The organism is Sphingomonas sp., assembly GCF_003248515.1.
Lineage (GTDB): Bacteria > Pseudomonadota > Alphaproteobacteria > Sphingomonadales > Sphingomonadaceae > Sphingomonas_I.
The window spans coordinates 342,442-400,112 of record NZ_QFOB01000003.1; the positions used below are offsets into that span (position 1 = coordinate 342,442).

Annotated in this window: 36 protein-coding genes and 1 pseudogene (2 of these 37 only partly in view); 22 read left to right on the forward strand and 15 right to left on the reverse strand. The window is 64.6% G+C overall.

What is annotated here, in order from left to right; genetic code table 11:
* From DI605_RS06925 to DI605_RS06935, 3 genes are all read right to left on the reverse strand, one after another.
* Window positions 1-1,905 carry the 5' portion of a hypothetical protein gene (locus tag DI605_RS06925; RefSeq protein WP_293971047.1) on the reverse strand. Its footprint begins 195 nt before the window's first position, so 1,905 of the gene's 2,100 nt are visible here — the first part of the coding sequence; it begins with the start codon at window positions 1,903-1,905; the stop codon falls past the left edge of the window.
* A gap of 77 nt (window positions 1,906-1,982) precedes the next feature.
* Window positions 1,983-3,770 carry an amidohydrolase family protein gene (locus tag DI605_RS06930; protein ID WP_293971049.1) on the reverse strand — a complete coding sequence of 596 codons (1,788 nt, stop codon included), beginning with the start codon at window positions 3,768-3,770 and terminating at the stop codon, window positions 1,983-1,985.
* A gap of 146 nt (window positions 3,771-3,916) precedes the next feature.
* The gene (locus tag DI605_RS06935; protein ID WP_293971052.1) at window positions 3,917-4,648 is read right to left on the reverse strand and encodes a hypothetical protein; all 732 of its coding nucleotides are present in this window, start codon (window positions 4,646-4,648) and stop codon (window positions 3,917-3,919) included.
* A 97-nt stretch (window positions 4,649-4,745) separates the two neighbouring features.
* Between DI605_RS06935 and DI605_RS06940 the strand changes: the two genes are divergently transcribed.
* On the forward strand, window positions 4,746-6,104 hold the full coding sequence (locus DI605_RS06940; protein WP_293971055.1) for an aminotransferase class V-fold PLP-dependent enzyme: 1,359 nt from the start codon (window positions 4,746-4,748) through the stop codon (window positions 6,102-6,104).
* A gap of 156 nt (window positions 6,105-6,260) precedes the next feature.
* The gene (locus tag DI605_RS06945) at window positions 6,261-7,775 is read left to right on the forward strand and encodes an ATP-binding protein (RefSeq protein WP_293971058.1); all 1,515 of its coding nucleotides are present in this window, start codon (window positions 6,261-6,263) and stop codon (window positions 7,773-7,775) included.
* Window positions 7,776-7,822: 47 nt separating this feature from the next.
* Here the strand turns inward: DI605_RS06945 and DI605_RS06950 are convergent, their stop codons facing one another.
* From DI605_RS06950 to rfbC, 8 genes are all read right to left on the reverse strand, one after another.
* Window positions 7,823-10,153, reverse strand: a complete 2,331-nt coding sequence (locus DI605_RS06950; protein ID WP_293971061.1) for a CHASE2 and HATPase_c domain-containing protein — start codon at window positions 10,151-10,153, stop codon at window positions 7,823-7,825.
* Between the two features lie 70 nt (window positions 10,154-10,223).
* A complete protein-coding gene (locus DI605_RS06955) occupies window positions 10,224-11,297 on the reverse strand; it encodes a FecR domain-containing protein (RefSeq protein ID WP_293971064.1) in 1,074 nt (357 codons plus the stop codon).
* Window positions 11,294-12,157 carry a response regulator transcription factor gene (locus DI605_RS06960; protein ID WP_293971067.1) on the reverse strand — a complete coding sequence of 288 codons (864 nt, stop codon included), beginning with the start codon at window positions 12,155-12,157 and terminating at the stop codon, window positions 11,294-11,296. Before DI605_RS06960 ends, DI605_RS06955 begins: the two co-directional genes overlap by 4 nt.
* A 95-nt stretch (window positions 12,158-12,252) precedes the next feature.
* Window positions 12,253-12,435, reverse strand: coding sequence for a hypothetical protein (locus DI605_RS06965; RefSeq protein WP_293971070.1), 183 nt, complete (start codon window positions 12,433-12,435; stop codon window positions 12,253-12,255).
* 114 nt (window positions 12,436-12,549) lie between these two features.
* Complete coding sequence (gene rfbA, locus DI605_RS06970; protein WP_293971073.1) at window positions 12,550-13,422, reverse strand: glucose-1-phosphate thymidylyltransferase RfbA; 873 nt, start codon at window positions 13,420-13,422, stop codon at window positions 12,550-12,552.
* Window positions 13,419-14,312, reverse strand: coding sequence for a dTDP-4-dehydrorhamnose reductase (gene rfbD / locus DI605_RS06975; protein WP_293971076.1), 894 nt, complete (start codon window positions 14,310-14,312; stop codon window positions 13,419-13,421). Before rfbD ends, rfbA begins: the two co-directional genes overlap by 4 nt.
* A complete protein-coding gene (gene rfbB, locus DI605_RS06980) occupies window positions 14,309-15,382 on the reverse strand; it encodes a dTDP-glucose 4,6-dehydratase (RefSeq protein ID WP_293971079.1) in 1,074 nt (357 codons plus the stop codon). Before rfbB ends, rfbD begins: the two co-directional genes overlap by 4 nt.
* Window positions 15,379-15,939, reverse strand: coding sequence for a dTDP-4-dehydrorhamnose 3,5-epimerase (gene rfbC, locus DI605_RS06985; protein WP_293971081.1), 561 nt, complete (start codon window positions 15,937-15,939; stop codon window positions 15,379-15,381). Before rfbC ends, rfbB begins: the two co-directional genes overlap by 4 nt.
* 114 nt (window positions 15,940-16,053) lie before the next feature.
* Here rfbC and DI605_RS06990 point away from each other — a divergent pair, with 114 nt between their 5' ends.
* The 14 genes from DI605_RS06990 (at window position 16,054) to DI605_RS07055 (ending at window position 41,657) form a co-directional block, all read left to right on the forward strand.
* A complete protein-coding gene (locus DI605_RS06990) occupies window positions 16,054-17,076 on the forward strand; it encodes a phytanoyl-CoA dioxygenase family protein (RefSeq protein ID WP_293971084.1) in 1,023 nt (340 codons plus the stop codon).
* Window positions 17,073-18,710, forward strand: coding sequence for a beta-3-deoxy-D-manno-oct-2-ulosonic acid transferase (locus tag DI605_RS06995; RefSeq protein ID WP_293971087.1), 1,638 nt, complete (start codon window positions 17,073-17,075; stop codon window positions 18,708-18,710). The genes DI605_RS06990 and DI605_RS06995 overlap by 4 nt, the downstream gene beginning before the upstream one ends.
* Before the next feature lie 124 nt (window positions 18,711-18,834).
* Complete coding sequence (locus DI605_RS07000) at window positions 18,835-26,214, forward strand: type I polyketide synthase (RefSeq protein WP_293971090.1); 7,380 nt, start codon at window positions 18,835-18,837, stop codon at window positions 26,212-26,214.
* A gap of 121 nt (window positions 26,215-26,335) precedes the next feature.
* Window positions 26,336-27,685 (forward strand): aminotransferase class I/II-fold pyridoxal phosphate-dependent enzyme, encoded by a 1,350-nt coding sequence (locus tag DI605_RS07005; RefSeq protein ID WP_293971093.1) that lies wholly within the window; start codon window positions 26,336-26,338, stop codon window positions 27,683-27,685.
* A 136-nt stretch (window positions 27,686-27,821) separates the two neighbouring features.
* Window positions 27,822-28,955, forward strand: a complete 1,134-nt coding sequence (locus tag DI605_RS07010) for a glycosyltransferase family 1 protein (protein ID WP_293971096.1) — start codon at window positions 27,822-27,824, stop codon at window positions 28,953-28,955.
* Entirely contained in the window at window positions 28,952-29,773 is an 822-nt protein-coding gene (locus tag DI605_RS07015) for an ABC transporter permease (RefSeq protein WP_293971099.1), read from the forward strand. The genes DI605_RS07010 and DI605_RS07015 overlap by 4 nt, the downstream gene beginning before the upstream one ends.
* A 34-nt stretch (window positions 29,774-29,807) precedes the next feature.
* Window positions 29,808-30,980, forward strand: a complete 1,173-nt coding sequence (locus DI605_RS07020; protein ID WP_293971102.1) for a lipopolysaccharide biosynthesis protein — start codon at window positions 29,808-29,810, stop codon at window positions 30,978-30,980.
* Window positions 30,980-31,558 carry an HAD family hydrolase gene (locus DI605_RS07025; protein ID WP_293971105.1) on the forward strand — a complete coding sequence of 193 codons (579 nt, stop codon included), beginning with the start codon at window positions 30,980-30,982 and terminating at the stop codon, window positions 31,556-31,558. Before DI605_RS07020 ends, DI605_RS07025 begins: the two co-directional genes overlap by 1 nt.
* Window positions 31,555-32,736 (forward strand): AGE family epimerase/isomerase, encoded by a 1,182-nt coding sequence (locus DI605_RS07030; RefSeq protein WP_293971108.1) that lies wholly within the window; start codon window positions 31,555-31,557, stop codon window positions 32,734-32,736. The genes DI605_RS07025 and DI605_RS07030 overlap by 4 nt, the downstream gene beginning before the upstream one ends.
* 14 nt (window positions 32,737-32,750) lie before the next feature.
* Complete coding sequence (rfaE1, locus tag DI605_RS07035) at window positions 32,751-34,202, forward strand: D-glycero-beta-D-manno-heptose-7-phosphate kinase (RefSeq protein ID WP_293971111.1); 1,452 nt, start codon at window positions 32,751-32,753, stop codon at window positions 34,200-34,202.
* Between the two features lie 73 nt (window positions 34,203-34,275).
* Window positions 34,276-36,378 (forward strand): glycosyltransferase family 9 protein, encoded by a 2,103-nt coding sequence (locus DI605_RS07040; protein WP_293971114.1) that lies wholly within the window; start codon window positions 34,276-34,278, stop codon window positions 36,376-36,378.
* Between the two features lie 75 nt (window positions 36,379-36,453).
* Window positions 36,454-38,409 carry a glycosyltransferase family 9 protein gene (locus DI605_RS07045; protein ID WP_293971117.1) on the forward strand — a complete coding sequence of 652 codons (1,956 nt, stop codon included), beginning with the start codon at window positions 36,454-36,456 and terminating at the stop codon, window positions 38,407-38,409.
* Window positions 38,410-38,467: 58 nt separating this feature from the next.
* Window positions 38,468-40,420: a glycosyltransferase family 9 protein gene (locus DI605_RS07050; RefSeq protein ID WP_293971120.1), complete on the forward strand. Its 1,953-nt coding sequence runs from the start codon at window positions 38,468-38,470 to the stop codon at window positions 40,418-40,420.
* A 106-nt stretch (window positions 40,421-40,526) separates the two neighbouring features.
* On the forward strand, window positions 40,527-41,657 hold the full coding sequence (locus DI605_RS07055) for a hypothetical protein (RefSeq protein WP_293971123.1): 1,131 nt from the start codon (window positions 40,527-40,529) through the stop codon (window positions 41,655-41,657).
* A 13-nt stretch (window positions 41,658-41,670) separates the two neighbouring features.
* On the opposite strand, the gene DI605_RS07060 is transcribed toward DI605_RS07055, so the two are convergent.
* Entirely contained in the window at window positions 41,671-44,556 is a 2,886-nt protein-coding gene (locus tag DI605_RS07060) for a glycosyltransferase family 2 protein (RefSeq protein WP_293971126.1), read from the reverse strand.
* Window positions 44,557-44,807: 251 nt separating this feature from the next.
* Between DI605_RS07060 and rfbF the strand changes: the two genes are divergently transcribed.
* From rfbF to DI605_RS07085, 5 genes are read left to right on the forward strand one after another with little or no spacing between them, the layout of a single operon-like run.
* A complete protein-coding gene (rfbF, locus tag DI605_RS07065; protein ID WP_293971129.1) occupies window positions 44,808-45,578 on the forward strand; it encodes a glucose-1-phosphate cytidylyltransferase in 771 nt (256 codons plus the stop codon).
* The gene (gene rfbG, locus DI605_RS07070; RefSeq protein ID WP_293971132.1) at window positions 45,575-46,660 is read left to right on the forward strand and encodes a CDP-glucose 4,6-dehydratase; all 1,086 of its coding nucleotides are present in this window, start codon (window positions 45,575-45,577) and stop codon (window positions 46,658-46,660) included. Before rfbF ends, rfbG begins: the two co-directional genes overlap by 4 nt.
* Complete coding sequence (gene rfbH, locus DI605_RS07075) at window positions 46,651-47,994, forward strand: lipopolysaccharide biosynthesis protein RfbH (protein WP_293971135.1); 1,344 nt, start codon at window positions 46,651-46,653, stop codon at window positions 47,992-47,994. The genes rfbG and rfbH overlap by 10 nt, the downstream gene beginning before the upstream one ends.
* Complete coding sequence (locus DI605_RS07080) at window positions 47,991-48,887, forward strand: NAD(P)-dependent oxidoreductase (RefSeq protein ID WP_293971139.1); 897 nt, start codon at window positions 47,991-47,993, stop codon at window positions 48,885-48,887. Before rfbH ends, DI605_RS07080 begins: the two co-directional genes overlap by 4 nt.
* 22 nt (window positions 48,888-48,909) lie before the next feature.
* Window positions 48,910-51,834 carry a hypothetical protein gene (locus DI605_RS07085; protein ID WP_293971141.1) on the forward strand — a complete coding sequence of 975 codons (2,925 nt, stop codon included), beginning with the start codon at window positions 48,910-48,912 and terminating at the stop codon, window positions 51,832-51,834.
* A gap of 12 nt (window positions 51,835-51,846) precedes the next feature.
* On the opposite strand, the gene DI605_RS07090 is transcribed toward DI605_RS07085, so the two are convergent.
* A complete protein-coding gene (locus DI605_RS07090) occupies window positions 51,847-52,758 on the reverse strand; it encodes an NAD-dependent epimerase/dehydratase family protein (RefSeq protein ID WP_293971144.1) in 912 nt (303 codons plus the stop codon).
* A gap of 24 nt (window positions 52,759-52,782) precedes the next feature.
* Complete coding sequence (locus tag DI605_RS07095; RefSeq protein ID WP_293971147.1) at window positions 52,783-55,188, reverse strand: glycosyltransferase; 2,406 nt, start codon at window positions 55,186-55,188, stop codon at window positions 52,783-52,785.
* A 628-nt stretch (window positions 55,189-55,816) separates the two neighbouring features.
* Here DI605_RS07095 and gmd point away from each other — a divergent pair.
* The gene (gene gmd / locus DI605_RS07100; protein WP_293971150.1) at window positions 55,817-56,806 is read left to right on the forward strand and encodes a GDP-mannose 4,6-dehydratase; all 990 of its coding nucleotides are present in this window, start codon (window positions 55,817-55,819) and stop codon (window positions 56,804-56,806) included.
* Between the two features lie 83 nt (window positions 56,807-56,889).
* Here gmd and DI605_RS07105 read toward each other — a convergent pair.
* Window positions 56,890-57,671, reverse strand: a pseudogene (locus DI605_RS07105) (IS3 family transposase); it runs 359 nt beyond the window's last position.

Consider the following 57,671-nt stretch of genomic DNA (forward strand, 5'->3'; position numbering starts at 1 on the left):
TGCCGCCGCATCATCGGGGCAGCGCAATTGTCGGATCTGCGGCAGGCGGACGAGCGTGCCGATGGGGATCCAGTCGCCGGCAATGCCATCTCGCACGATCCGTGCCCGCAGCGGGCCGAAAGCGGATGTGCCGAGTGCGGCGGCTGGCTGGATGGTCGCGATCACCACCTGCGGATCCGCGAAGGTGAGCCCGTGCGCCGCCGTGAGGCTGGCCGTGTCGCCGCCGGATCCAGCCTCGATCTCGATCGTTTCCCGCCCCGTAAAGCGCATGCCGCCGGCCGCGCGGAACGAGGCGCGCAGCGTGGCATCGGCCGGCACCTGATCGTCGCTGCCCAGCATGATCGCCACGGGAGCCGTCTGCTGCGGCCGCTGGATGTGGCGCGCTATCACCGTCGCCGCCAGCCGCGCCGGCGGGGGCGGCGCGGCCAGCTCGATCCGCGCGGCATCCATGCCCCGTGGCCCGGCAATCTCGATTGCGCCGCCGCCACGCGGGGCCGCGATGCTGATCCGATCGGGTGCCAGCCGCTTCCACGCGACGGGGGCGCCACCGGCCGAGACGGTGGTGATGCAGGCCGCCGCCCCCCCGGCCAGCTCGATCTGCCCATCGCGCTTCGCGGAATCGGCGGGGGACGCCAGCCGCCAACTGCCAACATGAGCGGGTTGCAGGCTTACGGACGGCCCTTCGAACGGGCGGAAGCCCCACAGACCATGAATCGTCGCCTTCACCGGCGCCGTCAGCCCCGGTGGCACCTTTCCGGCCGCCCGCACGACGAGGCCGCCGCGCTCGACATCCGACGCGGCGGGAAGATCGATCGGCCCGCCGGGGAGATCGATGCGGAGCGCCAGATCATGGGCATAGCGGGTCGCATAGATCAGAGGCGCGCCGCTCACGGGCAGCACGATCTCCTCCGATTGCGCGCAGATGGCGGGATCGGAGCTGGCAATCTCCAGCGGCGGCAGACGCACCGGGGCCACGATCGGCAACGCCGCCACGATCACCGATTTGGGATTGTGGAAGGAAGGCGCGGTATTCAGCACCAGCCGCAGCGCATCGCCATCCGGCGTCGCGAGCGCGGGAATATATTGATATTTGGCGGTGTGCATCGATCCGAACAGGCCAATGATATCGCGCACCGCCGCGATATAGGGGCTGTAATAGCCGAGCCCGCCCTGCGGCGTCGCGCTGATCTGCAACGCGAGATCGACGCCCGGCCCCGCCAGCGCATCGGTGATGGCATTGCTGTGCCCGTCGTTCAGCACCAGCGCATCCTGATTCTGGAGCAGGCAGGCGGCCTGCAATTCGGGCGCCCTGGTGAGGCAATCGGCGTTGATCTTGATCTGCAGGCTGCGCGCCAGCAGCGGCGTGATCCGTTCCAGCCGCTCCGGATCGCCGGGCGCGGGCGTGCGGACGACCGAGAGGAAGGCATCCAGCCGCTGATGATCGAGCGAGGCCTGCGCGAGATCCTGGGTCGCGCGGACGAAGGCGCCCGGCTTGCCCTGCACGGCATTGCGCAGCGTGGGGAAATCCCCGCCCGTTTCCGGCGCGAGGAACAGCACGATCTGTTGCGCGCCCTCGGGCACGATGAGCGAGAGGCCTTTGCGCGCCTTCTTCTTCCAGGTTTCCGATTGGGTGAACCATTTATCCGGCGGCGGATTGGTGGCGCCGCGCAGGAAGGCGGCGACCAGCAGATAATGGGCGGACTGGCTTTCGGGCAGATCGGCACGAACATCGATCCGGTCGCCGGCCGCCAGTTGCGGCACATTGGCGATCGGCAGCGTCTTGCCCTCGTGCGTCACGGTCACGCGCAGCGAAGGCCCCGCCAGATCGAAGGGTGCATTCTCCGCGGGAGCGGCGGTGGAGATCAGGGCCGCGATCGCGGCGGTCAGGCGAAAACGGATAGGCATCGTGCCGGGGAATACGCCGGGCCGCCTGAACCGATCCCTTCCGCCCCGGGCTTCGCGTGCCGCCGTGCGCCGCTTCCTCAGTAGAAGCTCACATTATCGACCATCAGCCAGATCCTGCCGCCGGCCGGCCCGCGCCCGCCAATCTCGATCTGGGTGATGCCGTCCGCCGTCCAGCCCTTCGCCCCATCGGCGCGCTGCTCGGCGCCCGCCGCCCGCAGCGAGGAGAAGGGAATGGTCACCGTCTGCCATGAATCGCCGGCGGGGAGCGGCGCCGAGAAGCTGCCGTCGAGACCGTTGACGCTCAGCCGATAATCGCCGCTGCCGCGTATCTCGAGGCGGATGCCCTGATATTGCCGCAGGTTGACGGGCCGCACCGAGCCCCGCGTCAGGGGAATGGCGACGCCCGCATAAGGCGCGGCCTTGCGCGACATGCGCGCCGACATCGAAAGCGCATGTCCGCCCGCCTCACGCGCGATCACCTCCGAAACCTCGATCGAGCGATCATTGCCGCCATCGGGCGTATCGAGCCTCAGCGTATCGAGGCTGGATCGCCGGTCCGGTCGCTCGAAATCGTCGATGAGCGCGGCGACGGTGGTGGAGGGAAGCCGATCGGTGCGGTTCGCCGCAGGCGGGGCGGGCGCGCCCGCGCCGGAAACGAGCCGGCCGTCGATATAGACCTGCCAGGTCTTGTAGACATCGCCGATCCGATCCCAGGGCGCGCCATCCACCAGCACGATATCGGCGCGCTTGCCGGGCTCGATCGTGCCACGATCCCCATCCACCCGCATCAGCCCGGCGCTGACCGAGGTGCCGGAAAGCAAGGCATCCGATGGCGTGAGCCCCGCCTGGACGAGCAATTCCATCTCGTGCAGCGTGGAGCTGCCATGCGGCGTGCCGGGCATGCCCGCATCGGTGCCCAGCGCGATGCGGACGCCGGCATCGTGCAAAGCCTTCACATTGGCGAAGGCCGTCGCGAAACGCGTCCGCGCGATGGCCAGCCTGGGATCCGCCGGATCGCGCACCGCCTGGCCGGGCTTCACCGGCTCATAGACGGCCAGCGTCGGCGCCATCGCCATGCCGGATTTCCGGATCTGCGCAATCTCATCGGCGGTGAGCCGGCGATCCTGCATGCCATGGGCCAGCGAATCGACACCGGCGCGCGCCGCCTCCAGGCCGCGATCCACCGTCACCGTATGGGTCAGCACCGGCCAGCCCTGCTTGTGCGCCTCCTCGGCGACGGCCTTCAGCGCATCTTCGTTCACGCTGTTATTGTTGGGCATCGTTCCATAGCGCCAGCCATCGTTGAAGACCTTGATGAGATCCGGGCGATAGGGAATCAGGCTTTCGATCGCGGCCCGGCCGCCTTCGGGCGTGGTGATGAGGATCGTCGTCGCATCATCCGCCCAATCGGCGCCATGCCCGCCCGGCGTGCCGATGCGCGCCGCGAACAGCACATGGGGCGATACGAGCTGCGTCAGCCATTCGCGGCGCGGCGCATAGGATTCGGGCTGCTCGTGGAAATCGTTGACCGTGGTGACGCCCAGCCGGACATAATCACTGGCGATCTGCGGCGTCGCCGCCGGCTTGCCCGCCGGCGTCCAGTGGGTGTGCACGTCGAAGAAGCCCGGCAGCAGCGCCTTGCCCTTTGCATCGACGATACGGGCGCCGCGCGGAGGCGCGACCTTCGGCCCGACCGCGAGAATGCGACCATCCTCGATCGTGACCGTCGCCGGATAGGGCGCCTTGCCCGTGCCATCGAACACGGTGGCGCCCACGATCGCGGTGACGCCCCCGGGCGCCGCGCCGGCCGCCGAGGCCGCGGCGATCAGGGCGATAACAGCGGCGGGAAACGACCAGTGGGACATTGTGGGCTCCGGATCATCACGGCAGCGTCACTATGGCCGATGGGCCGCCGCGCGGGCAGCGGGCTCGTGTGCCGTTTTCCGGCTTTTTCCAACGGCAGCCGGCCATTCCACACGGCAATCCCGCATGCCGCGCCCTGATCGCGCGCCTAGAGGAAATTGTTGGGCCAGATCACCGAACGCCACATATGCGCGGCCGGCGATCCATCGAAGCCCAGCCCTTCCTCCGGCTCGCGGAAATGGCGGCCGATGATGTCGGTGAAGATTTCCGGATCGAAGGCCGGCGTATCATCGAAAAAATAGGTGTCGTAGAGCGTCACCAGCCGGGCCGACATGTACCAGCGATGCCCGCGCGCATAATCCGCCTCGCGGCGCACATGTTCGGGCGGCACGAAATCCGGGCCGAAGAAGGCATCGTAGCTGGCGGGATAATCATAGCCCACAGCCTCGTCGGCGAAATAGCGCAGCGGCTGGTGATATTGGACGGCGAAGGCCACTTCGGGATCGACATAGGGCGCGATCATCTGCGCCCCCCAATAGCCATGATCCGATCGGATCAGGCAGCCGTTGGAAATATCGTGCAGCAGGCAGGCGAGCACGATCTTTTCGTCCATGCCCTGATCCAGCGCATGCTTGGCGCTCACCGTCAGATGGCGGATCACGATATCCGAGACGCGCAGGCGCAGGAAATCGACCAGCCTGGGGCGGGCCGGCATGCGGGGCAGCTCCGGATTGTCGCCCATCATGAAAACGTGCGCCTCATCCAGCCGCGCGAACATCTCCGCCTCGGGATCCGGAATGCCGGTGCCCACCCTGCCCACCGGCGCCGGCACGATCATCCGCACCCGGCCAGCCTGCGGAAAGGGATCATCATCACACATCGCCGTTTTCCTTTCTTTTCTCGGCGGGCGGACACTCTAGCAATGGCCGCCTGACTCCCGCAAATACGGGCCGTCTCCTCTCTTCAGGATGCCGCCCATGTCGCCTGCGCCAACGCCGCCCGCGCCCACGCCGCCTGCGCCCAGCCGCCGCCAGTTGCTCAAGTCGGCCGCGATCGGCGGGCCGGCGCTGCTCGCCTCCTCGCAGGCAGCGGCACAGGCGATCGGCGCATCCATCCCCCCTGCAACGCCCGAAACCCCGCTGAAGCCCAATTCGATTCCCGTTTCCGATCTGCCGAAGCATTTCGATGTGGAGCCCGGCTATCACAATCTGGAGGCCGGTTACTGGAGCATGATGCCGCGCATCGTGGCGCAGGCCTATGCGCGCCACACGCTGGACGTGAACCGCGCCAATGCCATCTATGCGCGCAACGTGCTGCCCGGCGGCGCGGGCTGGACGCAGGATGCGCGCGCCGCCAGCGCCGCGATCGCCCGGCAGGTGGGCTGCGGCCCGGATGAGATCGCCGTCACGCGCAGCGGATCCGATGCGCTGCAGATGCTGATCGCCAACTATAAGGGGCTGAAGCCGGGCGATGGCGTGATCCATTGCGATCTGGATTATGATTCCACCATCTGCGCGATGGAATGGCTCGGCACGCACAAGCAGGCGAACGTCGTCCGCTTCGCCATGCCCGAACCCGCGACCACGGCGAACATCCTCGCCGCCTATGATGACGTGCTGAAGCGCACGCCGAAGGCCAAGCTGCTGCTGGTGACGCAGGTTTCCAACCGCACCGGCCTCGTCACGCCCGTGCGCGAGATCGTGGCGATGGCGCGCGCGCGCGGCGTGGATACGATCGTGGACGCCGCCCATGGCATCGCCCTGCTGGATTATCAGATCGATGATCTCGGTGCCGATTTCGTCGGCTGGTCCGTCCACAAATGGACGTCCGCGCCGCTCGGCACGGGAGCGATGTATATCCGCAGGAGCCGGATCGCGGACATCGATATCGCCTTTGAAAATTCGCACATCGATCCCGCCAGCATCAATGCGCGCGTGCCTGCCGGAACGGTCAATTTCCCGGCGGTGCTGGCCATCCCGACAGCGGTGGATTTCCACTTCGCGGTGGGCGCGGCGGCGAAGGAAAAGCATATGCGCGCGCTGCGCAATCGCTGGGTGGATCAGGTGCGCGACCTGAGGAATGTCGAGATCATGGTGCCGGACGATCCCGCCCGCTACGCAACGATCACCGGCTTCCGCCTGAAGGGCATGGATACGGATGCGAAGGCGCAGGCCGTGCAGAAGGCCCTGTTCGAGAAGCACAGGGTGCTGACGATCTGGCGCGCGGGCGTGGCGAAGGGGCCGGTGATCCGCGTGACACCGGGCTTCTACAGCACGCCGGAAGATATGGACGCGCTGGCCAGGGCGCTGCGCGCCGAGCATGCGATGTTCGCGTAAGGCGCGCTCACGCTCCGCAAGCGCCATGCTGCCGCGCATGCGGCGGCGGCGCGGCGACGCCCGACCCCGGCTTTGCCAGAAAACTGTGGATGATTCGGGCCCGGCGCGCCCGACTCACCTTGCGCCCCTCCCCCCTTCCCGCCGACAAGCGGGGCCATGTCCGTCCGCATCGATCTCGGCACCGATCCGGCCGGCGCGTCAGCCCCGATCGATCTGGAAGAGCTGCTCGCCACGCGCCTGCTCGTCCAGGGCAATTCGGGATCGGGCAAATCGCATCTGCTGCGCCGCCTGCTGGAAGAGAGCGCGCCCTGGGTGCAGCAGGTGATCGTCGATCCGGAAGGCGATTTCGTATCGCTGGCGGATCGCTTCGATCATCTCGTGGTGGACGCCGCCGACTATAGCGAGGGCGAGATTGCCGGCATCGCCGCGCGCGTGCGCGAACATCGCGTGTCGATCGTGCTCAATCTGGAAGGGCTGGAGGTGGACGCCCAGCTCCGCTGCGCGGGCGCCTTCCTCAATCGCCTGTTCGATGCCCCGCGCGATCAGTGGTTTCCCGCGATCGTGGTGGTGGATGAGGCGCAACTGTTCGCGCCCGCCGCCGCCGGCGAGGTGGGCGAGGAAGCGCGCCGCCTGAGCCTGGCAGCGATGACCAACCTGATGTGCCGCGGCCGCAAGCGCGGCCTCGCCGGCATCATCGCCACCCAGCGCCTCGCCAAGCTCGCCAAGAACGTCGCGGCCGAGGCCTCCAACTTCCTGATGGGGCGCACCTTCCTCGATATCGACATGGCGCGGGCGGCTGATCTGCTCGGCATGGAGCGCCGCCAGGCCGAACAGATACGCGATCTGGAGCGCGGCCAGTTCCTGGCGCTCGGCCCGGCGCTCGCCCGCCGTCCCTATCTCGTCCGCATCGGGCCGGTGCAGACGGGCACGCGCGGCGGCGGCCCGGCGCTCGCCCCCTTGCCGGAGCGGACCGGCGAGGAGCGCCAGTCGCTGCTGTTCGACATGCTGGAGGAAGAGCCGGTGGCGAAGCCCGCCGCCTCACCGGCCGTGCCGATGGAGATGCTGTTCAAGCCGCGCCCGATGGCGATCGCGGCCATGGCGCCCGCCGAGCCTGCCGGGCCGGACGAGGAGGCCCTCGCCGCGATTTCCGAGGAAGTGATCGGCGAAATGGTGCTGGATGAGGATGCGATGCTGCGCGGCGGCACCGCCCTCTATCAGGATTATGCCCTGCGCTGCCGGATGCGGGGTGCCGCGCGCCCGCCGCTGGCGGCCATTGCCTTCGCACGCGCGCTCGCGCTGGGCCGGGCCGGCATTTCGGCCGCCGACGCGGAGAGCGACTGGGCCGACGCGATCGCGCTTGGCGATCGCCTGCCGGAGGATCTGCTCGGCCTGTTCCTGATGATCGCGCGGGCTGCGCGCGAATCGGCGCCCTGCCCGTCGATCGACGACATGGCGCGCGTCTATGGCACGCAGTCGCTCGGCCGCGTCCGCAGGCTGGTCGGTTATCTCGAAGCGCAGGGCGTGATCGCCACCCGCACCGATTTCCGGGGCCGACGCTCGATCGGCATTCCCGAACTCGGCTGGTCCACGAGCGTGGAACGCGACGGCGCCGCAAGCGGCGGCGGCGGCACGGATCGCGACACCGGGCAGCTGGGCTTCACCACGCACTGAGCCCCTTTCATGATCCGCATGCGCAGCACAGCATGGGGATTCCCCGCTCAGCCGTCCCCCTCCGGCCCTCCCGCCAGCGGCAGGCGCAGCCAGAAGCACGCCCCGCCCGCAGGACGATTCTCGCAGCCCACCGTGCCGCCGTGCCGTTCGATCACCGTCTGCACGAAGGCGAGGCCCAACCCCGCGCCGCTCTGGTTGCGATGGCTGCGATCCTCGGCCGTCCTGAAGCGCTCGAACACGCTGTCGATCAGATCGGGAGCGATGCCCGCCCCCTCATCCTCGATCCGGCAGACGAGCATCGGCCGATCCGCCTCGCCCGGTGGCGAACTGACCGAACAGAAGACTCGGCCATTGTTCGGGCTGTGCTTCACCGCATTGTTGATGAGGTTCACCAGCGCGCGGGTGAGCAGGGCGTGATCGCCCAGCACCAGATGCTCGCGCCCGCCATATTCGGTGCTGATCTCGATCCCGCTCCTGCTGGCGAGCGCCCATTGATCGTCGGCCGCCTCGATCAGCAGCGACGCGAAATCCAGCAGATCCTCCGCATAAGCTGCGGATTCGGCGCGCGCGAGCTGAACATAGGCATCGGCCAGGCCGAGCGTGCGCCGCGCATAGCCGGCGATCCGCGCGCGCGTTTCGCGATCGTCCAGCCCCTGATCCAGCAACGCCAGGATCGATGCCTGGGGCGATCGCATGTCATGGGTGAGAAGCTGGAGCGCCTCCTCCCGCTGGCGCGTGGCGAGGCGGATCGCGCTGATATCCGAAAGCCGCGCGATCCAGCCGACACGCTCGCTCTGCGCCGATTCGAGTGGCGCCACCGCCACAATGAAGATGCTGCCGTCGCGCGCGATCAGTTCCCGCTCGCCCGCATGCGCCAGCGGGACAGGCGGCAGCGGCGTGCGCGACAGGCCATCCAGCAGCGCCTCGATCGTGGGTGCTCCTCCGCCTGCCTGCGCCAGTGCCGCGCCGAACAGATCGTGCGCCGCCTGATTGGCGACGAGCACGCTGCCGTCCATATTCAGCACCAGCGTGGGATCCGGCAGGCTTTGCAGGCTGTCCGAGAAGAATCGCCGGAGATCGCGCACCCGTTCGATCGCGCGCTCCAGCATGTCGGTCTGCTCGGCCACCGGATCGACGAACAGGAACGGATCGCTCTCCAGGCGCGCGGCGCGCGGCAGCACGTCGGGCTCGTCGCCCAGTTCCTTGAGTTCGCTCGACATGAAGGCGCTGGTCGCCGCCAGCCGGCGCCACGCCCAGAGCGGATAGACCACCGCCAGCGCGACGAGGCCACCGGTGGGCGGCAGCCAGAAATCGGCATAGCGCAGCAGCAGCGCGCTCGCCGCCAGCATGCCCGCCATCAGGCTGACGCCGATCACCAGATTCACGCGCGGCGGCAGGCGCAACAGCGCCACGAGCAGGATGGTGAGCGGCAAAAGCGTATAGGCGCCGATCACGACGCCGCTCGCCGGGCGGATCAGATCGTCGTGGATCAGCCCTTGCACGACGTTGCCGAGTATCTCGACGCCCGGCATCGCCGCGGTGCCGCCACTCGCCGGCACCGGATATTGGTCGCCCGATCCGGCGGCCGTATTGCCGACGAGCACGATCCTGTTCCGGAAGAATTCGGGCGGCACCTCGCCATCCAGCACCGCGCGGAACGAAACGGTGGGGAAGCGCCCGCCCAGCGCTCCGATCCGCACGAGCGAGGGGGCACCGATCGTGAAGCGGCCCGGCGGCAGCGCCACTCCGCCCCGCCTTGCAAAGGGCGCCGAGGGCCGCCCGAAAGCCGTTTCGTACAGAGCTTCGGCCAGATGGGGCCAGCGCTGGCCACCCCCGCCCGCGACGAGGCCCGCGCGGCGGACGATCCCGTCATCATCGAAGGTGACGACAGCCTGCGCGGCGCCGCGAATGGCGCGCGCGATCGGCGCCACCGGCCGCTCAGGATCGAAGGCGGCGCCGTTCGCGCCCGGAATATCGAAGGCGACGGGCACCAGAACGCGCCCGCTTTCCTTCATCGCGGCGGCGAGTACTGGATCGTCTCCGCCGGGCTCGACGAACAGCACGTCATAGCCGATCGCGGCCGGGCGGGCCGCCGCCAGCGTGCGGATCAGACTGGCATGGATCGATCGCGGCCAGGGCCAGGCGCCGATCGCGGACAGGCTCGGCTCGTCGATCGCGACGATCGCGACATGCGCGTCCTCCGTCGCCGGGCTGAACCGGCTGAGGCTATCGTAGAGAAGATTGTCGCCGCGCCCGATCAGCCCCACGGCGCTGCCCATCACGACCGTGCCGATGGCGAGGATCGAAACGAACAGCCATTCGAGAAGAAGGCGGCTGCGCACGCCGTTCGCTTCCGCGCCCTCTCGTGCCGACCGCATCGGGCTCATCCTAAAGGCTCATCTCGCCACGTCCAGCCGCCACGCGCGCCCGGGGGCATCGGGGAGAGCGTCAGCCGCCGGCCTTGGGCGTTCCGCCGGCAAGATCCCCCGGAATCGCCAGATGATGATCATAGGGTATGTCGACGGGAAGCCCCTCCAGCCCATGCACGTCGATCGCGGTGGCGCGGATATAATAGGTGCCGTTGGGCAGCGACGGCACGATCGCCTGCGCCGTCTTCGTCGTCGCCTCGGATCTCAGATCCCGGAAATCGGCATCGGACGCCACGACCAGGCGATAAGCGAACGCCTCTTCCGTCTTCTGGAAATTGAAGACGAGCGTACCGTCGCGTCGATGGCCGACCGGGCTCAATATTTCGGGCGGAGGCAGAAGAGCGACCGGCTTGCCGGTGGAATGAACATCCGAACGCGCGCCATAGCCCGCCTCCAGCCCGATGCCGCCATCCTTGCCATCGACGCCGACGGCGCCCTTCAGCACCTCCGCCGTGGCCGCCGCCTGATCTTCCGAATAGGCCACGCGGAAATCGGTGCCGCGCACCGCCGCGACCGAGACGGGCGTGCGGATCTCGAACGATGTGCTGCGATCCCGGCTGGGCGTGACCTGCGATTCGCTGCGCCCCGCCTCCAGCGCCAGCACACGCTCCACGCGATTCGAGATCAGCACCCGGCGCAGCCGCACGATCCTGACTCTGCTGAGCGACGGCAGGGTGACGGCGGTGCCGTCACTCAGCTGAAAGGCGACCGAACTGTTGGCGCCGGTCGCGATGCGGACGCCTTCGCCTACCACCATGCCGACACGCGCCGGCCCCTGGCGGCCGATCGTGACATCACCGCGAAAGGCGATCACGCGCGCGCCCAGCGCCTCGGTGCGCAGCAGCGCCGCCGGAATCGCCAGCGACGTGCCCGGCGCGAGGCGCATCGGATCGCCGATATTGTTGAGGCGCTGCACCCGGGCGGCGGCATCCGCGCTGATCAGATAGGAATCTGCGATGCGGGGGAGCGTATCCCCGGCGCGGACGCGATATTGGAAAGGCGCGTCGGCACTGGCCGCATAGGGCTGCGGCGCCTGGGCGAAAAGCGGCGTCGCCAGCGCGAGCAGAAGGGCAAGCGCGGGCGATAATCTCACCAAGTCTCTCCAGCGGCCGGATCAATCTTCTCCAGCCTGTAGCCATAGCTGTAGACCGGCACCAGCTTGTAACCGAGCGCCGGGCGCAGCCGCAGTTTTTCGCGCACGCGGGACACGTGGACATCCAGCGTGCGCGTCAGCAGATCCGGATCATGCCCCCACACTGCATCCATCATGTAGGAGCGGGACATGGCGCGATCGAGATTGCGGAACAGCAGCAGGCCGAGCTCGAATTCCTTCGGCGTCAGCGCGACCTGTTCGCCACCGATCGAAACCGATCCCGAGCGATGATCGAAGACGTGATTGTCGAAACGCTCGATATCCTTGGCCGGCGCCGGATAGGATCGGCGCAACAGCGCGTTGACGCGAGCGATCAGTTCGCCACCGCGCACCGGCTTGGCCACATAATCGTCCGCACCGGCATCCAGCGCCTGCACGATATCGCCTTCGTCCACCCGGCTCGTGAGGAACAGGATCGGCATCGGCCCATCCAGATGCGCGCGCGCCCAGCGCAACACGTCAATTCCGGCCACCTCGGGCACGTTCCAGTCGAGTATCAGCATGTCGAACGTCTCGCGCTTCAGCCGCGCGAGCAGCGCCTTGCCGTCGGCGAAGCACTGGACGACATGACCCGCCGACTGAAGCGTGGTCATGACATGATCCGCCAGCGCCGCATCATCTTCCAGCACGCCGATACGCATGGGATAGGCCGTGAGCCTCCTCAAAGGGTTCGTCTTGTCGCCACTAGCCCAGTTCGGATCATTCGGATACTCATCCATGGGCGTACCGCCGGCGCGCAGGAGCGCGGCCGCCGCGGGCGAGAACGCCCCGTCGAACGCGTTGCCATTACGATCCTGCATCACCATTCCACCCCTCAAGCACGCGCGACGACGCACTGCCGCGGCGCGGGAGCGTCCTGTTTCGTCGCGAAAAGCCGCGACGGCCGAAATTTCGATCAGTTGCTGGCCAATGTCTCGGCAAGAGCAACGAAGATCATCCAGCAGACCATTCCGCTGGCAGCACAGAAGAGAATGCGGCTCGAACGAGCCCATTTCCCGTCAGCCGACGCATCCAGCTCACCGAGATTCACGAAGAACTCTTTGAAGGTGAGGGCGTCGGCGTAAATCTGTGCGGACATGGATGAATTCCCGGATGACGGGATCATCGATAGGTGAGCGCGCGAAAGCCGACAACAAGACAATCGTAAAGCATTGTTACGCCGGATCAGGTAAACGCTTCGTAATCCCGGCGATTATCCGCGCTCATCGGCCAGGGCAAGCAGATAACGCCCATAGCCCGTCTTGGCATAGGTCTGCCCATGGCGGCGCAGCTGATCGACATCGATGAAGCCCTGCTCGAACGCGATTTCCTCGAGGCAGGCGATCTGCAGACCCTGGCGATGCTGCACCGTGCGAACGAATTCGGACGCTTCCAGCAGGCTGTCATGCGTGCCGGTATCCAGCCAGGCGTCACCGCGCGTAAGCTTTTCCACGTAAAGCTCGCCCATTTCCATGTAGAGCCGGTTGAGATCGGTGATCTCCAGTTCGCCGCGTGCCGATGGCTTGATCGCGCGGGCAAGATCCGTGACGCGCTCGTCATAGAAATAGAGGCCGGTCACGGCATGATGCGACTTGGGATTCTCCGGCTTTTCCTCGATCGAGAGCGCCCGCCCCTCGTCATCCAGTTCCACGACGCCATAAGCCCTGGGATTATCGACCCGATAGGAGAAGACGGTCGCCCCCTTCTCGCGCGAGGCGACACGGCGCAGCCGCTCGCCCAATCCGGCGCCGAAGAAGATATTGTCGCCCAGCACCAGCGCCGCCTTGCCGCCATCGACGAAGGGCGCGCCGATCGTGAAGGCCTGCGCCAGGCCCTCAGGCCGCGGTTGCAGCGCATATTCGATGGCGAGGCCGAACTGCTCGCCACTGCCAAACAGCCGCCGGTAATTGTCGAGATATTCGGGCGAGGAGATGATCAATATCTCGCGGATGCCGGCGAGCATCAGCACCGACATCGGATAATAGATCATCGGCTTGTCGTAAATGGGCAACAACTGCTTGTTGACCGCCAGCGTCGCCGGATGGAGCCGGGTGCCGCTGCCGCCCGCCAGAATGATGCCCTTCATGCCGCCTTCTTCTCCGCCATCAGCGTATCGACGATTTCGTTAACCGCCTCGCGCCAGTCGCGGGGCGTGATGCCATAATCCGCCGCCAGCTTCGCCGTCGAAAGGCGCGAATTGGCGGGACGCCGCGCGGGCGTCGGGAAATCGGCGGTGGTGATCGGCGTCACGGGGGGCTGGGGCGCACCATGCGAGGCCGATCGCGCGATCACGGCCTCGGCCAGATCGTGCCAGCTCGCTTCCCCGGCATTCACGAACTGATAGGTGCCGTGAGCGCCTTCGCCAGCCAGCAGACGATCGAGGATCGCCACGACCGTTGCCGCGATATCCAGTGCGGAGGTCGGGCAGCCATATTGATCCGCAACGACGCGCAGTTCCGGCCGCTCGGCGCCGAGGCGCAGCATCGTCTTGACGAAATTGGCGCCGAACGGGCTCACCACCCACGCCGTGCGCAGGACGACGTGAGCCGGATTGGCACTGCGCACCGCCTGCTCGCCGCCCTCCTTGGATGCGCCATAGACGCCGAGCGGCGCGACCGGATCACTCTCCAGGTAGAAACCGGCCTTCGATCCATCGAACACATAATCGGTCGAGATATGGACGATCGGGATGCCGCGCGCCTTCGTGGCGACCGCCAGCGCCGCCGGGCCGATCGCATTGGCGGACCAGGCGGCCACCACGTCGCTCTCCGCCTTGTCGACGCCGGTATAGGCGCCACTGCTGACCACCGCCGCCCAATCATCCCGCGTCGCGAGGAAGGCCGCGACCGATGCCGGATCGGACAGGTCCATCTCGGCCCGCGACGGCATCACCAGTTCGAACCTGTCGCCGGCGACGGCCCGGAGCGACGTGCCGACCTGCCCCGTCCCGCCCGTCACGAGAATCGCGCCCCTCATACCGAAAGGCCGACGCGCTTCACCGCATTCTTCTCGACAAGCGGGCGCCACCAGGCCTCGTTATCGAGATACCAGGCCACGGTACGGGCGATCCCGCTGTCGAAGCTTTCCTGCGCCTTCCAGCCCAGCTCGCGCTCCAGCTTGGAGGGATCGATCGCATAGCGATGGTCGTGACCGGGGCGATCGGTGACGTAGCCGATCTGCTCCTCATATTTCTTACCGTCGGCCCGCGGACGGACGCGATCCAGTTCGCCGCAAATGCGCTTCACGACATCGATGTTGGTGCGCTCGGCACGCCCGCCGATGATGTAGCTTTCGCCGATCACGCCCTTCTCGAAGACGGTCGTCAACGCGCGCGCATGATCCTCGACGAACAGCCAGTCGCGCACGTTCAGCCCCTTGCCATAGACTGGCAGCGTCTCTCCGGCGAGCGCCTTCAGGATGACGAGCGGGATCAGCTTTTCGGGATAATGATAGGGCCCGTAATTGTTCGAGCAATTGGTGATGATCGCGGGCAGCCCATAGGTATCGTGCCACGCGCGGACGAGATGGTCCGACGAAGCCTTGGACGCCGAATAAGGCGAATGCGGATCGTAGGGCGTTTCTTCGGTGAAATAGCCATCGTCGGCGAGCGTGCCGAACACCTCGTCCGTCGAGATATGATGGAAGCGGAAGACGGCCTTCTCCGCCTCGTCCAGCCCCTTCCAGTAATCGAGCGCGGCCGACAGCATCGAAAAGGTGCCGACGATATTGGTCTGGATGAACTCGGCCGGCCCATCGATCGAGCGATCGACATGGCTTTCGGCCGCCAGATGCGTGATTACCTGCGGGCGGAATTCGGCCAGCGCCTGCGCGATCGCCGCCTGATCGCAGATATCCGCCTGCAGGAAGCGATAGCGGGGGCTGTTCGCGATTGGATCGAGGCTGGCGAGATTGCCCGCATAGGTCAGCTTGTCGACATTCAGCACTTCGTGCGCCGTGTCACGAATCAGATGGCGCACCAGCGCCGAACCGATGAAACCGGCCCCGCCGGTCACGAGGATGCGAAGCGAAACGGGGGCGTCGGTCATGCGTCGATCGGCTCCAGGGGAATGCCATCATAAACGAAGGGACTGTCGAGATCGGCCAGCGTCGGCGCGATCTTGTCCTTGGCGGAAAGAACGGGCTCGCCAGCGAGCGGCCACGGCAGCGCGATGGTCGGATCGTTCCAGATCACGCTGCCTTCCGCGCCGGGCGCGTAGAGCGCGCTGCACTTATATTCCACCTCGGTATCGGGCTCCAGCGTGACGAAGCCGTGGGCGAAGCCGATCGGCACGAACAGCTGCCAGCCATTCTGCGCCGAAAGCTCGGCCCCGACCCACTTGCCCCAGGTGGGCGACCCCCTGCGAACATCGACCGCGACATCCCAGATCCGGCCGCGCACACAGCGAACGAGCTTGTCCTGCCCATGCGGCGGCGCCTGGAAATGCAGCCCGCGTAAGGTGCCCACCTCGGCGGACATCGAATGATTGTCCTGCACGAAGGTGACGGCGATTCCCAACTCGGCATAACGGGCGGCATTGTAGGTTTCGACGAACCATCCGCGCTCATCGCCGAAGCGCTTCGGCTTGATCAACTTAACCGGCATCATGCCCCCTGTGCTGGTGGCAGCGGGCTTAGCGCCGGATTTACGACAAACAAAGCAACAAACATGGTTGACCGCGCCGCACCGCCGCGCGAAGCGCTGCCGTGAGAAACGACCATGTCCGTGCTCCGCCCTCTCCTCTTCCCATGGTGGGCGCTGCAACTGGCGACCGACACCAAGTCGTTCGGCGACAACGGCCTTCTCGGATCGGAGCGGCTCAACGCGCGGGGTCTTCATGTCGCGCGGGTGCGATGGGCCGATAGCATGGCGGCGCGGCGGCGGGCACGGCTCGCACGGTTGATCTCTCCGGCGCACGCGGCCGAATATGCCGGGAACGGCTTCGTCCACATCCCCGATTTCCTGCTCGCCGACGCCTTTGCCCGCCTGCGCGACGAGGCGATGGCCGCGCGATTGCCCGCGCGTGAGATGGTGCAGGGCGACACGATCACGCGCCGCATCGCGCTGGACCCCGAAGCGCTGGCGAGCATCCCGGCCGCCCACATGCTGCTGCGGGATCCGCGCTGGCGCGGACTCAACCGCTATGTCGGCACGTTCGACAGCGAGCCGCTTACCTATATCCAGTCGATCCTCTCGCATCGCCACGCCGCTCCGCCCGATCCGCAGGAGATTCTGCACGCCGATACGTTCCACGCGACGGTGAAGGCCTGGTATTTCCTCACCGATGTCGCGGCCGACGAGGGACCCTTCACCTATGTGCCCGGATCGCACCGGCTGACACCCGCACGCCTGGCCTGGGAGCAAGAACGCAGCGAGCGCGCCGCGCGCGGCGAACTCGATCGGCTGTCGATGCGCGGCTCGCTGCGGATCGACGCGAGCGAACTTGCCGGCCTCGGGCTTCCCGCTCCGCGTGCGCTCGCCGTGCCCGCCAACACGCTGGTGGTGGCCGATACGCATGGCTTCCATGCGCGCGGCGCTTCGGTGCGCCCTTCGACGCGCGTGGAGATCTGGTCCTACGGGCGGCGCAATCCCTTCCTGCCCTGGACGGGCTTCGATCCCGGCAGCCTGCCCGGCATCGCCGAACGGCGCATCCCGCTCTATTGGAAGGCGCTGGACATGCTCGCGCGCTGGAGCCCCCAGGCATGGGCAGATGTCGGGCGCAAGCGGCCAGCCGACGAATGAGCGGCGCACTCCCGCCGCTGCTGCGATCACCTCCCTTCCCCTGGGTGAAGCCCGCCACCGCCGCCGTCAGCACGCAATGCCCGCTTGCCCCCGCCGCGCCCGATCCGGCCCGCGTCGCAAGCCTGATCGGGGCGATCCGGAAGGCGCGCGTGGGCGGCGCATTCTGGCTCCCCCCGGCCGATCCGCTGCCATCGGGAACTCTGCTCGTCCACGCCACGGGAGAAGAACAGGCACACCGCCTGCTCGCGCGGGCAGGGCGAGGGTCGGATGTGGCGCTCTGCGCGCCACCTGGCGCGAAATCGTGGGACGTGCCGGTGGCGCGGATCCTTCCGAACGCGGTGGATCCCTGGAGCCTGCTCCGCCCAGGCATCACACTGGCCAGCGAGGATGAGGAATGGCGGCTGATCGCGCGGATCGCGGGCGCGGCCATCGCGGGCGATCCGCCATCGGAAACGGCACTGGCAGATGCCTTGCTCGGCCGGGTCGCCTATCGCGATCCCTTCACCCGCAAGGCCGCGAACGCCGAAGATGCCGTGGCCCTGCTCGACCAGTGGCGCGCTCGATTCGACGCCCATCGCGCGATCGGCGCCTGCGCGGGCATGGCGTGGTGGAAGAAGGATCGCATCGGCCAGTTCCTCTGGGCCGGGCGCGATCGCCCGCTCGCCTTCGCGGACGATGCGAAGAGCGGTGTGGCGGCCGCCGCCGCCAGTGGCGGCGCTCTCGCCGTCTGGCCATCGCGGGTGACGCCCGCCCTGCTGGCCGAGGCGGATGCCGCCGGCGTGCCGATCGTGCGGATCGAAGACGGCTTCATCCGATCGGTCGGCCTGGGCGCGAACCTCCTGCCCCCCTTCTCGATCGTCGCCGACGCGGGCGGGCTGTATTACGATCCCGGCCCGGAGAGCGACCTGGAGCGGTTGCTACAGACGGCCGACATGACACCCGACCTGCTGGCGCGCGCGGACCGGCTCGCGCGGCTGATCGTGGCGCGCGGCATCAGCAAATATGGCAGCGCCCCGCCCGCGCCGGCCCCGCCCCGCACCCGGCGCACCGTGCTCGTCACCGGCCAGGTGGAGGATGATCTTTCGGTGAGGAAGGCGGGCGGCGATGTCGCCGGCAATCTCGATCTGCTGCGCCGCGCCCGCGCCGCCGAGCCCGACGCGCTGATCCTGTTCAAGCCCCATCCCGATGTGGATGCGGGCCATCGCGTCGGCCGCGTGGCCGATGCCGATGCCCTCGCCTTCGCCGATCAGGTGGTCCGCTCCGAGGCCACGCAGAGCCTGCTTGCCCGCGTCGATGCCGTCCACGTCCTCACCTCGCTCGTCGGGTTCGAGGCGCTCATGCGGGGGCTGGAGACGCATGTGCATGGCAGCCCCTTCTATGCCGGCTGGGGCCTCACCCACGATCACGGCCCGCCCCTGCCCCGCCGCACGCGGACAAGGACCATCGCCGAACTCGTGGCGGCAACGCTGATTCTTTATCCGCTTTATCAGGATCCGGTGACCGGCCTGCCCTGCTCCCCCGAAATCCTGCTCGATCGTTTCGCCGCCGGATGGAAACCGAAGCCCAGTCCGATCGTGTTCGCGCGCCGGCTTCAGGGACGGATTTACAAACTGTTCGGACGCGCGACGAGTTGAGCGTGACTATGCTGCACCGCAGCGACAGTGGTTTTCCTGCGCCTTGCCGCGTGATAAGGCTCCGCTATAGCGTGTCCGTCTTATTGTTGATCGGGCCCATCGGGGCCTCGACGGAGCTTCGAGTTTGAACAGATCGCGTCACGATTTCGCCGTCCTGGGGGAGGACGACGAGGCCAGCCGGAACGGGGCGATCGCCATTATCGGCGCATCCTGCCGGCTTCCCGGTGCGCCCGATCTGGATTCCTTCTGGCAATTGCTGATCGACGGCCGCGATGCCGTGACCGAAGTTCCGGATGATCGGTGGAACAAGGCGCAATTGCTCCATCCGGAAAAGGGCCATCGCGGCAAGGCCTATACATTCGCGTCCGGTACGCTGGGCGACGTATCGGGCTTCGATCCCGCCTTTTTCGGCATCTCCCCGCGCGAGGCGACGCAGATGGATCCCCAGCAGCGCCTGCTGCTGGAGCTGACCTACGAGGCGATCGAGGATGCCGGGCTCGATACGGGCCAGCTCGCCGGCCGCAATATCGGCGTGTTCGTCGGCGGCTCTTCCTGGGATTATCTCAATCTCAACGTGGCGGACGTTTCCACCACCGATCCTTATTCGATGATCGGCGTCACGCTTTCGATCCTGTCGAACCGAATCTCCTATGTGTTCGATCTGCATGGGCCGAGCTTCACGGTCGATACCGCCTGCTCCTCCTCGCTCGTGGCGCTGCATCAGGCCTGCGAGGCGATCCGCGGTGGACAGATCGAGGCGGCGATGGTCGGCGGCGTCAGCCTGCTGCTCGCCCCCCAGAGCTTCGTCGGTTTCTGTGCGGCATCGATGCTCTCGCCCAAGGGGCGCTGCCATGCCTTCGGCGCCGATGCGGACGGCTATGTCCGCTCCGAAGGCGGCGGGATCGTGATCCTGAAGCCGCTGGCGGATGCACTGGCGGCGGGCGATCCGATCCGCGCCGTGATCCGTGGAACGGGCGTCAATTCGGACGGGCGGACGACCGGCCTTTCGCTGCCGAACCGGGATGCGCAGGCCGCGCTCCTGCACCAGGTATATGGGCGGTTCGGCATCGATCCGGAGCGGCTTTCCTATCTGGAAGCGCACGGCACGGGCACGCTCGCCGGCGATCCGATCGAGGCCGGCGCACTCGGCAGCGTGCTGGGCAGGAAGCGCGCGCATCCGCTGCCGATCGGTTCGGTGAAGACCAATATCGGCCATCTCGAAGCCGGCAGCGGCATGGCGGGCCTGCTGAAGGCGATGCTCGTCGCCGAGCGTGGCGCCATTCCCCGCTCGCTGCACAGCGACACGCCCAATCCGAACATCGATTTCGACGATCTCAACCTGCGCCTGGCCCATCAGCTGGAGCCGCTGCCGGAAGGCCGGCGGATGGTGGGCATCAACAGTTTCGGCTTCGGTGGCACCAATGCCCATGCCGTGCTGGAATCGGGCTTCGAAACGCACACGGACGGGCAGACCGGGACTGTATCCGCTCCGCTGCCGCCGCTGCTCCTGTCCGCCCGCTCTGACGCCGCCCTCTCGGCACTCGCGGCCGAATGGCGCGATCGGATCCGCGCCACGGCGAATGATCGCCCCGCGCTCGCCGCTCTCCTGCATGGGGCCGCGCGCCATCGCAGCCAGCATGGACGCCGCCTCGTCGCGCTCGGGGCGGAGGCCGCCGAGCTGGACGCGGCCCTCTCCGCGCAGGTGGAGGAGCGCGCCCACAGCCGGCTGATTACCAACAAGGCCGTGTCGGGCAGGATCGCGCTGGTCTTTTCCGGCAATGGCAGCCAGTGGGCCGGCATGGCGGCGGATGCGATGGCGGGCAGCCCCGCCTTCCGCTCCGCGCTGGAAATGGTCGACGCGGCGCTGCGCCCCCACCTCGGCTGGTCCGTGATCGAGGCGCTGGAGGCTGGCGACGCTGATCGCCTGCGCAATACCGATGCCGCCCAGCCCCTGCTGTTCGCGGTGCAGGTTTCGCTCACGATCGCCCTGCGCGATTATGGCGTGGAGGCCGAGGCCGCGATGGGCCATTCGGTGGGCGAGGTCGCCGCCGCCTGGGCCAGCGGCGCGCTGGATCTGGATGGAGCCGCGCGCGTGATCGCCGCGCGCAGCCGCGCCCAGCAGGCGCGCCATGGCATCGGCGCGATGGCCGTGCTGGGCTTCGGCGCCGAAGAGGCCGCCAGGATATTGGCCGAAGCTGGCTTCGACACGAAGGGCATCGAGATCGCCGCGCACAATAGCGGCACCGCGATCACGGTCGCCGGCCCGATCGAGGCGATCGACGCGCTGGGAGAAGAGAGCAAGGAGCGCGGCTGGCGCTTCACCCGGCTCGATCTCGATTATGCCTTCCACAGCGCCGCGATGGATCCGATCGAGGCGGCAATCCGCGCCGACCTCGCCGATCTGGCGCCCGGCGCCTGCAATATTCCCTTCATCTCCACCGTCGCCGGCCACGCCATCGACGGCGAAGCGCTCGGCGCCGATTATTGGTGGCGCAACGTGCGCGCGCCCGTCCTTTTCGCGGAAGCCGCGAAGCGGATGGTTGAAAATGGCTACCGCATCTTCATCGAGGTCGGCCCGCATCCGGTGGTGCAGGCTTATCTGAACGATGCGCTGCGCTCCGCCGATCGGGAAGGCCGCGTGGTGCCGACGCTCTCGCGCCGCCCGGTGAAGCAGGATCCGATCGCGGCGATCGCCGCGCGCGTTCATGCCGCCGGCGGCGATATTCGCGATGGCGCGCTTTTCCCGGCCGCCCCCGTGGCCGAACTGCGCTCGCTTCCCCGCTATCCGTGGCAGCGCGAGCGTTTCTGGGTGCCGCGCACCTCCGAATCCACAGATCCCGCCACCGTGCCCTACGATCATCCCCTGCTGGGCCAGCGCGTCGGCCCGCAGCCGCTGGAATGGGTGCGCCATCTCGGCCTGGAGCAGATGCCGTGGCTGGCCGATCATGCGGTTGGCGGGGCGCCGGTCATGCCGGCGGCGGCGATGCTCGATCTTGCGCTCGCCGCCGCGCGCCAGCGCAAGCCTGGTGCCGCCGCGCTGGAACTGCTGGAGGTGGAGATCGGCCGCGCGCTGGTGCTGGAGCCGCATGTGATGCGCGAGCTGCGGCTGCGCATCGGTGGGGCGACCGGCGAGTTCGAGCTGGCCTCGCGCCCGCGCCTCACCGAGGAGCCGTGGACGATCCATATGTCCGGCCGGATGGTGGAAAGCGATTCCACCGCCGTCTCCGGCACCGCGCCGGCATCCGATGTGCCCACCTCGGCGCGCGTGCCCGCCACCAGCCTCTATGCGCTCGCAGCGCGTCTCGGCCTCGATTACGGCCCCGCCTTCCAGGTGGTCGAATATATCGACATTGCCGGCGATGATGCGGCGACCGTGCGCTTCGCCGACGCCGCCAATCTCGGCCCCGGCTTCCTGCTCGCGCCCAATCTGCTCGATGGCGCGCTGCAGGGCCTGCTCGCCCTCGCCGCAGGCCGGCTGGGCGAGGATATGGGCGTGCTGCCGTGGCGCTTCGGCCGGGTCCGCCTGCTGGCGCCGGACGGCGCCATTCCCGTTGCCGCGCGCCTCGCCGTCACCCGCGTCGGCCCGCGCTCCGTGCGCGCGGATGTCGCGCTGGTCGATGCGGCCGGCCTCACCATCGCCGAACTGGCGGATTGCTGGTTCGTGCGCGTCGCGATGGGCCGGGGCCTGCGCGGCGACGAGCAATATTTCCACCCCGCGCTCGTCGCCAGCGCGCTTGCCGGCGGGCCGGCCGCGACCGGCCATCTCGCGCCCGCCGCCATTGCGGGGCCCGTCACCGAGCCCGCGATCGAGGAGGCCCGCCTGCTGGCGGACGCCTTCGCCTCCGCCATCGCCGCCGAAACGCTGCGCACGCTGATGCCCGCGGGCCATGGCCGCCTGCTGCCGCAGGAACTGTTCCGCACCGGCCGCGTCTCGCCGATGAGCCGCCCGCAATTCGATCAGCTGCTCCGCTGGCTCGCCACGGATGGCCTCGCCGAACTGGCCAGCGATGGATCGTGGAGCTTCGCGACACAGGATCTGCCGCCCTCCGACGCGATCCTGCGCACGCTGCTTTACGATGCGCCGCTTGCCGTGGCCGATGTCGCCCTGCTGGCGCTGGCCGGCGAACGGGTGTCGGCGATCCTGCGCGAGGGGCCGGGCGCGGCACCCGCATTGCCGCCCGCGCTATGGGATCAGTTTCTCGGCCAATCGCCTTCGGGCGAGGCCGCGATCGAGGCGCTCGTCGCGGCCGTTTCCCGCGCCGCCGAGGCGCGCGCGCAGGGTCGCCCCTTCCGCATCCTCGAAGTGGGTGCGCGGCGGGGCCGCCTGTCGCGCGAACTGCTGCGTCGTCTGGGCGATCCGGATATCCGCCTCGTCGCCGCGACCGGGCCGGACGATCTGCCGGCGTTGGCCGAGGCGCTCGCCAGCGATCCCCGTGCGAGCGCCGTCGCCTGGGCACCGGGCGAGACGCTGGACGCCGGCCCGTTCGATCTCGTCACCGGCCTTCACGCGCTCAGCCTTGCCGATGATGGCGGCGCGAATATCGGCGGCCTTGCCGTTCCCCTCGCCCCCGGCGGCCTGATCCTGCTGGCGGAGCCCGGCGTGAACCGCGTGTGGCCGCTGCTCCGCCCCTTCCTCGCGCCGCCGAGCGACCCGACCCGCTGGACGGGCCTGCTCGCCCGCGCCGGTTTTGCGGGGCTTCAGGCGCGCCCGATCCCGGGCGGGCTGTGGCCGATGGAACTGATCGCCGGCCAGCTGGCGGAAGCGGACGCCGCCGCCCCGGCATCGGGCCGCGCCGTCAGCCTGCTCGCTGTAAGCGGCGACGCGCTGGCCGATGCCATCGCGTCCCACCCCGCCCTGACCGCCACGCGTGGCGGCCTGGACGATGTCGCGATCACGACCGCGCCGATCGCGATCGTGCTGGGCACGGATACGCCTCCACCGCCCGATCGCCTCGCGCTGATCGCTTCGCTCGCCGCTCTCCCGATCGATGCGCGCCACGATATCACGCTGATCGTCTCCGGCCTGGCCGAGGGCGATCCCGCGACGGCCGCGCTGATGGGCGCGCGCCGCGTGCTTGCGAATGAGGCCGCGCACGTTCGCCTGCGCCTGATCCGGCTCGATCCGTCCCTGCCGCCTGCCGATGCGGCCGCGCATGCCGCCGCCGAACTTGCCGCGCCGGACGAGGAGGACGAGATCGCCTGGACGCCGCGCGGCCGCATCGTCGCCCGCGTTCGCACCGGGCTTCCGGCGGCCGCAGGTGGCACCGAACGGGATACACTCCGCCTCGCCATCCAGCGCCCCGGCCTGCTCGATTCGCTCGGCTGGGCCGACGCGCAGGTGGCTGCGCCCGGCGCGAACGAGGTCGCGATCAAGGTGAAGGCCGCCGGCCTCAATTTCCGCGATGTCATGTGGTCGATGGGCCTGCTGCCCGATGAGGCGCTGCTGGATGGTTTCGCAGGCCCTACGCTGGGCCTGGAATGCGCCGGCATCATCACCGCCGTGGGCGAGGGCGTTACCGCCTTCGCGCCCGGCGATCGCGTGATGGCCTTCGCACCCGCTTCGCTTTCCACGCGCACCGTCACGGCCGCCCATGCCGTGATGCGCATGCCGGCAGGGCTGGATTTCACCGCCGCCGCGACCGTGCCGGTCGCCTTCCTCACCGTTGCTTATTCGGTCGGCCATCTCGCGCGGCTCGCCCCCGGCGAGACGATCCTGATCCATGGTGGCGCCGGCGGCGTCGGCCTCGCCGCCATCCAATATGCACTCCATCGCGGCGCGCGCGTCTTCGCCACGGCGGGCTCGCCGGCCAAGCGCGCCCTGCTCGAGAATCTCGGTGTGGAGGCGGTGCTCGACAGCCGCTCGCTCAGCTTCGCCGATGATGTGATGCGCCTCACGGGCGGCGCGGGCGTGGATGTCGTGCTCAATTCGCTGGCGGGCGAGGCGATGCGCCGCAGCCTTGGCCTCGTGAAGCCATTCGGCCGGTTCCTCGAACTCGGCAAGCGCGACTTCTACGAGAATAGCAGCATCGGGCTTCGGCCTTTCCGCCACAATGTCAGCTATTTCGGCATCGATGCCGATCAGCTTCCGTTGAAGCAGCCGCGCCTCGCCGCCCAGATCTTCGACGAGATTGCGGATCTCTTCGCGGAGGGCGCGCTGCGCCCGCTGCCGCATCGCACGTTCGACTATGCCGATGCCGAAGGCGCCTTCCGCCTGATGCAGAGTGCCGGCCATATCGGCAAGATCATCCTGGCGCCTGGCCCCGTGCCGCCGAAGCGGATCGCCGCGGCCCGGGCCTTCGTGGCCGGCCCCGGCGCCTATGTCGTGACCGGGGGCCTCGATGGCTTCGGCCGGGAGGCGGCGCGCTGGCTTGCCCGCAACGGCGCTCGCAAGCTCGCCCTTCTCTCCCGGCGCGGCCCGGCGGTGGAGGGCGCCGACGCGCTCGTCACCGAATTCGCCGGCGCGGGAATCACGGCGAAGGCCTATGCGGTCGACATTTCGAACGAGGCGGCACTGGCCGCCGCGCTGGCCGAGGTCCGCGCCGATCTCGGGCCGATTTCGGGCGTGATCCATGCCGCCGTCGTCATGGACGATGCGTTGCTGGGCGGGCTGGATGCGGGCCGCTTCGCCCGCGCGCTCGCGCCCAAGCTCACGGGCGCCGACGCGCTCGACCGGCTCACGCGCGCGGATCCGGTCGATCTGTTCCTGCTCTTCTCCTCGGTCACCACGCCGCTCGGCAATCCGGGCCAGGGCAATTATGTCGCCGCCAACGCCGCGATCGAGGCGGTGGCCGAACGACGCCATGCGGCGGGTCTTCCGGGCCTAGCCGTCCAGTGGGGGCCGATCGGCGACGCCGGTTATCTTTCCCGTGAGACGCAGGTGAGCGAAATGCTCACCAAGCAGCTCGGCGGCGCGCACCTTTCGGCACAGGAGGCGCTGGATCGCATTCCGGCGCTGCTCGCCTCGGGCCTGCCCGTCGCGGGCGTCGCCACGGTGCGCTGGGGCGCGATGAAGGCCCGCCTGCCGCTCATCGCCTCGCCGCTCTTTTCGAATATGGCGCTGTCCGCCGTCGACGAAGGGGGTGAGGTGGATCTGGCCGCACTGCTCGCGGATCTCAGCCCGGAGGAAGCGCGCGAGCGCGTGACCGGCCTGCTGATCGAGGAGGTCGCGCGGATCATGAAGCTTGCGCCGGATCGGGTGGAAGCGCAGCGCCCGCTGGCCGAACTGGGCATGGACAGCCTGATGGCGGTGGAGTTGCGGCTCGCCGTGGAGCAGCGCTTCGGCCTCTCCATCCCGCTGCTCGCCCTTTCCGAAGGCGCGACGCTCGCGGCGATGGCCGGCCGGATCATCCGTGGCCTTGGCGGTGAGGGCGACGCCGCGCCCGCCGACGAGAAGGCAAAGCTCATGGAGCGGCTCGCCCTGCACGAAGGCGGCGCCATCCCGGCGGCGGAAGCGATCCCGGCGGCCGAACCGGGCATGGCCGCGGCCGCGGCGGTGGCCCCCTGAGCAAACCCGTTTCCGCGACCGGCGCGCGACCGCTCGGCCCATCCCGATCGGATAGGCCGTGGCGGGATCGTCCCGTTCACGCCTTGATCTGGCCGCATCCCCATGCGACCGAACGGTGCAGATGACTGATTCCTTCGGACTTTCCGGCGCCGCCAAGGCCCAGCTCCTCGCCCGGCTCTCGGCCCGCCAGCCCGGCCCGCATGTCGAGGCCGTTCCCGAGCCGCGCGCGCCGCTCGGCCGCAGCGATGTCGCCGGCGATATCGCGATGGTGCAGCGCGCGGGCGAGGCGCTCGGCATCGCCAACCCTTATTTCCGCGTCCATGAAGGCGTAGCGGGTGCCCGTTCGACGATAGACGGGCGCGATTACGACAATTTCGTCTCCTACAATTATCTCGGCCTGAATGGCGATCCGCGCGTCGCCGGTGCCGCCAAGGACGCGATCGACCGCTACGGCACGTCGGTTTCCGCCAGCCGCATCGTTTCCGGCGAGCGGCCCGTCCATCATGCGCTGGAGGAGGCGCTCGCCCATCTCTACGGCACGGAAGAGGCGCTGACCCTGGTGAGCGGGCACGCCACCAACGTCACCGTGATCGGCCATCTCGTCGGCCGGGGCGATCTGATCCTCCACGATTCGCTGTCGCACAACAGCATCGTGCAGGGTGCGCTGCTGAGTGGCGCGCAGCGAATCGCCTTCCCGCACAATGACATGGACGAGCTGGATCGCCTGCTTGGCCAGGCCCGCCCGGGCGCGGACCGCGCGCTGATCGTGGTCGAGGGCCATTACAGCATGGATGGCGACATCCCCGATCTGGCCCGCCTCATCACCATCGCCCGCCGCCACCGCGCGCACATCATGGTCGACGAGGCGCATTCGCTCGGCGTGCTCGGTGCGAAGGGGCACGGCATCTTCGAGGCCGCCGGCATCAATCCGCGCGAGATCGACGTGTGGATGGGCACGCTTTCCAAGACGCTTTCGGGCTGCGGCGGCTATATCTGCGCCAGCCGCGAACTGATCGAATATCTGCGCTATTCGGCGCCGGGCTTCGTCTATTCGGTCGGCCTGCCGCCGCCGATCGCGGCCGCCGCGCTGGCGAGCCTGGAGGTGATGGCGGCCGAGCCGGAACGCGTGGCGAAGCTGCAGGCCAACGGCGCCCGCTTCCTGGCCGCGGCCCGCGCGCGCGGGCTGGATACCGGCCCCTCGATCGGCACCGCGATCGTCCCCATCATGACGGGCAGTTCGATCGTCGCCGCCCGCGCCGCCGACGCGCTGTTCCAGCGCGGCATCAACGTCCAGCCGATCATCTACCCCGCCGTGCCCGAACAGGGCGCGCGCCTGCGCTTCTTCATTTCGAGCCTGCATGAGGAAGAGCAGTTGGATCGCGTGGCCGCCATCGTGGCCGAGGTGATCGCCGAACTGCGGGATCAGCCCGTCGATCTGGCCGCCTTGGCCAGCCGGCTCGCGGCGGGCTGAGGAGGGGGCGCCCCGCGCAGGGGTGCCCGGACAGACCATGCCGGCATCTGGTTCCGAACCGGAAATCATCCTCGATCTGTCCCGCCTGCTGTCGCGCGTGCTGCACGCGACGCCGACGGGGGTGGATCGTTGCGAGATGGCCTATGCGCGCGGCCTGCTGGCGGCCGTGCCCGAACGGCTGCGATTCGCCGCCGTTCACCCGACCGGTCTTTACGGATGCATCCCGACCGATGCGGTGCTGCGTTTCCTCGATGCGACCGAGGAACGCTGGGATCACAAGGGCTTCGGTTCGATCTGGGAGATGCGGCGCTTCGCGACCGGTGCGCTCGCCGCGCTGCGCCCGCGCGTGCACCGGCGCGATCCATCGGCACCGCGGCCCTTCTATGTGCAGGCGTCGCCCAACAATCTTACCAGGCCGGATTTGATCGCCAAGATCCTGAAGCGCGAACAGGCCCGTTTCATCTGCCTCGTCCACGATCTGATCCCGCTCCAATATCCCGAATATGCGAGGCCGGGCGGCGCGGCCCAGCATGAAGTGAGGATTCGCGCCATCCTGAACCACGCCGAGGGCGTCGTGTGCAACTCGCAGGCGACGCTGGACGCGCTGACGCCGTGGATGGACGTAGTAGGGCGGCATCCGGAAGCAGCGGTCGCTCATCTTGGTACACATCTGCACCGTGCGGCGGACGGCACCGCTCCGCCAATCTGCGTGGCAGACGGCCGCCCGTACTTCGTCTGCATTGGGACTATCGAGCCCCGCAAAAACCACCTGCTGCTACTCAATCTGTGGCGCCGCATGTCGGAGGAGCGGGGCTCCGCGAATATCCCGAAGCTCATCATCGTCGGCCGGCGCGGCTGGGAGAATGAGCAGGTCGTCGACATGCTGGAGCGGTGCCCAGCCTTGAAGGGCTGCGTGGAGGAACAGGGAAGGCTGAGCGATCGGGAGGTGGCTGCCTTGTTGCCCGGCGCGTGCGCCTTGCTGATGCCGAGCTTTGCCGAAGGTTATGGCATGCCAGTCACCGAGGCTCTGGCAATGAGCGTCCCGGTCGTTTGCAGCGATCTGCCAGCGCTGCACGAGGCGGGCGGCGGCGTTCCCGACTATCAAGATCCGCTGGACGGTCCGGCATGGCTTAAGGCCATTGACGACCTTGCCTCGATCAACTCCGCGATCCGGGAAAAGCAAATTGCGGCTTTGCGATCGTGGCAATCTTCGCGGTGGGCGGCGCATATCGCCAAGCTCCTAGAATTGCTCCATAGGCTAACGCTATGAGCACCCGTCCTTATGATGCTGCGTTGCCTGCACGGAGTTCGTTCCTCGCGTCACTGAGGATCCAAGTGCGGGTGATTCAAGCGCTCATCATGCGTGAGTTGCACACCCGCTATGGGCGCGAAAATGTCGGCTACCTCTGGATGATCGGAGAGCCGATGCTGTTGGCCAGCGTCATTGGGCTACTGCATAGCAACAGTGGCCACTCCTCCTATGGCGGCGACATCAAGCCACTGCCCTTCGCGGTACTGGGGTACACGACTTTCATTCTGTTCCGCGGCATCGTCAATCGATCGGAGGGCGGCGTGGAAGCCAACGCACCACTCCTTTATCACAGGCAGGTGACTGTGCTGGATATCGCGCTCGCGCGCGGGTTCTTGGAGTTTGCAGGCACCTTCCTGACTTTCGTCATTCTGATGGGGCTGATCATTTCCTTCGGGTTCGCGGAACTGCCCGCCCGGCCGCTCGCCCTAATCGGCGGATGGGCGCTGATGTTCTGGTATGCGATGGGCCATTCCTTCGTTATCTCGGCGATAACCTATGAAAATCGTACGATCGGCAGGCTGGTCCATCCTTACTCCTACTTCATGGTCGGCCTTTCCGGAGCATTCCTTCCACTAGCTTGGCTGCCGCACCCATTCCGGGAATGGTTGAGCTATATACCCATGACTAGCATTTTCGAACTGGTTCGTTACGGGCAGTTCAGATCCGCCAATCTGGATTACTTCTACGGTGGTTATCTGGTCGGCGCATGCCTTGTCCTTACCTGGACCGGGCTTGTGCTAATGCGGCGGATGCGCAGCCACATCCACCTAGCCTAAAATGACCGCGCAATCCGACTGTGAGGCTTGAATCATGAACATGCACGGCATCATGAGACCCGTCGAGGGTGAGGCCGATCGCTATCGGTTGAGCAGCTTTGAGAAGGTGAAGACCTGGATAATCCAGCGTCGTGTGTTCGGCCTGATCGTTGTGTTGCCGACCCTGGTGCTGGCTTCCTATCTGTTTCTGATCGCGTCAGACCAATATGAATCGGAAGCCCATTTTCTTGTGCGGTCGGCTAATTCGTCGAGCCTGCCCTCTACTGGATTGAGCCAAGCGCTCAGCATGGTCGGTGCCCCCTCAACGGCCACGGGCGAGGCGACGAGCGTCGCGGATTATCTGACGTCCCACGACGTGGTCGCGACGCTCCGCCACGACAATCGCCTGGTGGAACGCTTCCATGATGCGGACGCCGACCTCTTGAGCCGGCTGCGCAGGGCCGATCCGACACCGGAACAACTGCTAAAATACTACCGTCGGCAGGTGGACGTCCACCTGAACGCCGAGACGGGCATTACGACGGTAAAGGTCCATAGCTTCCGGCCGGAGGACAGTTATCAGCTCGTTGAAGCGTTGCTCCGACTAGGCGAAAAGCGCGTAAACATGCTGAATGTCCGCAGCTATAACGATGCGATAGCGGTGGCCCGCAAACAGCTGACTGATGCGGAGAATGCGCTGGCCCAGTCTCAAGGCCGGCTTACCCAGTTCAGGCAAGCTCGCCGCGACATAGACCCGCGTGCATCGGGGCAGGCACAAATTACGCTCGTGACGTCGCTCGACGGCCAATTGTCGCAAGCCAAGGCGCAGCTCTCTGCGATGGGCAGCATGATCGACCGGTCGAGTCCTCAATACCGTGCCATTGCCGCGCGCGTACAGGCGCTCCAGCGCCAGGTAGCAGCGCAGTCTGGCAAACTGACGGGTAGCAACGAAGCGATCGCCGCCGACATCGGTGGTTATGAGGGGCTGCAGCTTAGGCAGGAATTTCTCGCCAAACGCTATGAAGCGGCCGCCGCGAGCCTCGACAAGGCTCGCGACCAGGCGCTGCGCCAGCAACTCTATCTTGTGCGGGTAGTGGACGCCAATATGCCGGTCAAATCACTCTACCCGCAGCGCTGGCGGATCCTGCTGACAACGGTCGTCGTGATGCTGCTCGTTTATTCGATCGGCTGGTTGATTGTGGCCGGCGTGCGCGAGCATGCCGCCTGATGCGCCGTGAGAATCCGACGCCCGACTTCGATCGCTCACGACCGGCCGCCTTCCTAGATCGCGACGGAGTGATCAACGTCGATCACGGCTATGTCTTTCGGCCCGAAGATTTGCTGTTCACGCCCACTGCGGCAAAGGGCATTCGACTGCTGAATGAGGCTGGCTACTGGGTGATCGTAGTCAGCAACCAATCGGGAGTCGCTAGGGGGCTGTACGGCACGCAGGAAGTGGAGCGCTTTCATATGCACATGCAGGCGCTACTCGCCGCTGAAGGTGCGCGGATCGACGCTTTCTACTATTCCCCGTATCACCCGGAAGGTTCCGTCGAGCCGTATGCCTGCGACCATGATGACCGGAAGCCCGGCCCTGGTATGCTGCTGCGCGCGATGCGTGAGCGGCCAATCCGGCACGACGGCAGCTTCATGATAGGCGATAAGCAGAGCGACGTTGAGGCGGCCGATCGCGCTGGCATACCCGGCTTGCTCGTGCCGTCCGATATCTGCGATCTGGCGGCCGCGGCAGCCTCCCTGATCGAGCGGGCCCGCAACGAGGCAACCGCTGCGATGAGCCGCACATGATAGCCGGTGCAACATCGGGCGCGCTCGCCAGCTATATCCGTTGGGTGGGCGATTCGGCGCTGCCTTTCTGGTCCGAGCAGGGCTTCGATTCCGCACGCGGCCGGTTCCGGGAGCGGCTTGACCGCGAAGGTCGTCCGATCGATGTGCCCCACCGCGCGATGGTGCAGGCGCGACAGGCCTACGTTTTTGCTCATGCCGCTAAGCTCGGCTGGTTTCCCGAAGGCGGGCGTTTGGCCGAGATCGCAATGGCGAACCTGGTGCGCGATTATGGAGAGGTTGGCCTTGGCACGGCCTCCTTCCATTTCTCTGTCGACGGCAACGGGCTCCCGGCCGCTACCCACCGCGATGCTTACACACACGCCTTTCTGCTATTCGCACTCGCTTGGCTCTATGCGCTGACCGGGGACCGACGCCATTTGAATCTGGCCGACAAGATCATCGCCTTCATCGATGCAAAGTTGCTTGATCCCGATCATGGCGGACTGTTCGATGCAGCGCCAGCGGGCGATCTGTACAAGCGGCAGAACCCTCTCATGCACCTGCTGGAAGCTTATCTGTTTCTCGCGGAAGCTGCGCCGGATAAGCCCTATTTCGATCGTGCGTCCGAGCTTGTGGCACTGTTCAAGGCCAAGCTGTTCATGCCCTCGGACGGCGTGCTGCTCGAACATTTCGCACAGGATTGGGGCCCGCATCCCGATCCCGCCAAAGCGAGTCTCTTCGAACCGGGCCATCATTTTGAATGGGTTTGGCTGCTCGACCGATATGCACGTCTCGCCAAGGTGCCTGAGGAGCCGGCGGCTGCTGTGCTCTATCGCGTCGCCTGCGCTCACGGCGCGGCGGGCGACGGCCTGATCTACGATGAGGTGCGTGCCGACAAGGTACCTGTCAAGCTCTCGCATCGGGTATGGCCGCATACGGAGGCGATCAAGGCCGCGATAGTCCGGCACGAGGCGGGCGACGATGAGGCGTTCACGCTGGCCGAAAGCATGGCTAACCAACTGCTGGGCACCTTCCTCAATCGCCCCTTCACCGGCGGCTGGATCGATCATGTGAGCGAGACAGGCGTGCCGCTGGTCGACTATGTTCCAGCGAGTTCCCTATACCATCTGTTCCTGGCCGCGACGGAAGCCCGGCGCTTGGCGACCGTGCCGCGAACCACCCCCCAGGCGATGGTTTGAGCCAAAGGGCATCCATGCAGACATATCTCGATCTTTTCCCAAACTTCCGTGTCGCGGTGATCGGCGACGTCATGCTCGACTGCTATATGTCGGGAGACGTCAATCGCATCTCGCCCGAGGCACCGGTACCGGTGATGCGCGTGACCGGCGAAACGAGCGTTCCTGGCGGCGCTGCAAACGTTGCGGCCAATCTCGCAACGTTGGGCATGGGTACGAATCTCGTCGGCTTGTCGGGCGCGGACAGTGCACGCAGCGAACTGATCGAGTGCCTGCGGAGCCGTGGTGACGTGGACTGTTCTGGCCTTGTTGCCGTTACCGACCGTCGCACCACGCGCAAGTTGCGCATCATTGGTGCTCACCAGCAGATCGTGCGCGTCGATCACGAAGATGTCGGTCCCTGTCGTCCGGCTGCCGAAGTGGAATTGGCTGAAGCCGCTCGCCGGGCGATCGACGGGACCCACGTCGCGATCCTATCGGATTACGGTAAGGGCACCTGCTCCGACACCATCCTGCGTGCAGTGATCGATCACTGCAACGCCACCGGCAAGGTTTTGCTCGTCGATCCTAAGCGCCGCGATTTTTCGGCGTATCGCGGCGCGACGGTGCTCACCCCAAACCGCAAGGAATTGTCCGACGCGACCGGGCTACCATGCGAGACGGACGAGGAGGCCGCAGCGGCGGTCGCTAAAGCTCAGGAGATCTGCGGCGCCGACATTCTGCTGACCCGATCCGAGAAAGGCCTGTCTTTCTTCCCGATGAACGGGTTGCCCACGCATCTGGCAACGGTTGCGCAAGACGTGTTCGACGTCTCCGGTGCCGGAGACACGGTCGTGGCTGTGCTCGCGGCCTCGATCGCTGCGGGCATGCCATTCATTGAGGGCATGCGGCTCGCCAACCATGCCGCCGGCATCGTGGTTTCGAAACTTGGCACCGCCAACGTGACCCGGGACGAACTTGCTGCCTCGCTGGCCGCCGACCGGACAAGCCCATCCATCGCCGACGGCCGGCTCGTCGATCTAGACGAGGCGATCGCACTTCGCGCAGCCTGGGCAGCGGACAAACTCACGGTGGGCTTCGCCAATGGATGCTTCGATCTCATCCACCCGGGCCATATCGCACTCATCCGTCAAGCAGCGGCGAGTTGTGACCGGTTGCTGATGGCGCTGAACACCGATGCCTCGGTCGGGCGGATAAAGGGCCCCAGCCGACCGATTCAAAAGGAGCATGCGCGCGCCGAAGTGATGGGCGCAATCAAGGGAGTCGCCGCCGTTATTCTCTTCGATGAAGACACGCCTATGGAGTTGATACAAGCGCTGCAGCCCGACGTGCTCATCAAAGGTGCAGACTATTCCATCGAGAATGTGGTGGGCGCGGAAATTGTGCATAACCGGGGTGGACGGGTGGTGTTGGCGGAGCTGACGCCAGGCCAGTCGACGACCGCCCTGGTCGCGGCTTCCGCAGCATGATCGCGACCGTTGCGAGCCTGGAACTGCCCGACCAGTACGGGCCGAACCGCAGATGAGTCGAGCATCCGCGGCTGTGGCCGGTTTCACACGTGTCGCCCGGATCGCGTTGCGCACTCCGCGTGCGCATCGCGCGGTGCGGGAATTCAAGGCGCAGGGACGCCAGGCACGCACCATCGGCGATTTTGCACGCGCGGCCTCTGCCTATGAGCAGGCACTTGCTCTATCACGGCCCGATCCGCGACTCTCCATCCACTGCGGCCACATGCGCAAGGAAGCGGGGCACTATGCGGAGGCAGAAGCACATTATCTGGAGGCTTTGCGTTATCTGCCTGGAGATGCCGAGCTCGCTCTTCAGCTCGGTCATTTTTACAAGGTTTCCGGTCGGATCGCCGAGGCAGAATTACAATATCGGCGCGCGACCCGGCTGATGCCTGGCTGGCAGGTGGCGGAGAATGAACTTGCCGGTCTCAAGGCGGGCGGCTGGCGGGGTTTTGCCTCCGCTCCCGCTGACCAGCCCTACGGCTTTAGCCTCGCGGCGACTCCGGCGGTTGACGCCGTTCCAGACTTCGCGCTCGAAGCTTCGAAGTTGGCTGCGGTGGAAACCGTGGCGCGGCTCGTGCCGAAGCTCGCGCCGCGACTACCTGAAGACCTTCTGCACGATCACCGAGAACATCTCGACGTGCGCCGTCTGGGGCGTCGCGAAGTCGGATTCTGGGGCGTGCGCAGGACTGTGCGCGGGGTAGAGGCGATCCGAGGCTTCTGCATTTCCGAGACGCCGATCGTAGAGCTGCAACTCCTCCTTAATGGGCTCGTCATCCATCGAGCGCCGGTGAGTGGTGGCCATGTCCTGAAGTTCGAGCGCGACCCGGATCGCATCCGCAAATATGTGTTCAATAGCTGGTTCGATTTCTCCGGCTTCGAGCACGGCATGCACGCAATCGAACTGCGCCTACGCGATATCGAGGACGGCACTCGATCGTTCCACGATCACGTCGTGATCGCCGCGCCCGTTCTGGAGAGCGAATATCCGGACTCGGATACGCTCGTGAATGTCGACCCTGCCGATCCGCGCAGCATTGAGGAGCAGATCACAACTCGCCCGAGCGTGATCCGATCTGCAAAGCGGAGCCTGCTGCCGGGGGGAGTGCGCAACGTCATGGTCATGCGCACGGACCAACTTGGCGATATGGTCGCTTCGATCCCGGCTCTACGGCGGCTGCGCGACTTGCTGCCGGAGGCCCATATTGTCGGCCTGCTGACCGGCGCGAACGCCGAGCTAGCACGCACGCTGGCGCTGTTCGACGAGATCATCGTGATCGATTTTCCCGACGATCCGATCGAGCGCCGCCGCCTTATGTCACTGCAGGCACAGGAGGCATTGCGACAGCGTCTGGCGCCCTATGAGTTCGACGTCGCCATCGACCTCGCACAGTCCAACGTCTCGCGCGACCTGCTGCCGCTTTCCGGCGCGAAGTTTATCCATGGAACGGGGGGCGAGGATTGGCCATGGCTGCAGGGGGACTTCCTGTTTAGCACTCCGGACCGCTGGAATCGCATGGACATGACGCCGCATTCGACGAAGGTGCTGGCACTCGTCGAATCACTGGGTGCCCTGCTCAAAACCGAGGCCCCGGTGATCCGGCGTGATGACTTGTCGCGCGCGTTGCTCGACGAGTTTGGCATCGGAGCAGGTCGCTTCGCGGTACTTCACGCAGGTGCGCGTATCGCCTTCAGTCGCTGGCCACATTATGGCACGCTGGCACAAATGCTGCTCGACCGTACCGATCTTCACGTCTTGATGATGACGGAGGACGCGGCCATGCGCGAGACGCTGCCCGCCGTGCTGCTGACCAATCCCCGTTTCACGCTGGTTACCCAACGGACGACATTCGACCAATTCGACGCCTTGATCTCCTTCGCGACGGTAGTCGTCGGCAACGATTCCGGGCCGAAGCACCTCGCCTCGTTGCGCGGCACCAACGTTGTCACGCTGTTCACAGCCAGAATCAACTGGGCGGAATGGGGTCAGGAGAATGTCGGATCGATCATCAGCCGACGCGTTCCCTGCGCCGGCTGCGCTATTTTCCATGATCCCGAGGAGTGCGGCAAAGATTTCACCTGTATCCGCGACATCCGCCCTCAAGAAGTGTTCGATGCGGTCGCTCGCTACATTTGACCTTGCCGAGGGGGCATCCCAGCCATGCTGCTGAGACGGAAACATGCGCGAGATGCGGGTGAGATCGGACGAGACATGACGCTCCGCGCGGACGCGGCACGCGACGCGGGCCAATGGCAAACCGCTGCCCTGTTATATTCAGAGGCGGCCCGCCTGCTGCCGAACAGTGCGAACTTGCGCATACAGGCCGGACACATGTTTAAGGAGTCCGGGATCCATGAAGAAGCGGAAGCGCACTATAAGGCCGCTGCCGCGATGGCGCCGCACGACGCCGACCTCGCGCTGCAGATCGGCCACTTCTATAAGAGCAGCGGCCGCCCTGCTTTGGCCGCGGAGGCGTATGGTCGTGCGCTGACGTTGAAGCCCAAATGGGACGAGGCGCGAAACGAACTCGCAGCGCTGGGGGCAAGCGGATGGAGGGCTGTGCGCGAGCGCCACGCACCAACATCGCTCGCGAGCGATGTTCCCCTGCTCGAGCTTGTGCCGAGGCCCCATGAGGATCTGCTCGTCGATCACCAAGAGGGCGTCGAGATGCGCAGGCTTGGTCGACGGGAGCGGACCCGCTGGGGGATCGAAACGACCCTGCGCGGTGTCGAGGCGATCCGGGGCTTCTGTATCTCGCTTCGCCCCGTCACCGAAGTGCAGCTATATCTGAATGGTCAGCTCATCCACCGGGGTATGGTCAAGGGCGGCTACTTGCTCAAGCACGAGCGAAGCGATCTTGGCCCGCGTAAATATGTGTTCAATATCTGGTACGATTTTTCATCTTACGTTCCAGGCTGGCACGACATTGAAGTGAGACTGATGGACGGGCGTTCACGCCCCCTATCCCATCACACGCGGATCGTTATCGACGAGCCACTGAGCGAGCGAGCACATGCCGCCAGCGATGGCGTGGTCGAAGTTGCCGTGGGAGACGACCGCACGATCGAGCAGCAAATACGCAGCCGCCGGAGCATGGTACGAGAAGGCCGGCGCGCGATGTTCGCTACGCCCCCTCAGACGATCCTGGTACAACGTGCCGACCAGCTTGGAGACGTAGTAGTTTCGGTCCCCGCCATGCGGCGGCTACGCGCGCTTTTCCCAGAGGCACGGATCGTCGGCCTCGTCTCTTCCGCAAATCGCGACCTCGTCGAAACGCTGGAATTGTTCGACGAGTGCCTGCCCATCGACTTTCCCGATGATCTCTGGGAACGGCGGCGGGTGATGGGTATCGAAGCTCAGAGGACCCTGCAACGGCAACTCGCGGCTTATAATTTCGACATGGCGATCGATTTTTCCGAGAATGCGTCGTCGCGCCCTCTTTTGCTGCTATCGGCCGCGCCCGTTCTGGTCGGCTTTCGCTCCGATCGTGTCCCCTCGCTGACGATCGAAATCGAGGGTAATACGCACGATCGCTGGGACGGGCATGAGATCGTTCCCCACACCAATAAGCTTCTGGGCCTCGTGGAATGGCTCGGCGCTATGGCGCGCAGCGAGACGAACATCGTCCGTCGCAAGAACCTTTCGCGTGAGCGGCTGGCCGCGTTCAATCTATTGGAAACAGAACGGTTTGTTGTGCTCCACGACGGCGCTCGGCTGAAATTCAGCCGCTGGCCGCATTACCTACGTCTCGCCGAGCAGATCCTCGCAAAAACGGATGTGCGTGTCGTGATGTTGACGGACGATCCGGTGGATCAAAGCAGCCTTCCCGAATCCCTCCTCGCCTCGGGCCGATTTGAACTGATCGACCGACGCCTGCCGTTTGACGATTTCGACGCACTGCTCTCGTTCGCGTCCGTCTTCGTCGGCAACGATTCGGGACCCAAGCACATCGCCTCGCTACGCGGCACACAGGTGGTCAGCATTCACATGGCACGCAACAACTGGAACGAGTGGGGCCAGGAGAATGGTGGCTTGATTGTAAGCCGCCGGGTGCCCTGCACAGGCTGCCTCGTCTGGCACGATCCCGAAGAGTGCGGCAAGGATTTTGCCTGCATCACCGACATCGCGCCAGAGGAGGTGGCGCGCGCCGTGTACCGGCTACTGTGATCGCGCCCGCGATTCGTCCAAAGCAGGTGCAGCCTTGATCGGCGTCTTCCAGAGAGCTTTGAGGACCGGCCTCGCGTGGGTTCCCTCGCTCGCGCCGGCCCGCGCCGCGCGCGCACTCGTCCTCCGCGCCAACGCCGCCAGAGACGCACGCCGCTTCCAGGCCGCAGCCGCCCTCTATGCCGAGGCGAGCCGGCTCGATCCTGTGAATGCGCGGATCCACAAGCAATGCGGCCACATGCATAAGGAAGCCGGCGACTGGGCGGAGGCTGAGCGCCATTATCTTCTGGCGGAAGCGTTAAGCCCTGGCGACGCCGACCTGCACCTTCAGAAGGGGCACTTCTTCAAAATCTCCCATCGGCTCGACGAGGCGCAGAGCGCTTATGCCAAGGCCCTGGCACTCCAGCCGGGATGGCAGGAGGCGGCGGACGAACTGGCGCGGATCACCAACAGCCGGTCCAAGGGCGATGAACGAACATCCGCCATTAATGCGGACGGGCTCGTCACCGAACTGCTGCCCGGCAGCGGCGCGCAGGGATCAGCCGGCTGGCGCGAGACGATCCAGATCCGGCGACTGGGCACCGCACGCATCCGGGCGGGCGGGAGCTATAGGCGCGTACTGCGTGGCATCGAGGCAGTCCGCGGCTTCGCAATCTCGCAGGCCGCGCTCCTTGATGCCGTGCTCCTGTTAGACGGCGAGGAGATCGCGGACACCTTGCTTCAGCGGACCCCTCTAAACGACGGCTTCGCCAAGTTTGTGTTCAACATCTGGCATGATTTCGGCCCATATGCCGAAGGCGAACATGTCATCGAAATTCGCCTCCGGGACAGCCGAGGGCGTGGACGGAGTCATCGGGCGACCCTTCTTCTCCAAGCACCCATCACGGAGAAGGACGCCCTTTCATCGGATGCGATCGTCACCGTAGACGGGGAGGTGGGTGCTTCGCTGGAAGCGCGTGTGAACGCCCGGCCCAGCATGGCACGCTCCGCGGCCCGCGGGCTGCTTGTTTCGCCACCACGCGCAATCCTGGTTCAACGGGTCGACCAACTCGGCGATCTAGTAGTGTCGGTGCCAGCTATACGACGGCTGCGCGCGCATTTCCCGGACGCGGTGCTCGTCGCTCTCGTTTCGCCCGCCAATGCAGGCCTCGCAGCCTCGCTCGGCTTGTTCGCCGAGGTGGTGGAAGTCCCGTTCGCCGAAGCGCCCGGCGAACCACGCCGAACGATGCCCCCCATCGCGCAGGCAGCACTCCGCGAGAGGCTTGCCAGCTTCCACTTTGATATCGCGATCGATCTTAGCGAGGCGGGCGAATCGCGCCCGCTCCTTCTCCTGTCGGGAGCGTCCGTGCTCTTCGGATTTAAGGATCGAGAATTTCCCTGGCTCACCGCCGGCTTCGAGCTTGGCGGACACGATCCCGCCAACCATCTGGAGATCGTTTCGCCGGCGACCAAGCTCACTGCAATGGTGGACGCGCTCAAGCTGATGATCGATCCACCGGCATCAGCTCTGGCCCTTTCCCCGGAAAAGGCCGAAGCCGAACGCCGCTATGCAGTGCTGCATACGGGTGCGCGGCTCACATACAGCCGCTGGCCGGGCTTCGCGGAACTCGCTCACCTCCTGCTACGCGACACCGAGCTCGATATCGTCTTCATGAGCGACGGGCCGCTTCCGCCAGACCTGGTGGAACATCCGCGTGTCCGCTCCATCGAAGGCCTGCTCGCTTTCTCGGCATTCGACGCGCTGCTGGCAGGGGCCTCCCTGTTCGTTGGAAATGATTCGGGACCGAAGCATCTTGCCGCACTGCGCGGCACGCCGGTCGTGAGCCTCCACATGGCTCGGCTCAACTGGAACGAGTGGGGGCAGGAGCCCGTCGGCACAATCATCAGCAGGCGCGTGCCCTGCGCCGGCTGCGGGATCGGGCGGCAAGGCGAGGAATGCGGCAAAGATTTCGCCTGCCTCACCAACATCCGGGCGGACGAGGTTGCGGCCGAAGCATTGAAACTGCTCATATGACGGACGCGACATTGCTGGAAAGGACGGATCGTTGACGCTCTCGAACCAACGAGGCCCAATCCGACCCGCGGCGGCGGGCCTCATAAATATGGCGCTACGTCGGGCTGTGCTCGCTGCATCGAGCAGCCCTGGTGATTTGCAGAGCCGCATAGACTGTGCCGAACTCGCACTAGCGCTCGACTTTCGCGACGAGGCCCGGCTTCTGTTCGAAACCATCTTCATCGCCGGAGGCTACGATGAAGCAGCTCTGGCAAGGCAGGAGCAACTACGTCGGGAAACGCTGCTTTGGGAACAAGGCGAGCTCAGGCCTCGTGGTGCCAGCAAGGATTGTGCTGCACTGCAGGCTAGGGTCGACTGTGCCGCGGCCGACCTCGCCGCCTGTCTCACAGTTGATGGAACTGCCAGCATAGCCTCGATAAACGATGGCAAGCCGACGCCTTCCGAATTGGCCGGCAATGAGGAACTGTCTAAGTTAACAGCGGATTTGGCTGGGCATGTTCATGCGACGCATCGCGCGTTGCAGAGCCCCCTAGCACCCGACGCTCTGGCCGAGACAATCCGCGCGCTCACCACACACCCGCTGGTTCGTGGGAAGTTTACGGCGCGCGATTATGTCGACGCGCCGATCCCAACGCTTATCGGCCTGTGCGCCGCCGAAGCAATGCGACATTTCTTAAAACGGCGGCACATCATTTTGTCGACGCGTCTCGCTTCACCGGCGCTGATTCACAAAACGGCCGGCTTCGCCCGAGCCTGCCTTGGCCCATGGCTCAGCAATGCGAGCTACCTCGTGCCCGACAATCGCGGCCTGATCAGCCTAGCCGCAGCCGCGTGCATGAAGGTGGGCTCGCAAGGCGAATTTCACAGCGCGCTGGCCTTGTTGTCGAGCGATCTCGACGAAGACCGCCTCGCCGACTTCATCGACCTATTGGCCGACCAGGGCTTGCTTCAAAGTCTCGATCTCCTCGCCGAACGCTATCGCATCTCAGCCACTGCGTCGGATCGAATCATACTGTGGCGGCTGAGGGACGCGGCCATAGATCTCGGCGCGATTGCTCTCGCAATCGACATGCAGGCGCTTCTTCTCAGGCTATCACCCCACTCGAAAGTAGAAGCAGAAGTTCTCGTCGAGCTGCGGACAAGCGACGTATCGAAAGGCTATGGTAGCACGACTGGCAGACGTGATCTCCGCCGATCGAGGAGACGTGCGCTGGGCTTTGCCGTCGAGGACGGTTGAGAAGCTCCTCTACCTACATGTCAATCCATGATACCAGACCGTGCTCTGCCGCGCGGAGCCGCACAGGGCGAGCAAGCTGATCAGCATAGACAGCCTCGAACCAGCCAACTAGCTGACTGATAGAATACACACCGACGCTGCTGCCGTGGAGACGCTCGGTCAGCCCCCAGTTCTCCGCCTCAATCGCTTGCGGCGTACCGCTCGCGAGAGTACCCGGGTCCTGCGCCGCGACCAAGGGGGCAATCGCCTCGTCCCCTTGCGACCGCACTGCAGCGACGGCTTCCGGCATCAAGCGCCCCTGTGCAATTAGCCCGTCCAATTCTGCCCACAGACGTGCCCGCCAAACTCGATAGTCAACGGGGAAACCGCCCTCACGTCCGCCGAGCAGCGAGGACGCGAGCAGCGCGCCTTCGTAGGAAAACGCTTGGAAGCCTAGGTAGTTGTAGCCCGAGCCCGCGTGAGAAGAGCCGATTTCGCGCTCCAGACTCACACCATAGGCTTGGCCAGCTGCGGGATCATGAAACAATGACGTGCCAATGCTCTTTGTGTGGCGACCGATCGCGACGATTGGGCGATTGACGAAGGCCACCCGGCGCGCCAGTCCTGCGGCGATCCGGCTGGTGGCATATTCCCCGATCCGCGGAATCATGTACGCGCCTCCTGTCAGCCGGCGAACTTTCTCCACCAGCGACCGCCGCACGACCGTGGCCCCGGTATGGCGGATATTGCTGTTGTTGATCAGGCGCCGCGCCGCGTCCGGCCCGTCAAGCATCACGGCTTCGTGTCCTAGCATCACGGGATCGACCGAATTGGCCAGCTCACCGACGAAGGTCGGCCAATAATAGCGTAGCCGGTTGCCGAAGATCAGTTCGATCTCGGGATCAGCCGCCACCTGTTCGAGCGCGGCTCGCCGCGACGGCATGACAAGATCGTCATCGCCGATATGCGAAAGCCATTCGCCACGTGCATGGCGATAGGCATTCTCTGCATTCTGCGCATAGTTGACGCGCGTATCCGTCTTCAGCCGGACGATCCGGTGGTCGGCAATTGACTGGATATAGTCATAGGTGCCGTCATCCGAACAATTGTCGCTGACGACGAGCTCCATGTCGTTCCCGCCGAAGGCGAGCAACGCCGGGATGGTCTCTTGCAGCAAGCTCACGCCGTTCAGGACGGGGAGCAGGACCGAATGGCGCGGTGCGATTGTTCGCGCGATGTGCGGCGCCTCCAGCCGGCGGATGCCGACATGATCCATTACGATCGACAGCGGCTTTTCCTGCCCCGGCGCGTCATCCGCCCTCAGCGCCCGCAATTGCAGGCGGGTCATGGGGCGTTCGACACAATCCGCAGGGATGATCGCGGTGACCGCCGTCGCACGATCGGTGATAAGCGGCATCGCGGCGATCTGCCGATTGTGCACGGACAGCGATAGCCACTGGCCCGTCACGCCAGCCAGCGGAGCGACCGAGAACGTCACTTCGTGATCCCGGTCGCCATCCAGTGGCAATCGGATCGCGCCCTCGGTTCCCTGTAGCCACCGATGCATGATGCCCCCTCCGTGGACCGGCGCTGTCCACGGCGAAGCGAACATCGCCGCCTCGTCGACGCGGTAGCGCATGACGGGACCGCGCGCCGGCATCCACGGCATATGCTCGATCTGTTCGAGCGCGAGCGCCGTTATGTCTTCTGGATCGGCCCATGCGTCCGCAAAATATCCATCCGCGCCGCGCGCGCGCCAGTAGCTGAGGCGGTCGCGCAGATGGCTCGCGAACCAACCCGGCCGGGCGACCCAGGCATCCAGATAGGAATAGTGAAATGCCAGCCACGCCGCCCGATCGGCACCGTCGATCACGGCCTCGAGCGCGGCGTCGATCGCGCCCACTCCGGCAAAATGTGTGAGCCTGTTGAGGTGGCTGTGCCCAAGGGCGACCAGGGGCCGATCCCAGAGCGTGGACTGGAACCCAACGCTGGAGCTGACGGTCGCCACCGCATCGACATAAGGCAAAAGCTGCTGCCCCCCAACATTGCCCAGCTCTCGCGCATCGATAAGATTAGGATAATCGCCGAGCGAGGCCGCCTCGGCTGCCCCAAGCCACGGCCGGTCGGGATGCTGACTGAGGATGACCGCGGTATCGGCAGGCGTCGCGCGCAATATGTCGAGCAGCATATGTCCCTGCGATCGATAGCTGCAGGAGCCGTCGAAGAAGAACGTACCGCTCACCTGGGACGCGACCAGAAGCGAGCGCGAGAAACCCGCAATCCGTTGCTGCGGGGCATCGGCATCGACGCTTGCATCGAGCGACCGCCGCATGGCCGCTTTATAGGCCGGGAAAACCTCTGCCGAGCGCGCACTAGCAACCACAGATGCGGCTGCTGCGAGAGCGGAGCGATCGTGGAAGCCGAGCGGATCGAGATAATAGCTGGGGACGAATGGCGCGCGCGAGGTGAGGCCCGTTTCCTTGTGCAGGATCAGGGCCTCCGGAAAGAGCGACCGCAGATGCGGCACCGGTACCCAGGTAATGATTACATCGGGTGCGAACGAGCCCAGCGCCTGCGCAACGATGGCGCGCATCGCCTTTTCGTGCCGCTCGGCCTGATCGCGCATAGCCGACCCTTCCGCGTCCGATCGACCGAAATAGCGATGGAACAGATAGTTAATGTCGAGGTGCGGCTCGTCGAGCGCGGCGAGGATGCGCCCCTCATCGACCTCCAGCAGCGCATCTTGCGGCAACCCGGCGCGGCGGGCGACATGCATTAACTGCAAGCCAACCAACATACGCGCATCGCAGCCATCGTCCCGCAATGCCCGCATCCAGGGCGCATCGCAGCCGATGTGCGGAGCCCGCCACAACAGCGAGCGATGATCGGTCAGCGGATCCTCGTAAAAAAGAATATTCATTTGGAATCCGGGGCTGCGGGCAGCGGGTGCCGCCGCGATGAAGAGGGGTCGCGACTGCCTAGACGCGCGCTCGACGGCAAGGCAAGGTATCACGGCAGAAACTCCGAAAGCGCGGACACCGGGCGATTGTTTAACGCCGCAGATCGTGGCAACGCCCCTCGGGCGACTCCCCGCGACGCGATATGCGCCTGCCTGAGCGGGCTCGCATCGCAGCGCACGGGGTCCTGATCTGGATCGACGGGAGCTCATTCATGAAGGCAGTCATCTTGGCGGGCGGGTTGGGATCCCGACTTGGCGAAGAGACGGTTACGCGACCTAAGCCCCTTGTGGAGATCCACGGCCGCCCGATCATCTGGCACATCATGAAGATCTATGATCGGTTCGGTATCAACGATTTCATCGTCTGCCTCGGCTACAAGGGAGACATGATCAAGGAATTCTTCTTCAACTATCATCTACACATGTCGGACGTCACGATCGATATCGGCCGCAACAGCATGGAAGTGCATCGCAACGCCGCCGAACCCTGGCGTGTGACCCTGATCGACACCGGCGCCGCATCGATGACGGGTGGCCGACTGAAGCGTGTCGCTCCGTTCCTGCGCGACGAAGATGCCTTCTGCATGACCTATGGCGATGGCGTCAGCGACGTCGATATCGGCGCCCTGATCGATTTCCACCGCGCACATGGCAAGCTCGCGACGCTTACCGGTGTCCGTCCGCCAGCCCGCTTCGGCGCGTTGACACTCGACGGCGATCGGATCGACCATTTCGAGGAAAAGCCGGTTGGCGACGGCGCCTGGATCAACGGTGGTTTCTTCGTACTGTCGCCAAAGGTGTTCGATTATATCGAGGGCGACGCCACGATCTGGGAACAGGAGCCGATGCGCCGGCTGGCCGCTGAAGGTGAACTGCACAGCTATCTGCATGATGGGTTCTGGCAATGCATGGATACGGTGCGCGACAAGCAATATCTGAATGAGCTTTTGGAAAGCGGCCGTGCGCCGTGGAAGACTTGGTGAGCGGCGATCATCTCTGGCGGGGTCGGCGGGTCTTCATCACCGGCCACACGGGCTTCAAGGGATCGTGGCTGGTCACGACACTGTCAGCCATGGGGGCGGAATTATATGGTTTTGCGCTGCCGGCACCCGCCCGGGGCGTGTTTCGCGCGGCTCAGGTCGAGCCGCTGCTCGCGTGCTCGACGATCGGCGATATCCGGGAGCCGAGCGGCTTGGCCGCGGCGCTGGCCGCCTCGCAGGCGGAGGTCGTGATTCACATGGCGGCGCAGCCCCTAGTGCGCTTTTCCTACGCCGAACCGGTGGAGACCTATGCCACGAACGTCATGGGCACGGTCCATCTGCTGGAGGCTGTCCGGCGCACGCCCAGCGTGCGAGCCTGCGTGATCGTCACGAGCGACAAATGCTACGAAAACAATGAATGGGACTGGGGCTATCGCGAGATCGAGCCGATGGGCGGCTATGATCCTTATAGCAACAGCAAGGGTTGCGCTGAGTTGGTGACCAGCGCCTATCGTCGATCCTTCTTCTCGGGCGAGGGAGCCGCGCGCGTGGCATCGGGCCGCGCCGGTAACGTAATCGGCGGTGGCGACTGGTCGGACGACCGCCTCATCCCGGATCTGATCCGCGCCTTCGTTGCGGGCGAGACCACCGCCATCCGCAATCCTAATGCGGTCCGCCCCTGGCAGCATGTGCTCGATCCACTGTTCGGCTACCTCGCCCTGGCCGAGCGCCTGCTGGCGGAGGATGGAGCACCTGCGGCCGATGGCTGGAATTTTGGCCCTGACGCCGCCTCGGAACGAACCGTCGGCGAGGTCGTGCAAGCGATGGCGGCACTCTGGGGCCCCGATGCTCGGTGGCAGATCATTCAGGGCGAGCAGCCACACGAGGCGGGATTTCTGAAGCTGGATTCGTCAAAGGCCAAGCGACTTCTGGGCTGGCGACCCGTGTGGCCGTTTGATACGGCGCTTGCTGAGACGACCGCCTGGTACACAGCCGAACGCGACGGAGCCGACATGGCCGCCTTCACGCGCCGGCAGATTGCAGCCTATCGAGAGTTCAAGACGCAATTGGGAGTATGCGCGTGAGCGATACGCGGACTAAGGAAGACATCAGAAACGAGATCGCGAAGCTCGTCGTCGAATATGCGGATGTCGCCCATGCGCCCCAACCCTTCGTACCCGGCAGTTCGCCGGTACCGGTGGCCGGGAAGGTCTATGGCTCGTCGGAGATGGTTTCGCTCGTCGATTCCGCGCTGGATTTTTGGCTGACGACGGGCCGCTTCAACGACGCGTTCGAGGAGCGGCTGTCGACCTATCTCGGGCTGGTCCGCGGTGTCCTCACGGTAAATTCCGGTTCGTCGGCGAACCTGACGGCGCTGACGAGCCTCACATCACATCTGCACGGCGAGCGGGCGCTGAAGCCCGGCGACGAGGTCATCACCGCAGCGACCGGTTTCCCGACGACCGTAAACCCGATCATCCAGAACAATCTGGTGCCAGTGTTCGTGGACGTCGACATACCGACCTACAATATCGATCCCGCGCGGATCGAAGGTGCCGTTTCAGAGCGCACGCGCGCAATTATGATCGCACACACGCTCGGCAACCCCTTCGCGCTCGACGAGGTGATGCGGGTCGCGCGCAAGTATAATCTCTGGGTGGTCGAGGATTGCTGCGACGCCCTCGGCGCGACCTACGAAGGCAAGCTCGTCGGCACGCATGGCGACATCGGCACGCTCAGCTTCTATCCGGCGCACCATATCACGATGGGCGAAGGCGGCGCGGTGTTCGCACGCCGCGCGATCGTCAAGCGGGCGATGGAATCGATCCGCGACTGGGGCCGAGACTGTTATTGCGCGCCCGGCCAGGACAATACCTGCAAGCGCCGTTTCGGCTGGAAACTGGGCGATCTCCCGCTCGGCTACGATCACAAATATACCTATTCGCATCTCGGATATAATCTTAAGATCACCGACATGCAGGCCGCTGTCGGCCTCGCGCAGATGGACCGGATCGACTCCTTCGTCGCCACGCGCCGCAGCAATTTCGCCTATCTGAAGACGATGCTCGCGCGTCACGAGGATGTCTTCATCCTGCCGGAAGCGACGCCGAAGAGCGATCCGTCATGGTTCGGTTTCTTACTTACGCTGCGCCAGGGCGTCGGCTTCACACGCGACGACCTTGTACGCTACCTGAATGATAGGAATGTCGCGACACGCCTCCTGTTCGGCGGCAACCTGATCCGCCAGCCCTATATGAAGGGCCGGACCTACCGCGTGTCGGGTGACCTGCCCAATGCCGACAAGATCGTAGACGACACGTTCTGGATCGGCGTCTATCCGGGCCTGAGCGAAGCGCATCTTGATTATGTCGGCGAGGTGATCGACCGCTTTTTGATGGGCGACCGGATTGCTGCATGAGCGAGACGGCACGCAAAGTCGTTTTGATAACCGGCGGCACAGGTTTTGCAGGTCGGGCCGTCGGCCGATTGTTCGAGAAAAATAATTGGGCTGTCGAGACGATTACGCGCGGGGAAAGCAGGCTCGGCCTGCACCATTATGACGGCACATTCGATAGCCTGAACGCAGTGATACAGAGTGTCACACCTGCGGTGGTAGTGCATCTCGCTGCTCTTGTTCCGGGCGCCGGACAGAAAGAAGATATAGATAACTTTATCGACGCGAATATTCGTTTACCCTTGCATTTGCTCGAAGCTATGGCGAGTGGGGCTTGCCGCAGGATCGTTGTTGCAGGCACATTCTGGCAGCATCGGTTAGGAACGGACGACTACGCACCGGTCGATTTGTATGCGGCAACAAAACAAGCATGTTTTGATCTACTTCAACACTATGTGGATAATGCCGGCTTCAGTGCGGTGGAGCTGCTTCTTTTTGATATTTATGGCCCGGATGACCACCGGCGAAAGCTTATCAATCTCCTGATCGATAACTGCCTGACCGGCGCACCTTTGGACATGACGCCAGGCGACCAAGAGATTGATCCAGTTCATGTTGAGGATGTGGCCAGCGCATTCGTTGTTGCAGCCACCCGAACCGGCCTGAGCGGGCCGGGCAAGATCGAGCGCTTCGCCGTTCGATCGGCCGCGCCGGTCACCGTGCGTGAACTCACAGCGACCATCGAAAGACTCTCCGGCCGCCCGCTTGATATCCGGTGGGGGGCTCGCGCCTATCGAGAACGCGAAGTCATGAAAATATGGCGTGGAGCAATCTTGCCCGGCTGGAATCCCCAAATTTCGCTCGACGCCGGCCTCACCGAACTGATGGTCAAGCGCGGCGTCCTCCGCTCGCAATAGAATGATACCGGATTCAAGCAGTATGAGTCTGAACACACCCGATGCGATTTGGGCGAAAGTTTCTTCCGCGGACCCGAACCGGTCTGCCGATGAGATCTGTCAGCTCGCGGATGAGCACTTTGAAGACATTGCCGGAACTATCCCACCAGACGGCGCTGCATTGCAGGTCATCATTCAGGCGGCATGCAGCCTTGGCCGATTTGATCTCCTTACGCGCCTCGCGCTTAGGCTGGCCGACAAGCCCGAACACTGGCATGTGACGAAAGAGACTGCCTCCCTCCTACATCATTTAACCCTGATCGCGGAATGGCCTGCAGCAACGACGATCCTCCACAAAGCGTCGTCCGACGGCCACCGCGGCTTCGCTGAAATAATTTCCGCGACCAGCGAAGTGCGTTTTCTCCGGGCGCTCGACAAGATCGACATTTCCTCCAGCACATGGCTATCGCATATCGTCCTGCTTATCGCACTAGCCAGGCAGCTAAGATGGCACGCCGGCTTCCGGCGCGCGCAGTATCTGCTCATCTGCGGCATCACTCCCGATCGGTTGGCGGAACTCCCTCAACTCTGGCAAGCACTTGATCTGCCGATGACTGCATTGCCCTCGATTAAAGCACACGTCTCACGCAAATGGCGCGGCCCGGAGCTTGACGAAGATTGGCGGCGGTGCCTCAACATCTTTCGCGAAGACCCGACCATAGAGACGGCACAAGTTGTTTGGCAAACTGCCGATCTACATGGACGAACCGGCCCCCTGCTGGTTGCCGCCCCTCTTTCTGGCGCGGCCCGGAGCGCTCTCGCGGGGCGCATGGCCGCCACCATCCCTGCGAATGCCAGCCCTATATGGATTTACATGACTTGGCGCGAAGGCGCCGATCAGCTTATAGGCGCGGTCTGCGGCTACCTAGATGTAAACAGTCGTATCACCATATCAGTTGGCGGCGACGGCGGTTCGGCCGACCTGCAACGAGCGTCGGCCGCTCTACTTGCAACTCGTCTTTATATGTTCGCTCGCCCGGTTGTCACTTGGGGCGGAGCTAAGCTCTTCTTCCAAAATTTGCTACCAGTGGTCGAAGCTTTCAACGAGCAAACCGTGGGTACGGCATGGCTGTCTATCGTCTGCGATCGATCCTTCCCCCTCCACGGAATCGCGCATTTCGCGCATCGTTTGGCGGACAAGCATATCATGTCGCGCCCTGGATTGCTCGATGCCCCCCATTCGTGGCATCGCGAGTGGGAGGACGAAATAGTCCAGACGCTTCCTGCCCGCCTCTCCTCCGCCCTCAATGAACTTTTTTCACGAGGCACCGCCAAACACCTGATCGACCTAGTCGGACCAGATTCGTCTTATTTTCCGCCTAATGATTTCCGGCTCAACCAGTGCCACGTTAACTTTGGCGGTTCACCGCGCGCAGTCCAGGGAGAAAAGCGGTTCGCCGCCCAGAGCTATGCCATATCGGCTTATAACGTCGACTTCCGCTGGATGTCCGTCGCTCGACTGGCTGAATTCGTTGATGTGGGAACTGAGGTGGGTACAACATTTGCCAGGGCGCTGCATCCTTGGATAGTTGAGTGGATCCATGAGACGCTGAAGCCGCTCAATACAAGGATAGGCGAACCGTTTTTCGTTGCCGACCGTCGTTATACCATGCATCTACTCGCTAATCCCGATCGATTCCGCCTTTTCGCGGCGATGAGTTTCGGCATGGGCCCGGAGATGAACTTCTTCGATACTTACGCCTGGTCGAACGATCTCGTAGATCACTTTCTGCACCTTTTCGCGCGACAGCCCATGGAGGAGGTCGATAGCAAATTACTGGACGCGGTTCTGGAAGACGCCGACTCAACAGGTCACCAATATGTGAGAAAAGCAGTTCGCGATCCTTACGATCAACTGCTAAACACCCTCGCTCGGCGGTTGATCGACGACGCTGGCTGGTCCGACATCTATTGGGCGATCCCAGGCCCCAAGGTTACCACGATGCCGGACCAAATTCTTCCGGCGCTCGACGCGCATTTAATGGACGTATTGGTTGGATTACCGCTCGTGGTGCGCGACCTTCTGGGACGCCGCGTTCAAAAGGGATCGCTCACGCCCGATGGCGAGGTGCGAGGTCCAGAAGGTACATATGGTCGCTGGCGATATGCCGAAGGATGGCTGCTCATAGACTTCGATGATCCGCAGCTTGGAACGAAACGTTATACCGGCATCGGTGCGAACGCGACGACGCTCACCCTGGTGCCCGACGAGATTGTCGATGTATATAATGGCTGGAGCGCCTTTCTAGATTTCGATCTCGCCGCAATCGACGTGTCGGAACGGATTATTGTACAACTCAATCCAGACACTATTATCGGCCATGATCTGCTTTGGATTGGGGGCACTCAGCAAGAAGCGTGTTTGCTGGCGGCGTTTGCCGATCTGGGTCGCTCTGTTCCGACGCCGACGCTACGCTACGCGGGACGCGCCTTAGAGTTCCGGAGCGGCAGCCGAGGGAGCCTTCTTCTCGCTACTGTCAATGGATGGCCAGCCCTACTTCGTTTGAGGGGCGCCGCTCATGCCAATGGCAGGACCGTTATACAGACCTCGTCAGCGGATGACGAAGATCACGAAAGCTGGGCTTCCGCGCAAGGGATTCAACCTAGTTACACGCTTTCAACGCTGGATCTGCGCGGCCGCTGGAAAGCCGAAACGTTTTCCGGACAGCATTTGATCGAGTTGCGAAACGACGGTTCAATTCGGGATGAGGAGGGGGTCGTGCTCGGCCGCTGGCTGGCCCGCGAGGGAAGTCTTACGCTCGTCGGTCTCGACAAGCTACGCATTGCCGTAGCAACTCAATTCCAAGTTTTTGACGGACTTTGGCGGCTCACCGGCTGGGCAAGACCTAATCTTCAGGAAACACTCAGCTTTTCTCTTTCTCAAATCCAACGACCTGACAGGGAGTAGCGCTACAAAAGCCTAGCGGCGAAAAGCCCCGGCCGATCGTACATACCAATCGTAGGTCTGGATCAGGCCATCGCGGAGCGAAATCCGAGGACGAAAGCCTGTCTCGGCCAGTCGCGACACATCATAGCTGCGCTCCAGTTGCCCGTCTGGCTTGCTCGCATCCCACTCGATCTTGGTCACGCCGCTGTGTTGGCTTAATATCTCCACCACCGTGCGGATGGGCACGGTGGCACCGGTCGCAACATTGAAGGGGCCCTCTCCCTCCGAGATAGCGATCAGCGCCGCAGCAGCATCAGGACCGTAGAGGAAATCCCGCTCGGCGCGCCCCGTGCCCCAGATCCTAACCGAGCCGCCAGTACGCGCAGCTTCGTGAAATTTGACCACGAGCGAAGGGATGACATGTCCGTTTTCGGGATCGAACCGGTCATCCGGACCGAAGATGTTCGTCATAATGGGGTAGACGAAGCGCAACCCAAACTGCGCGGCATAGGCCTCGAGCTGCGCCAGCATGGCGCGCTTCGCATGCCCATAGGCCCTCTCCGAACCATGCGGGGCGCCATCCCAGATCGCGCTCTCTCGCACGGGACGAGGCAGGTCGGACGAATAGGCGGCAACGGTGCTGACCGCCACGATCTTTTCGCAGCCGGCCCGCCACGCCGCGTCAATCAGATTGGTGTTGATCCGTATATTGTCGCGGTACATTTCGGCTGGGAAACGCGCATTGCCGCCCAAGCCGTGAACACGTGCGGCGAGATGATAGACCAATCGCGGGCGATGTTGTGCTAGAAAATCCTCGGTTGCGCTCTGGTCCCGCAGATCGACATCCGCGCTCGTCAACGGGAGAACAGGCTCGTTGTTTCCGCTGCGCAGCGCCTCGACAAGCGGCCGGCCAAGCACTCCGCTGCTACCGGTAACGAGGATCACGCGCGCGCTGCTCCGCCTAGATCTTCAAAACAATTCATCAACATCATCCTCTGTCTTGCCGCCCTCATGGGAACCAAGCGAGACCGCGACCTCTGGCTCGCCTCCGAAAACACCGATGCCTGTCACCGCAAGCCCAAGCAATCGGCCATCAAGAAGATTGCCGTTCTTATCTTCTGCGATTTCCGCATGCCTCAGCCTTATCTCCAGATTATACTGGGCTCCTATCGGTGCTAGCGTACCAAGCGACACGTCAATCACATTCTGACGGTCCTCAAGTATCAAGTCATCGAGACGCTGCTTGTTCAGCGAAAAGCGCATGATCTGCCGCTCGCCCTCTTCCGAGCATCGCCCCCACAAGCCAAGCCGTAGGACGGGCCGGATCACGGTCTGCGACACCCGAAAGCGGATCGAGGCACTTGTACCGGCCATCCAGGTAAGGCCGGGCTCCGGCTCATAGAAGCCACGGACGAGGGCCTCAGAACCCGAACCACCCTCACCAGCATCGTGCATCTTGTTCGGCTGCAGAACCGGCAGTTCGACGCTGGCTTGAGGCATGACACCGAACGCTATCAGAGCAACGGCCAACTCCCGACTATCATTGAGGCCGGCATCAGGACTGACAGGCTCGAGATGATCAGGCACGATCTCCAGACGGATGGCGCGTGACGCCGTTAGCAGGTTGCGCGGTATTCGCAGCCGCACCGTGCTGAGCTCTTCGGGTACAGGGAGATAGGCGCACGACATGCCGTTGATCAGAAAGGTGCAATGCTGCTGCCGGCCGGTCTCAAGCGATCGCCGGCCCGACATCGTCAGCGCGATCTCCGGGTCCTCAGCGGCGATGTCGGTGGCCAGCTCGAAATTGATGACACCGCGTTCTGCCGCCAGCCAAGTCAGATCCGGCTCCGGCTGCGAGAAGCCGGCAGCAAGGTAGCTCGCGCCGTCGCCGCCAGCGATTGTTTCGAGCATCTTTCCCGCTATAATCAGCCCCTTAGACGATCCGCGGCCGGCCGCCTGGATCACGCCCGACAAAGGCTCCGCGTCGGCTTTTGCATAGCGGCGTTTCAGTTCGGGCCAATTGGCATGCTGAGCCACTCGATCGCGGATTGCTTGACACTGATACTCGGCGGGTTCTGCGGGACTGCGAGGCGGGGCGGCGAGCGCCTCATCGAGCACAAGGCTGGCATACCCCGTCTGCGCAACCGGCCCCTCTAGTAAGGCGGCGAGCTGAAAATAGCGATGCTCCTCGCCGTCCATCAGCGCCATGAGTTCGGCAACGCCCCCCTTCGCTAGGCTCTTTCGGAAGAGAAAGCGGCCTCTTGGTGCCGTCGCACCGGTGACATTCGCGACGGTATCGAAACTCGTTGCCCGTAACTCCAAGAGCGTCCGGGCGCGGCTCACTGGCCCATTGTACGTCTCGCGGAGCATCGCCGACGATGCCATCGCCGCACTCGGGTTATCGGCCAATGCCCGTGTCAAGCTGGCGAGGTGATCAACGAAAACGATCTCATTCGTTCCGGCGATCAGGAAGGAAGGCGTGCGCAGATCTGCCAGAATTCTCAGCACGATGGGACCTGTCCTCTCTGACACCGGCTTGATGCCGTCAAAGACCGAAGGGGAAGGATCGTAGGCGCACGGATGGATCGTTAAGGCGCGAATCGCTCCGCCCGTCCGCTCATCCGCCAATTGTTGGGCTACCGCCGGATCGCAAATGACATGCAGGTTGATCGCGCTACGCAACTGGCCTCGATATTCTTCGATGCGATCTCTGATGCGAGCCGGCGCGCCATAATCATCGATGAGGATGACCGTCGCCTCGGCGTCAGCAAGAAAATTCCGACCGAAATGCGCGACGCGCTCGTCATGCGTCTCGAACAACTGCTCGATGCTGCGCTCGAGGGAGCAGAGTTCCCTCAGGATGCGCTGACCTTCGAGTACGCGCCGACGGGCCTCAGCCGTGTCGGACCGGATCTCACGCACCGCTTCCAGCACAAGTTGCCCCAGTGCATCCTCGCCACGGCTGTCATCCACCAGATAGACGACATCCCTGAAATGTTTATCAATAATAGGATTGGGTGTCGCGATCACAGCGCCGCCACCCGCAAGCCCCTCAAACAGCCGATTGCTCATGATGCCCGCACGCTTGTGTGGCCCGGACGATAAAGCAAGGCAGATGCCGGCCCGGTTGATCGCCCGCTTCACGCTTTGACCGTCGAAGGGGAGCTCGCCCTCATAGGTCTTGAAGCCCTCCCAAGGCGCGACGCCCAGGATCTTCTCGGGCCCATAGATTGACGTGAGCCCTTTTGAGTCTAGCGACACCAGCACATCATGGAAACGCCCCTTGGGTCGCCCGATGCGTTCCCAATTTATGCCAATGTAGAAGAGCTTGGCGTCAGCATCGATGGCCGGTTCCAGATAAGGCTCCGCAACCATATGGAACATCCGCGGCAAAGGCCCGGACGGCCTCCTACCAAGCCCAGTAAAGATGTTGAGAGCATGCGCATCCGCGATGTCGGAGTCGCACGATATAAGATCATTGTGCGTGGAGAATTTATCTATACTCGGTTGGTAGCCAAAATCGTAATAGAAATCTATTGGCTGCCAAATCGTATAATAGCTATATATATCCAACACACGAGGAGATTCAAAATGTAGCGCGATCGAAAAACGGACGGAGTCCCTTGGCAAAACCTGCCCCGCGCGGAGCCCCATTCCCGGACTACTCCATACGACGACACCATTGTTGTCTATGACAGCGACCGATCGACCAATGTTCGCGGCCGCCCCAATTAATCGCTGGACAACCTCATACTCGGCATTCCGCAAGTCGGGCCAAGTGTGAATGATCGCGAACGAATCAGGCATGAGAGTTCCGACTAGAGGGTCCGCGCCGCAAAGGCCGCCGCATGGCGGATCATCGACCCGGTTGCCGCTGACTATCAAGCTGCACTGGCGGCGCAAGCCTTCGTTCAATTTTGCACACCGGACTTGCGAACCGAGCCGCAACGCGGGCATAGCCGCGCGGGTGCGACATCACGGTCGAGCATATAGCGGAGATTAAATGAAAAAGCGTGCGATCATTACCGGGATTACCGGGCAAGACGGCGCTTACCTAGCCAAGTCGCTGCTGAACAAAGGCTATGAGGTGCATGGCATGGCGCGGCGTTCGTCGCACTCTGGTATTACAGAGCACCGCCTGCGCTGGCTGGGTATCGCAACGCTCGTTAAGTTACACGAGGCCAATCTGTCCGATCTCGCCTCGCTGATGAGGGTTATACAGGAAGTGCAGCCTGACGAATTCTATAATCTCGGCGCCCAATCGTTCGTCGCGACGTCGTGGAGCCAGCCGATAGTTACCGCCAACATTACGGCTGTCGGCGTCACGAACGCTCTGGAGGCGATCCGCATCATCAAGCCCAATACACGTTTCTACCAAGCATCATCCTCGGAAATGTATGGCTTAGTCCAGCAGCCCGTACAGAATGAGCGAACACCGTTCTATCCGCGCTCACCTTATGCTGCAGCGAAGCTCTACGGTCACTGGATTACGGTCAATTACCGTGAAAGCTTCGGCATGCACGCCTCGTCGGGCATTCTCTTCAACCATGAAAGCCCGCTGCGCGGAATCGAGTTCGTGACCCGCAAGGTCACGGACGGGGTAGCACGCATCAAGCTGGGGCTCGCAACCGAATTGCGTCTTGGCAATATCGACGCGAAGCGCGACTGGGGCCATGCGCGCGATTATGTCGAGGCGATGTGGATGATGCTCCAGGAGGACGAACCTGACGATTACGTGATCGCCACGGGCGTGACGACCAGCGTACGCGAGATGTGCCAGTTGGCCTTTGATCGCGTGGGTCTCGACATGAATGACCATCTGGTGATTGACGAAGCACTGTTCCGTCCTTCGGAAGTCGACATCCTTCTCGGCGATCCTGCAAAGGCGAAGCAGAAGCTCGGCTGGGCACCGACCGTTAATCTGAAGGAGATGATCGACGAGATGGTTGATGCCGACCTTAGCCGCCTGTCTGGGGCGCTCGCCCACAGTTGAACGGCAGAAACAGGGGATTCGTGGCGCGATACTACTCCCCGATCTTCAGCACTCCTAGATCAGTTTGAGTAGCCCCTAGTTTTTTAGACGCCTTGCGCTTTCAAAATCTGCTGCCGTTCGAACTCGACGGGCGACAGCATCCCGTTCCTGACGTGCTTGCGCACCGGATTGTAGAACATCTCGATGTAATCGAACACGTCCTGCCGGGCTTCCTCGCGGGTTTTGTAGGTCCGACGCCGGATGCGCTCACGCTTGAGCGAGGGGAAGAAGCTCTCGGCCACGGCATTGTCGTGGCAGTTGCCGCGTCGGCTCATCGAGTGCTCAAGATTGTGAGCGCGGATGAAGGCAGCCCAGTCCATGCTGGTGAACTGCGATCCCTGGTCCGAATGGATCAGCACCCGGCACTTCGGCTTGCGCCGCCATACCGCCATGTTCAGCGCCTGCAGCACCACATCCGTGGTCTGCCGGCTCTGCATCGACCACCCCACCACGCGGCGAGAATAGAGATCGATCACGACGGCCAGATAGGCGAAGCCTTCCAGGGTGCGAATGTAGGTGATGTCTGTCACCCAGGCCCGATCTGGCGCAGCTACGTCGAACTGGCGATCCAGGGTATTATCAACCGCCAGGGACGGCTTGCCGCCATAGCTTCCCGGTCGACGCTTGTAGCCGACCTGTGCCTTGATGCCCGCCAGCCTGGTCAACCGGGCAACACGGTTTGGACAGCAGGTCTCGCCGTGATCCAGCAAGTCATCGTGCAGCTTGCGGTAGCCGTAGACCTTGCCGCTGTCGTTCCAGGCCTGCCGTAGCAGTTCCGTCTGTCGAGCATCTTCCCGTGCCCGCTGGCTCAGCGGGCTCTTTTGCC

Excerpts from the sequence above, each read along its gene's own strand:
- rfbA (WP_293971073.1), bottom strand. The coding sequence starts at position 13,422 with ATGAAGGGCATCATTCTGGCGGGCGGCAGCGGCACCCGGCTCCATCCG.
- DI605_RS07020 (WP_293971102.1), top strand. The coding sequence starts at position 29,808 with ATGAACATGCACGGCATCATGAGACCCGTCGAGGGTGAGGCCGATCGC.
- DI605_RS07025 (WP_293971105.1), top strand. The coding sequence starts at position 30,980 with ATGCGCCGTGAGAATCCGACGCCCGACTTCGATCGCTCACGACCGGCC.
- rfbC (WP_293971081.1), bottom strand. The coding sequence starts at position 15,939 with ATGCCGGTTAAGTTGATCAAGCCGAAGCGCTTCGGCGATGAGCGCGGA.
- rfbD (WP_293971076.1), bottom strand. The coding sequence starts at position 14,312 with ATGAGGGGCGCGATTCTCGTGACGGGCGGGACGGGGCAGGTCGGCACG.
- DI605_RS07005 (WP_293971093.1), top strand. The coding sequence starts at position 26,336 with ATGACTGATTCCTTCGGACTTTCCGGCGCCGCCAAGGCCCAGCTCCTC.
- DI605_RS06950 (WP_293971061.1), bottom strand. The coding sequence starts at position 10,153 with ATGCGGTCGGCACGAGAGGGCGCGGAAGCGAACGGCGTGCGCAGCCGC.
- DI605_RS07085 (WP_293971141.1), top strand. The coding sequence starts at position 48,910 with ATGAGTCTGAACACACCCGATGCGATTTGGGCGAAAGTTTCTTCCGCG.
- rfbH (WP_293971135.1), top strand. The coding sequence starts at position 46,651 with ATGCGCGTGAGCGATACGCGGACTAAGGAAGACATCAGAAACGAGATC.
- DI605_RS06960 (WP_293971067.1), bottom strand. The coding sequence starts at position 12,157 with ATGCAGGATCGTAATGGCAACGCGTTCGACGGGGCGTTCTCGCCCGCG.
- DI605_RS06945 (WP_293971058.1), top strand. The coding sequence starts at position 6,261 with ATGTCCGTCCGCATCGATCTCGGCACCGATCCGGCCGGCGCGTCAGCC.
- DI605_RS06965 (WP_293971070.1), bottom strand. The coding sequence starts at position 12,435 with ATGTCCGCACAGATTTACGCCGACGCCCTCACCTTCAAAGAGTTCTTC.
- rfbB (WP_293971079.1), bottom strand. The coding sequence starts at position 15,382 with ATGACCGACGCCCCCGTTTCGCTTCGCATCCTCGTGACCGGCGGGGCC.
- DI605_RS07030 (WP_293971108.1), top strand. The coding sequence starts at position 31,555 with ATGATAGCCGGTGCAACATCGGGCGCGCTCGCCAGCTATATCCGTTGG.
- DI605_RS07060 (WP_293971126.1), bottom strand. The coding sequence starts at position 44,556 with ATGAATATTCTTTTTTACGAGGATCCGCTGACCGATCATCGCTCGCTG.
- rfbF (WP_293971129.1), top strand. The coding sequence starts at position 44,808 with ATGAAGGCAGTCATCTTGGCGGGCGGGTTGGGATCCCGACTTGGCGAA.
- DI605_RS07010 (WP_293971096.1), top strand. The coding sequence starts at position 27,822 with ATGGCCTATGCGCGCGGCCTGCTGGCGGCCGTGCCCGAACGGCTGCGA.
- DI605_RS07095 (WP_293971147.1), bottom strand. The coding sequence starts at position 55,188 with ATGGTTGCGGAGCCTTATCTGGAACCGGCCATCGATGCTGACGCCAAG.
- DI605_RS06940 (WP_293971055.1), top strand. The coding sequence starts at position 4,746 with ATGTCGCCTGCGCCAACGCCGCCCGCGCCCACGCCGCCTGCGCCCAGC.
- rfaE1 (WP_293971111.1), top strand. The coding sequence starts at position 32,751 with ATGCAGACATATCTCGATCTTTTCCCAAACTTCCGTGTCGCGGTGATC.
- DI605_RS06930 (WP_293971049.1), bottom strand. The coding sequence starts at position 3,770 with ATGTCCCACTGGTCGTTTCCCGCCGCTGTTATCGCCCTGATCGCCGCG.
- DI605_RS07045 (WP_293971117.1), top strand. The coding sequence starts at position 36,454 with ATGACGCTCCGCGCGGACGCGGCACGCGACGCGGGCCAATGGCAAACC.
- DI605_RS07080 (WP_293971139.1), top strand. The coding sequence starts at position 47,991 with ATGAGCGAGACGGCACGCAAAGTCGTTTTGATAACCGGCGGCACAGGT.
- DI605_RS06995 (WP_293971087.1), top strand. The coding sequence starts at position 17,073 with ATGAGCGGCGCACTCCCGCCGCTGCTGCGATCACCTCCCTTCCCCTGG.
- DI605_RS07015 (WP_293971099.1), top strand. The coding sequence starts at position 28,952 with ATGAGCACCCGTCCTTATGATGCTGCGTTGCCTGCACGGAGTTCGTTC.
- gmd (WP_293971150.1), top strand. The coding sequence starts at position 55,817 with ATGAAAAAGCGTGCGATCATTACCGGGATTACCGGGCAAGACGGCGCT.
- DI605_RS06990 (WP_293971084.1), top strand. The coding sequence starts at position 16,054 with ATGTCCGTGCTCCGCCCTCTCCTCTTCCCATGGTGGGCGCTGCAACTG.
- DI605_RS06935 (WP_293971052.1), bottom strand. The coding sequence starts at position 4,648 with ATGTGTGATGATGATCCCTTTCCGCAGGCTGGCCGGGTGCGGATGATC.